This window comes from Clostridium grantii DSM 8605 (genome assembly GCF_900129965.1).
Lineage (GTDB): Bacteria > Bacillota > Clostridia > Clostridiales > Clostridiaceae > Clostridium_AF > Clostridium_AF grantii.
On the sequence record NZ_FQXM01000009.1, the window covers coordinates 1 to 57,671 of the forward strand.

General features: G+C 28.9%; 48 protein-coding genes, 2 pseudogenes and 3 other annotated features (1 of these 53 running past the window's edge). Of the genes and pseudogenes, 37 read left to right on the forward strand and 13 right to left on the reverse strand.

The window, feature by feature from the left end; translation table 11 throughout:
- Positions 1-511 precede the first annotated feature (511 nt).
- From BUB83_RS09260 to BUB83_RS09280, 5 genes and pseudogenes are all read left to right on the forward strand, one after another.
- On the forward strand, positions 512-2,017 hold the full coding sequence (locus BUB83_RS09260; protein WP_073338187.1) for a cobyric acid synthase: 1,506 nt from the start codon (positions 512-514) through the stop codon (positions 2,015-2,017).
- Between the two features lie 12 nt (positions 2,018-2,029).
- Positions 2,030-2,971 carry an adenosylcobinamide-phosphate synthase CbiB gene (gene cbiB, locus BUB83_RS09265; protein ID WP_073338188.1) on the forward strand — a complete coding sequence of 314 codons (942 nt, stop codon included), beginning with the start codon at positions 2,030-2,032 and terminating at the stop codon, positions 2,969-2,971.
- A 31-nt stretch (positions 2,972-3,002) separates the two neighbouring features.
- Positions 3,003-4,010: pseudogene (locus BUB83_RS09270) on the forward strand (pyridoxal phosphate-dependent aminotransferase); the annotation flags it as partial.
- A 22-nt stretch (positions 4,011-4,032) separates the two neighbouring features.
- Positions 4,033-4,128 (forward strand): annotated as a pseudogene (locus BUB83_RS09275) (cob(I)yrinic acid a,c-diamide adenosyltransferase); the annotation flags it as partial.
- 257 nt (positions 4,129-4,385) lie between these two features.
- Positions 4,386-5,153, forward strand: a complete 768-nt coding sequence (locus tag BUB83_RS09280; RefSeq protein ID WP_073338189.1) for a DUF2087 domain-containing protein — start codon at positions 4,386-4,388, stop codon at positions 5,151-5,153.
- 110 nt (positions 5,154-5,263) lie between these two features.
- Here the strand turns inward: BUB83_RS09280 and BUB83_RS09285 are convergent, their stop codons facing one another.
- Complete coding sequence (locus BUB83_RS09285) at positions 5,264-5,545, reverse strand: hypothetical protein (protein WP_073338190.1); 282 nt, start codon at positions 5,543-5,545, stop codon at positions 5,264-5,266.
- Between the two features lie 229 nt (positions 5,546-5,774).
- Between BUB83_RS09285 and BUB83_RS09290 the strand changes: the two genes are divergently transcribed.
- Complete coding sequence (locus tag BUB83_RS09290) at positions 5,775-6,200, forward strand: hypothetical protein (RefSeq protein WP_073338191.1); 426 nt, start codon at positions 5,775-5,777, stop codon at positions 6,198-6,200.
- Positions 6,201-6,321: 121 nt separating this feature from the next.
- Here BUB83_RS09290 and BUB83_RS09295 read toward each other — a convergent pair whose 3' ends face one another.
- A complete protein-coding gene (locus tag BUB83_RS09295; RefSeq protein ID WP_073338192.1) occupies positions 6,322-7,098 on the reverse strand; it encodes an HD domain-containing protein in 777 nt (258 codons plus the stop codon).
- 328 nt (positions 7,099-7,426) lie between these two features.
- On the opposite strand from BUB83_RS09295, the gene BUB83_RS09300 reads away from it, so the two are divergent.
- The 6 genes from BUB83_RS09300 to BUB83_RS09325 all read left to right on the forward strand — a co-directional run bounded on the left by BUB83_RS09300 (position 7,427) and on the right by BUB83_RS09325 (position 12,474).
- A complete protein-coding gene (locus BUB83_RS09300) occupies positions 7,427-8,440 on the forward strand; it encodes an alcohol dehydrogenase catalytic domain-containing protein (protein ID WP_073338193.1) in 1,014 nt (337 codons plus the stop codon).
- Between the two features lie 582 nt (positions 8,441-9,022).
- Positions 9,023-9,409, forward strand: coding sequence for a GntR family transcriptional regulator (locus BUB83_RS09305; RefSeq protein ID WP_073338194.1), 387 nt, complete (start codon positions 9,023-9,025; stop codon positions 9,407-9,409).
- A complete protein-coding gene (locus tag BUB83_RS09310; RefSeq protein WP_073338195.1) occupies positions 9,399-10,259 on the forward strand; it encodes an ABC transporter ATP-binding protein in 861 nt (286 codons plus the stop codon). The genes BUB83_RS09305 and BUB83_RS09310 overlap by 11 nt, the downstream gene beginning before the upstream one ends.
- Positions 10,249-10,935, forward strand: coding sequence for a hypothetical protein (locus tag BUB83_RS09315; protein ID WP_073338196.1), 687 nt, complete (start codon positions 10,249-10,251; stop codon positions 10,933-10,935). Before BUB83_RS09310 ends, BUB83_RS09315 begins: the two co-directional genes overlap by 11 nt.
- A gap of 5 nt (positions 10,936-10,940) precedes the next feature.
- On the forward strand, positions 10,941-11,687 hold the full coding sequence (locus BUB83_RS09320; RefSeq protein ID WP_207649333.1) for a hypothetical protein: 747 nt from the start codon (positions 10,941-10,943) through the stop codon (positions 11,685-11,687).
- A 22-nt stretch (positions 11,688-11,709) separates the two neighbouring features.
- Positions 11,710-12,474: a hypothetical protein gene (locus tag BUB83_RS09325; protein WP_143160511.1), complete on the forward strand. Its 765-nt coding sequence runs from the start codon at positions 11,710-11,712 to the stop codon at positions 12,472-12,474.
- A 186-nt stretch (positions 12,475-12,660) separates the two neighbouring features.
- On the opposite strand, the gene BUB83_RS09330 is transcribed toward BUB83_RS09325, so the two are convergent.
- Positions 12,661-13,254, reverse strand: coding sequence for a transposase (locus BUB83_RS09330; protein ID WP_073338199.1), 594 nt, complete (start codon positions 13,252-13,254; stop codon positions 12,661-12,663).
- 486 nt (positions 13,255-13,740) lie between these two features.
- Here BUB83_RS09330 and BUB83_RS09335 point away from each other — a divergent pair, with 486 nt between their 5' ends.
- Positions 13,741-14,076 carry a PadR family transcriptional regulator gene (locus BUB83_RS09335; RefSeq protein ID WP_242950659.1) on the forward strand — a complete coding sequence of 112 codons (336 nt, stop codon included), beginning with the start codon at positions 13,741-13,743 and terminating at the stop codon, positions 14,074-14,076.
- A 12-nt stretch (positions 14,077-14,088) separates the two neighbouring features.
- A complete protein-coding gene (locus BUB83_RS09340; RefSeq protein WP_073338200.1) occupies positions 14,089-15,120 on the forward strand; it encodes a DUF1048 domain-containing protein in 1,032 nt (343 codons plus the stop codon).
- Between the two features lie 118 nt (positions 15,121-15,238).
- Here the strand turns inward: BUB83_RS09340 and BUB83_RS22310 are convergent, their stop codons facing one another.
- The 3 genes from BUB83_RS22310 to BUB83_RS09355 form a co-directional block, all read right to left on the reverse strand.
- Positions 15,239-15,433 (reverse strand): hypothetical protein, encoded by a 195-nt coding sequence (locus BUB83_RS22310; RefSeq protein WP_073338201.1) that lies wholly within the window; start codon positions 15,431-15,433, stop codon positions 15,239-15,241.
- A 201-nt stretch (positions 15,434-15,634) separates the two neighbouring features.
- Positions 15,635-15,853 (reverse strand): hypothetical protein, encoded by a 219-nt coding sequence (locus BUB83_RS09350; protein WP_073338202.1) that lies wholly within the window; start codon positions 15,851-15,853, stop codon positions 15,635-15,637.
- A gap of 139 nt (positions 15,854-15,992) precedes the next feature.
- Complete coding sequence (locus BUB83_RS09355; RefSeq protein ID WP_073338203.1) at positions 15,993-16,244, reverse strand: hypothetical protein; 252 nt, start codon at positions 16,242-16,244, stop codon at positions 15,993-15,995.
- Positions 16,245-16,549: 305 nt separating this feature from the next.
- On the opposite strand from BUB83_RS09355, the gene lysA reads away from it, so the two are divergent.
- Positions 16,550-17,836, forward strand: coding sequence for a diaminopimelate decarboxylase (lysA, locus tag BUB83_RS09360; RefSeq protein WP_073338204.1), 1,287 nt, complete (start codon positions 16,550-16,552; stop codon positions 17,834-17,836).
- 113 nt (positions 17,837-17,949) lie between these two features.
- Positions 17,950-26,613, forward strand: coding sequence for a glycoside hydrolase family 94 protein (locus tag BUB83_RS09365; protein ID WP_073338205.1), 8,664 nt, complete (start codon positions 17,950-17,952; stop codon positions 26,611-26,613).
- A 37-nt stretch (positions 26,614-26,650) separates the two neighbouring features.
- Here BUB83_RS09365 and BUB83_RS09370 read toward each other — a convergent pair whose 3' ends face one another.
- Together BUB83_RS09370 and BUB83_RS09375 are read right to left on the reverse strand one after the other, a co-directional pair.
- Positions 26,651-26,866, reverse strand: coding sequence for a PH domain-containing protein (locus tag BUB83_RS09370; RefSeq protein WP_073338206.1), 216 nt, complete (start codon positions 26,864-26,866; stop codon positions 26,651-26,653).
- Positions 26,841-27,113 (reverse strand): hypothetical protein, encoded by a 273-nt coding sequence (locus BUB83_RS09375; protein WP_073338207.1) that lies wholly within the window; start codon positions 27,111-27,113, stop codon positions 26,841-26,843. Before BUB83_RS09375 ends, BUB83_RS09370 begins: the two co-directional genes overlap by 26 nt.
- A gap of 266 nt (positions 27,114-27,379) precedes the next feature.
- Between BUB83_RS09375 and BUB83_RS09380 the strand changes: the two genes are divergently transcribed.
- The 9 genes from BUB83_RS09380 to BUB83_RS09415 all read left to right on the forward strand — a co-directional run bounded on the left by BUB83_RS09380 (position 27,380) and on the right by BUB83_RS09415 (position 38,682).
- Positions 27,380-27,754, forward strand: a complete 375-nt coding sequence (locus tag BUB83_RS09380; protein WP_073338208.1) for a desulfoferrodoxin — start codon at positions 27,380-27,382, stop codon at positions 27,752-27,754.
- A gap of 446 nt (positions 27,755-28,200) precedes the next feature.
- Positions 28,201-28,415, forward strand: a binding site (T-box leader).
- Between the two features lie 123 nt (positions 28,416-28,538).
- Positions 28,539-29,549 carry a tryptophan--tRNA ligase gene (gene trpS, locus BUB83_RS09385; protein WP_073338209.1) on the forward strand — a complete coding sequence of 337 codons (1,011 nt, stop codon included), beginning with the start codon at positions 28,539-28,541 and terminating at the stop codon, positions 29,547-29,549.
- A 152-nt stretch (positions 29,550-29,701) separates the two neighbouring features.
- Entirely contained in the window at positions 29,702-31,681 is a 1,980-nt protein-coding gene (locus tag BUB83_RS09390; RefSeq protein ID WP_073338210.1) for a BglG family transcription antiterminator, read from the forward strand.
- 35 nt (positions 31,682-31,716) lie between these two features.
- Positions 31,717-32,178 carry a PTS sugar transporter subunit IIA gene (locus BUB83_RS09395; RefSeq protein ID WP_073338211.1) on the forward strand — a complete coding sequence of 154 codons (462 nt, stop codon included), beginning with the start codon at positions 31,717-31,719 and terminating at the stop codon, positions 32,176-32,178.
- Between the two features lie 3 nt (positions 32,179-32,181).
- Positions 32,182-32,490 carry a PTS fructose transporter subunit IIB gene (locus BUB83_RS21270; protein ID WP_084133490.1) on the forward strand — a complete coding sequence of 103 codons (309 nt, stop codon included), beginning with the start codon at positions 32,182-32,184 and terminating at the stop codon, positions 32,488-32,490.
- Between the two features lie 2 nt (positions 32,491-32,492).
- Positions 32,493-33,548 (forward strand): PTS fructose transporter subunit IIC, encoded by a 1,056-nt coding sequence (locus BUB83_RS09400; protein ID WP_084133491.1) that lies wholly within the window; start codon positions 32,493-32,495, stop codon positions 33,546-33,548.
- A 118-nt stretch (positions 33,549-33,666) separates the two neighbouring features.
- A complete protein-coding gene (gene mngB, locus BUB83_RS09405; RefSeq protein WP_073338212.1) occupies positions 33,667-36,288 on the forward strand; it encodes a mannosylglycerate hydrolase in 2,622 nt (873 codons plus the stop codon).
- A 163-nt stretch (positions 36,289-36,451) separates the two neighbouring features.
- Complete coding sequence (locus tag BUB83_RS09410) at positions 36,452-37,006, forward strand: ATP/GTP-binding protein (RefSeq protein ID WP_073338213.1); 555 nt, start codon at positions 36,452-36,454, stop codon at positions 37,004-37,006.
- A gap of 86 nt (positions 37,007-37,092) precedes the next feature.
- Positions 37,093-38,682, forward strand: coding sequence for a peptide chain release factor 3 (locus BUB83_RS09415; RefSeq protein WP_073338214.1), 1,590 nt, complete (start codon positions 37,093-37,095; stop codon positions 38,680-38,682).
- 113 nt (positions 38,683-38,795) lie between these two features.
- On the opposite strand, the gene BUB83_RS09420 is transcribed toward BUB83_RS09415, so the two are convergent.
- From BUB83_RS09420 to yidA, 3 genes are all read right to left on the reverse strand, one after another.
- Positions 38,796-40,010: an NAD(P)/FAD-dependent oxidoreductase gene (locus tag BUB83_RS09420; RefSeq protein ID WP_084133492.1), complete on the reverse strand. Its 1,215-nt coding sequence runs from the start codon at positions 40,008-40,010 to the stop codon at positions 38,796-38,798.
- 61 nt (positions 40,011-40,071) lie between these two features.
- Positions 40,072-40,227 (reverse strand): lmo0937 family membrane protein, encoded by a 156-nt coding sequence (locus tag BUB83_RS21575; protein ID WP_143160512.1) that lies wholly within the window; start codon positions 40,225-40,227, stop codon positions 40,072-40,074.
- A gap of 87 nt (positions 40,228-40,314) precedes the next feature.
- Positions 40,315-41,130, reverse strand: a complete 816-nt coding sequence (gene yidA / locus BUB83_RS09425; RefSeq protein ID WP_073338215.1) for a sugar-phosphatase — start codon at positions 41,128-41,130, stop codon at positions 40,315-40,317.
- Positions 41,131-41,794: 664 nt separating this feature from the next.
- Between yidA and BUB83_RS09430 the strand changes: the two genes are divergently transcribed.
- Entirely contained in the window at positions 41,795-42,349 is a 555-nt protein-coding gene (locus tag BUB83_RS09430; protein WP_073338216.1) for an ECF transporter S component, read from the forward strand.
- 79 nt (positions 42,350-42,428) lie between these two features.
- Here BUB83_RS09430 and BUB83_RS09435 read toward each other — a convergent pair whose 3' ends face one another.
- Positions 42,429-43,979, reverse strand: a complete 1,551-nt coding sequence (locus BUB83_RS09435) for a glucosaminidase domain-containing protein (RefSeq protein ID WP_073338217.1) — start codon at positions 43,977-43,979, stop codon at positions 42,429-42,431.
- A 300-nt stretch (positions 43,980-44,279) separates the two neighbouring features.
- Between BUB83_RS09435 and BUB83_RS09440 the strand changes: the two genes are divergently transcribed.
- The 5 genes from BUB83_RS09440 to BUB83_RS09460 all read left to right on the forward strand — a co-directional run bounded on the left by BUB83_RS09440 (position 44,280) and on the right by BUB83_RS09460 (position 49,292).
- Entirely contained in the window at positions 44,280-45,434 is a 1,155-nt protein-coding gene (locus tag BUB83_RS09440) for an AlbA family DNA-binding domain-containing protein (protein WP_073338218.1), read from the forward strand.
- Positions 45,435-45,578: 144 nt separating this feature from the next.
- Positions 45,579-45,989 (forward strand): P-loop NTPase family protein, encoded by a 411-nt coding sequence (locus BUB83_RS09445; RefSeq protein WP_073338219.1) that lies wholly within the window; start codon positions 45,579-45,581, stop codon positions 45,987-45,989.
- 138 nt (positions 45,990-46,127) lie between these two features.
- Positions 46,128-46,375, forward strand: a binding site (T-box leader).
- 85 nt (positions 46,376-46,460) lie between these two features.
- Positions 46,461-47,678, forward strand: a complete 1,218-nt coding sequence (gene tyrS, locus BUB83_RS09450; RefSeq protein WP_073338220.1) for a tyrosine--tRNA ligase — start codon at positions 46,461-46,463, stop codon at positions 47,676-47,678.
- 114 nt (positions 47,679-47,792) lie between these two features.
- Positions 47,793-48,473: a metallophosphoesterase gene (locus BUB83_RS09455; protein WP_073338221.1), complete on the forward strand. Its 681-nt coding sequence runs from the start codon at positions 47,793-47,795 to the stop codon at positions 48,471-48,473.
- 15 nt (positions 48,474-48,488) lie between these two features.
- Positions 48,489-49,292 (forward strand): GTP pyrophosphokinase, encoded by an 804-nt coding sequence (locus BUB83_RS09460; protein ID WP_073338222.1) that lies wholly within the window; start codon positions 48,489-48,491, stop codon positions 49,290-49,292.
- Positions 49,293-49,335: 43 nt separating this feature from the next.
- On the opposite strand, the gene leuS is transcribed toward BUB83_RS09460, so the two are convergent.
- Positions 49,336-51,786 carry a leucine--tRNA ligase gene (leuS, locus tag BUB83_RS09465; protein WP_073338223.1) on the reverse strand — a complete coding sequence of 817 codons (2,451 nt, stop codon included), beginning with the start codon at positions 51,784-51,786 and terminating at the stop codon, positions 49,336-49,338.
- 57 nt (positions 51,787-51,843) lie between these two features.
- Positions 51,844-52,027, reverse strand: a binding site (T-box leader).
- 217 nt (positions 52,028-52,244) lie between these two features.
- Here leuS and BUB83_RS09470 point away from each other — a divergent pair.
- The 6 genes from BUB83_RS09470 to BUB83_RS09495 all read left to right on the forward strand — a co-directional run.
- The gene (locus tag BUB83_RS09470; protein WP_073338224.1) at positions 52,245-52,796 is read left to right on the forward strand and encodes a manganese efflux pump MntP; all 552 of its coding nucleotides are present in this window, start codon (positions 52,245-52,247) and stop codon (positions 52,794-52,796) included.
- Positions 52,797-52,867: 71 nt separating this feature from the next.
- Positions 52,868-53,221, forward strand: coding sequence for a single-stranded DNA-binding protein (locus tag BUB83_RS09475; RefSeq protein ID WP_073338225.1), 354 nt, complete (start codon positions 52,868-52,870; stop codon positions 53,219-53,221).
- 98 nt (positions 53,222-53,319) lie between these two features.
- A complete protein-coding gene (locus BUB83_RS09480) occupies positions 53,320-53,742 on the forward strand; it encodes a DUF6762 family protein (RefSeq protein ID WP_073338226.1) in 423 nt (140 codons plus the stop codon).
- Between the two features lie 85 nt (positions 53,743-53,827).
- Positions 53,828-55,612 carry an oligoendopeptidase F gene (gene pepF, locus BUB83_RS09485; protein WP_073338227.1) on the forward strand — a complete coding sequence of 595 codons (1,785 nt, stop codon included), beginning with the start codon at positions 53,828-53,830 and terminating at the stop codon, positions 55,610-55,612.
- A 133-nt stretch (positions 55,613-55,745) separates the two neighbouring features.
- Positions 55,746-56,750 (forward strand): rhomboid family intramembrane serine protease, encoded by a 1,005-nt coding sequence (locus tag BUB83_RS09490; protein ID WP_073338228.1) that lies wholly within the window; start codon positions 55,746-55,748, stop codon positions 56,748-56,750.
- Positions 56,751-57,152: 402 nt separating this feature from the next.
- A protein-coding gene (locus tag BUB83_RS09495; RefSeq protein WP_073338229.1) for an ABC transporter permease crosses the window boundary here: on the forward strand, positions 57,153-57,671 show its 5' portion. It continues 444 nt past the right edge of the window; 519 of the gene's 963 nt are visible here — the first part of the coding sequence; it begins with the start codon at positions 57,153-57,155; its stop codon lies off the right edge, out of view.

The following is a 57,671-nucleotide window of genomic DNA, read 5'->3' on the forward strand; positions in this document are numbered from 1 at the left end:
CTTTGAAAAAAGAAACTGGGATTAGTCAGGTTTGAAAATTTTCCATAAGGGCATAGAGACCCGGTCGAGGAGCATATGCTGACATCCGCCTCTTGGATAGACTGAACGAAGGAATTTAGGACACAGATCCTGTGAGACATGGAAGGGTAAGTTACCAGAGTTATTGCGGACACCTATAGTAACCATATTTTAACAAAACGTGGATAGCTTTATTTAGGTGGTCAATATATGTCCATATATTTGAATTGCTTCAATGTATATCCAAGGAGTTCTTTTTAGTCATGATGATATTGTAAGAATGGGAGAGATATCAAGAGAAAATTAAAGTATAGAGAGGAAGGTAGATATCTAAGCCAGGAGACCTGCCAGGATTTTTTTAGGTAAATCTAGTGTTTATCTATAGAATGACTTTCGGAGGGAAGGTTGATTTTCTGATATTTTATAGAAATATTTCAGCGCACTCGGAAGAGTGTGCTTTTTGTGTTCAAATAAATTTTGGGAGGTAATTTTTATGGCAAAGATTATGATTCAAGGAACGGGATCTACTGTTGGCAAAAGTATATTAACAGCGGCACTTTGTAGAATTTTTAAGCAAGATGGATATTCAGTAGTTCCCTTTAAAGCACAAAATATGTCCTTAAACTCCTATATAACTTTAGATGGGAAAGAAATGGGTAGAGCACAAGTATTACAAGCGTATGCAGCAGGATTAGAACCAGAGGCATATATGAATCCTATATTATTAAAACCTACTGGTGATAAAAATAGTCAAGTTATTGTAAATGGTAAGGTGTACGGTAATTATACTGCTGTAGAATATCATGAACTTAAACCTGTTTTTAAAGATATGTTGAAAGAACAATTTGAAGAATTAGAGAATAAGTTTGATATTGTAGTCATTGAAGGAGCAGGAAGTCCAGCAGAAATAAATTTAAGAGAGAATGATATTGTTAATATGGGATTTGCAGAACTAGTAGATGCTCCAGTTTTATTAGCAGGAGATATTGATAAAGGAGGGGTTTTTGCATCCTTAGCAGGAACTATGATTCTTTTAAAGGAAAATGAAAGAAAAAGAGTTAAGGGAACTATTATTAATAAGTTTAGGGGAGATATTGAAATTCTAAAGCCGGGATTAGATATGATATATGATGTAATAAAGGTTCCGTGTGTGGGGGTTGTACCTTATTTTAATCTTCAATTAGAAGATGAGGATGGAGCTGTAACTTTTAATAAAGAAAAGAAAGCTCCTATAGATATAGCTGTTATAAAATTACCACATATTTCAAATTTTACAGATTTAGATTCTTTAGGAATTGAAGAAGATGTAAGCATAAGATATATTACAAGAGCTGAGGAATTTAAAAATCCAGATTTGCTAATTATCCCTGGAAGTAAAAATACCATTGAGGATTTATTAAGTATTAGAAATGAAGGTATTGAAGAAAAAATTATTAATTATTCAAAAGAAGGTAGGATTATAGGAATTTGCGGTGGATATCAAATGTTAGGTAATACTATTAAAGATCCATTACATACTGAAACTAAGTTAGATGAAATCCAAGGAATGAATTTATTAAATGTAGACACAATTATGCAAGCTGAAAAAGTTATGACCAGAACAAAAGCAGGGTTTTCATTGAATTTTAAAGAAATAATGAATATATCTGAAGAAGAAAAAAGTGTATATGGTTATGAAATTCACATGGGAGATACTTTTTATGGGGATAACACAAAATATTTATTAGATATTGTGGAAAAAAATTCGGAAGATTTTACTAGTAAAGATGGTGCCTTAAATGATAAAGGAAATATTATGGGGACATATTTACATGGTATTTTCGATAGTATTGATTTTAGAGAAACTATTTTAAATGAGATTAGAGTTGAAAAAGGCCTTCAGACTAAGAAATCTAAGACTTATGAAAGTTTAAGAGAAACAGAATTAGATAAATTAGCGGATTTAGTAAGAAAAAGCCTTGATATGAAGGAAATTTATAAAATAGTTTTTAATAGATGATAGGAGAATAATATGTTAGATTTAACAATTGCCGTTTTATTGGATTGGATAATAGGAGATCCACGTTGGTTTCCCCATCCCATAATATATATAGGAAAATTTATTGGGTATTTAGAAAAAATAGCTAGAAAAGAAGCAAAAAATAATGAAATATTAAGGATATTAGGATTATTAATAGTAGTAGTTGTTGCTGGAGCTAGTTTTTTTATACCTTATGCATTACTAAAAATAGCTAGTGTAAATAGTATAATACTGCACATAGTTAATATTATTATCTTATGGACAACTATCGCATCAAAAAGCTTACATACTGAGGCAGTGAAGGTGTACACTTCCTTAAAAAATAATGATTTAAAAGATGCTAGAGTTAAGTTGTCTTATATAGTGGGAAGAGATACAAAGGATTTAAGTGAAAATGAAGTTATAAGAGCAGATGTGGAAACAGTGGCTGAAAATACAGCAGATGGCGTAATAGCTCCTTTGTTTTATGCAGCTATAGGAGGAGCGCCTTTAGCTATGCTTTATAAGGCTATAAATACTATGGATTCTATGCTGGGTTATAAAAATGAGAAGTTCTTTTATATTGGATTTTTTCCTGCAAAAATAGATGATATATTTAATTTTATACCTGCAAGAATAACAGGCTTGTTAATAAGTTTTTCAGCACCTGTGGTAAAAGGGAATATCATAGAAAGTATAAAAATAATGATAAGAGATAGAAAAAATCATAAAAGTCCAAATTGTGCTTACCCAGAAGGAGCAGCAGCGGGGGCAATGAAAGTTCAACTTGGGGGAGTAAATACTTACTTTGGAGAAAAAGTTTATAAACCAACTATAGGTGACAATATAAAACCATTAAAAGCAGATAATATCTTTCAAACTATAAAGTTGATGTATTCTGCAGAGGTTTTATTTATGATAATAGTATTCATTGGCAACAGAATTTTGGCATAAAGGAAGAATAAATAAAAAGGTGGTAAAAGCTGTGCATGGTGGAGATATTTATACTGAAGGAATATTAAAGGGAAAAGCATTATTAGATTTTAGTTCAAACATAAATCCTTTGGGTGTTCCCGAAAGTTTTAGAGAAAATATTAATGAGGCTATTAACAATCTAGATAAATATCCTGATATTAAATATAGAAAAACTATTGAGTATTTGAAGGAGTATACAGGACAAAGCAATGCTTATTTTCTTCTTGGAAATGGAGCAGCAGAGCTATTAGATTTATCAATTTCTTTAACAAAGAAACTTTTATTAGTGGTTCCATCCTTTATTGAATATGAAGAAAGTGCAAAAAAATGGGGCTGTGAAATTGAGTATTCTTATTTATTACCAGACTTTACTATAGATTATAAAGATATAAAAAATAAATTAGGAAAATGTGATGGGCTTATTATTGCAAACCCTAATAATCCTAATGGGGCTTGCATTAATACAGAGGAATTTCTTGATATATTGGAGTTTGGGAAAAATAACAATAAAATAATAATAATAGACGAGGCTTTTATAGAGTTTTCAGGAATAAAAGAGTACTCTGTGGCAAAGTATATTAATGAATATCCATCTTTAATAATTATAAGAGCTTTGACAAAGTATTTTGCACTTCCTGGTATTAGATTTGGATATGCTTTTACTAGTAATAAATCAATTTATGAAAGAATAAAACAAATTCAACTTCCTTGGAATATAAATTGTTTTGCAGAAGTAGCGGTTAAACATGTATTATTTGATGAAGAGTATATAGAAAATTCTAATAAGTGGCTTAAAGAAGAAAAAAATTATATGATTAATGGATTGAAAGATTTAAGTGTTTTTAATAAGGTATACCCTACCAATGCAAATTATATTTTGTGTGAATTAAAAGAATTTAATTGTAATGAATTTTATGATTTATTATTTAAAGCAGGTATGTTATGTAGGAAATGCGATGATTACGTTGGGTTAAGTGATAAATTTATTAGACTTGCAATTAAGGATAGGACTTCTAATGAGGAACTTTTAAAGTGTCTTAGAAATGATAGAACGAGCAGATTTAGTAACAGAAATGAAAGAAATTAAACATTACTATAAAGCAGGAGTACAAGCGAGAGTTGGTATTGAAAAATAATAGGTATAGGGAGTAACTTTAGATAAAAATATATAAATAGAAAAGAATGCAGATGAAATTTATTTGCATTCTTTTTTTATAAAGATTAAAAATGCATCAAAGGGAGTAAAATTGTGAAAACAACATCCATAAACAAACTTATGAAAAATATGTTGACAAATATACAAACAAAAAGCTATTATGTTTATATAAAAACAAAATTCACAATGTAAATATAAAATCAAGTGAAGTTAAAATCATGCAAAGGGGAAATTAAAATGGAAAATATAGAGTTGTTTTGGAATTCTTCAATTGAAGATATGAAAAAAGGGTATATTTACAATGAAAAAAGTGAGGATTTTATTTGTCTTATTTGTGGGGAAAGTTTTAAAAAGGGATTAATTTATAAAGAAAAGGAATGTTTTTATGAAGCAGAAAAATTTACAAGAATGCATATTGAAAAAAAGCATGTTTCAGTGTTTCATTATCTAATTAATATGGATAAAAGATATACAGGGATATCAGAAATTCAAAAGGAAATATTATGTTTCTTAAAAGAAAATAAATCAGACAAAGAAATTGCTGAAGAAACAGGGGGAAGCCAATCTACTATAAGGAATCATAGATTTAAATTAAGGGAAAAAGAAAAGCAAGCTAAAACATATTTGGCTTTATTAGGTATAATTAATGAAGAAAAAATTGAAGATATAAAAATTAATAAGAAAGAACAACTTATCCCAATTCATATAGAAGCGGCTATGGTAGATGAAAGATATGCAATTACAGAAGAGGAAAAAGAAAAAGTGATTAAAACCTATTTTGATGAAGCAGGTGCATTAAAAGAAATACCATCTAAAGCTAAAAAGAAGATAGTTGTATTGCAGCATATAATGGAGAATTTTAAAAAAGATAAACAATACAAAGAAATTGAAGTAAATAGAATTCTTAAAAGAATAAATGAAGACCATGTGTCTTTGAGGCGTGCCCTTATTGAATATGGTTTTATGGATAGAAAAAGTGATTGTAGTTATTACTGGGTTAAGTAGGGGCAGGTTTCCATGCCTGCCCTCTTGTTTGTAAAGCAGCTAATTGTAAATAATTCAATAGTATAACAAATAAATTAATAATAGGTTTAATAATCTATGAAATTTGTATTTTATTTTACAGCCTTTAATTTAACAATATCCGACCAATTACTAGCAGTAATAAGCTCTACGTTACCCAAATCTTTTCTTATGGATTTAACGTCACCTTTGATTTCCGCAACTTCATGTTTTAAGTTCATTTGTTCAGCAGATATTACATCGGTTTTGTGCTCTAGGGCTCTAAGTAATTGAGTATGCTCATTTTGAGTTTCTTTTATTGAAGAAATATCAGATTTCATAGAGTCAACATCTGACTTAAGTGTTTTTAAAATATCTAAGATTTGTTTTTCCATTGTTTCACCACCTTAATATTTATTTTATTATAGCATATTTTAAGAATTAATAATATGTAAATTTTATACATATTATTGGTAATGCTAAAGTCTCACCATTTTAGACATAAATAATATATGTAAAAATATATTAATTATACAAAAGTGCGTTCGATAAAAAATAATTTTTAATGTAAAAACATTAATAAAAATAATGGGTTTTGGGCATAGTAATACATGGGTGATGCTTATGATTAAAAAAATATCAGTGGTAATAGTTTTACTTATCATGTTTCTACAACCAAAAGTTATTTCTGCTAAAGGATTTAAATATGTAGAGATTTTTGATCCAAAACAGGAAAAGGTAGTAAAGGTAGTTCAATTAAACTCTGAAATTAATGATATGGTTTCAAGTTGGGTAAAAAATGTTGATAGTTTGTATGGGATTGTAGATCCTATTACAGATGATGGATATGCCCTTAGAATACCTCTTGATCCACCTATTAATGTTGAGACTAAATGTTTGAAGGGACTTATAAATGAAGTATTTATACTAATACCTGAAAAACAACCTCCATTTTTTATGGTTTTTGAAAATGAGAGTAAGGTAAATTGTTTTTCATTTGATGGGAATATTGATGAATTATCAAAAGCTTTAGATTTTGAATTAAAATGATACTGCAAATAGATTATGTCTACTTGCAGTATTTTTTTATTCTATGGGAAAAAACTATTTTTACAAAATTTTAAGACATACTTTTGTATGCCTTGGAAAATAGATAAAGTAAGTGTAAAAATTAAAAATTTTCCATATAACTATACAGGGCTACTTTAACTTTAGTCATGTCTTCATTAGTAGGTAGTACTTTTAAGGTTTTATTTATAAAATCTCGATTTTTTATTAAGTCAATGCTTATCTTATAGTTTATATCAAAAATCCATGTTAGAGTTAATAGCCTCATATCATATCTTGTTCTAAGTAATTTTGAATTTGAATTTCTTGAGTTCAATATATCATCTATTATTATTGGAGAATAATGTTCAATATTTGGTAGATTGTGCTCGATAGCCGGATTTAAATCAAGATCAAGTTCTCCATAATAATCTGTTAAAACTTTGTATATATCGATTTTGTCAGCATCTCTTATTAATTTACAAAATAATATGTATTTACTTTCTTCATTAGAAGGAATCTTGAACATATTATGATATTGAACAGCTTTTAAAATTATTGTTTTCTCTTCCTTTGATAGCCTACTAAGAACTTCAGCAGATTCCAAAACTTTAATCCCAAGCTCTGCATGATTTTCAGATTGAGCGTCACTAAATGTTTTGTATTTTTCAAATTGATAAAATCTTCCAATATCATGAAAAATAGCTATAGTTTTTGCTAAAAGATCAGAATTTTCATCTAGTTGTAAATTTTTTGAGATAATAGATATGTTTTCTAACACTCTTAGAGTATGGTGTTTTTTTAACATTATATTTTTTTGAATAGTTTCATCATTTGAGCGAAATTTTTCTACATAACTTAGAAAAAAATCTTTAAAGTATAATAAATCTTCTTCTGTCACTTAAATCACCTCACAATTTCCAATTATACTATTAATTTGGGGAAATTTAAAGTGAAAACAAAACAAATTATTAACTTCTAATATTTAAATAATTGAATAATGTATTAGGTATGCAAAAACAAAATAATATTGAATACAAAAATAAAAAAAATTAAATAAAAAAATATTGATTTAATAAAAAAAATAGTATACAATGAATACATAAAGAACGATAAAATGAATGCATAAAAATCAAAGTAATACATGCGTAAAATAAAAATAAATGCATATATAAACCTTTTAATCCAAATAAAATATAAGAATGCGAAAGCATTAGGAGGAGTTAAAAATGAGAGTTGCAAAATTAACAAGTGCTAGAAAAATAGAGATGTTCGAAGAAGATATTCCAAAAATAAAAAATTCTGATGATGTATTAGTACAAGTAAAAGCAGTTGGAATATGCGGAACAGATTTACACATATTCCAAGGAGAAAGAGCAGATGTTCAATTGCCAAGAGTAATGGGACATGAATTATCAGGAATAGTTCAAGAAGTAGGAAGTAATGTAACAGGATTAAAAGTAGGAGACAGAGTTGCGTTGGATCCAGTTTTTGCTTGCAATGTATGCAATATTTGTGCTACAGGTCATGAAAATGTATGTGATAATGTTAAATGTTTTGGTGTTCAAATGGATGGAGGATTCCAAGATTATATAGTTGTTGGAGAAAAACACTTGTATGCCTTTGATCCTAGTATTACTTTTGAACAAGCTGCTTTAGCAGAGCCATTTTCAATAGCTGCTAATATACATTCTAGAACTATGACTACAGCAGAAGATAAAGTTGTTATCATGGGTAGCGGAACTATAGGTCTTGCACTTGTACAAGCTGCAAAAGGTATTGGTGCTAAGGTTTTAGTTTCTGATGTGGTTGATACAAAATTACAAAAAGCAAAAGATTGTGGTGCTGATGTAGTTGTAAATAGTAAAAATGAATCTTTAGCAGAAGCAGTACAAAAATTTTCACCGGGCGGAGCAAGTGTTATAATTGATGCTGTTGGAATAGCACCATTATTAGAACAATCAATTGAATTAGCAGCTCCAGTTGCTAGAGTTGCAGTTATAGGATTTGATGGAAAAGCTGCTCAAATTCCTCCTGTAAAAATTACAAAAAAAGAATTGACATTAGTAGGAGCAAGAATGAACTGTCATAAATTCCCAATGGTAATGGAATGGTTAAATGAAGGCAAAATAAATGCTGATTTAATGATCTCAAAACAGTATAGTGTTAATGATATCCAAAAAGCTTTTGAAGAAACGTTAGCTAATGGTGGAAATATAGTAAAAACTGTTATTACTTTTTAATTAAAAATTATAAATTATCTTTGATGATAAATAAGAAAGGTAGATAGATTTGTATATACAAGTCTATCTACTTTATTTTGATTTCAAGGGATTTTATTATAAGAGGAGACTTTTTAATTACTTTTATTTTATATCAAGTTACTGTTCTGACTACTTGATAATCCAAAGTAGCCAGAATATAATTAAATTATTACTATGAATTGTCAAATATGGCGGTGTTAATCATAGATGAAGCACAATTATTAAAAGACATATTATAAAAAGGTGAATTTTTAATGTATGAAGAATAATAAAAATATAAGTTCAATGTTTTCTATAGCTTTTACTTTGTTATTCACTATGTTTTTATTTTTAACTTACTTATTATTTTATAGTTTTGTAGAAAATAAATAACAGATATAAAGAACTATTTATTACATAAGGGCTTTTGCTTTGGTTATATTAGTGATGGGGTTGATTTATGTGATAAAAAAAATATTTTTATCAGTAAAAAGCATGGATAATTTTTGTAAAACTTACAAGGAAACTATTGACTATCTAGTGTGTCTATTATATAATCACAGTAGGCAAGGAGGAAAATATATGAATATTTTAATATCTACCCTTTCTCAAACACCTATTTATGAACAAATACAAAATCAAATAAAAGAAATGGTGCTTAGTGGGAAATTGAAAGAGCAAGAACAATTACCATCTATAAGACTTATGGCAAAGGATTTAAAGGTGGGGATTATAACTGTGAAGAGAGCCTATAAAGAACTAGAAAATGAAGGTATTATTGTTAATTTACAAGGTAGAGGATGCTTTGTAGCCAAGTTAGATAAAGATAAAATAAAAAACGTTCATCTTGAAATGTTAAAAGAAAGACTTATAGAAATAAAAGAATTTACTGATAAAACTGGCATAGAAGAGAAAGAACTATTACAAGTTTTAAAACAAATATATGGGGGGAACAATCATGGGGAATAAAGCATTAGAAATTACTAATTTAAGTGCAAAAGTAGGGAGTTTTTCTTTAAGGGATATTAATTTTTCAATAGAGAAAGGCACTATAATGGGGCTAATAGGGAAAAATGCAGCAGGTAAGACTACTTTAATAAAAACTATTTTCGATAGGATTGATAGAAAAAGCGGAGAAGTTCTTTTTGATGGAATACCATTGAGAGGTAATGAGAAAATAGTTAAATCAAAAATAGGAATTGTTTATGATAAATTGATGTATCCATTAAATGCAAAGCCAATCAAAATGAAAAGTATTATAGCACCTTTTTATGAAAATTACGATCATAAGAAATTTGATATACTTATGAGAAAATTTGATTTAGATCCATATAAGAAACTTTCTGCTTATTCAAAGGGAATGCAGATGAAGTTTAATATTGTAATGGCGGTATGTCATGATCCAGAGTTAATAATACTTGATGAGCCTACTGCAGGACTTGATCCTGTTGCAAGAGCTGATGTGATGGAACTTCTTTTAGAACTTATGCAAAAGGAAGAAAGAGCAGTGTTATTCTCTACTCATATAACAAGTGATTTAGAGAAAATTGGGGATTACATAACTTCTATTGATAATGGAAGAATAATTTTTTCGGAAGAAAAAGAAGAGTTGATAAGTAAATTTTCAGTTGTTAATGTTGATAAAGAAGCAATGACAAATGAGATTAAAGAAAAGATTTTAGGAGCAAAAGAAACTACTTTTGGGTATCAAGGCTTATGCCTTTCAGAACATAAATTAGAAAATATTTCAGGAATTAAAACTGCAAGACCTACTATAGAAGATATTATGATTTATAGGGGAGGAAGAGATGTTAAATAGGTTTTGGGATTTTCAAAAGTTATTAGTTAACTTAGCAGATTTTGATGGAGAACGAAAGAGTGGTCTTTTAAAATCATTTTTTACAGGTATGAGTGCATTTTTTTTATCAGCTATTTTAGGATATGGGCCTGTAACATTTCTACCATTAATGGTAGGTTTACTAATGATTAGACATATAGTACACGCAGAAAGCGAACTTTTAGATACGCTTCCTGTAGCAAAAATTTATACTATAGTAAATATGTATTTGTTTATGATTTTGGCTATATTATTTGGACATTTTATTTTTATGATTATATTTCCTATTTTAGATATTCCTAATTTAAAGGTAATTGTGTCTTTAATATATGGATGGAAAGTGGCGTTGCTATTATTTTTAACTTGTATAGTTATAATGAGTATTTTCATACCAATATTTTTTATTAAGAAAAAAATTATAAGATGGCCTCTTTGTTTTATATCTTATTTAGGGATTCTTATTTACTTGGTATCATATAAGCAAAGAACATTTCCAATTCTACTTGAAACAAGATATGGTTATATTGATTATATGAAAATACTTGTGGATATGAACAATTTAAATAATATTTTATTTTATTTGCTTGCTTTAGCTGTAATTGGGTTGCCAGTTTCTATTGGGATATCTTATAGATTGTATAGGGGGAAGCGGTGTTGATTTTAATGAGAAAAATTATTGCATATCAAAAACTAATGCTAAAGACGGCAAATATGAATAATGTTGAAGATTTAAATAATAAAAAGCTTACAATTCAATTAATCTTTGGGATTTTCATTTTGGTTTTTATGAATACTACTATATTTGGAAAAAATTTACCAACTTTACATACTTACTTTTTTATTGCTTTACCAGTAATGTGTTTGTGGCAAATTAATAGTATTTTTCACTATAAAGAAAGATTATTTGAGTTTGTTCCTGTTAGTAGAAAATTTACATTATTAAATACCTTTATATTTACACATGTCTTTGTGGTAATTACGTGTGTAGCAATAGCTTGTGTGTTGCTTGGCATGGGAGGGCTTATTACTTTACTTGTTTTTCTATTATTTTCTGATAATTTTGAAGAAGTTCCTATAGAAACTTTGACAAATATAGTAATAGATACAACTAAATCAAATATATTAATGCTAATGGTTATAATAATTATTTTGTTTGTTGGAACAGCAATTATATTTATTAAGAGAAAAAGATTGAGGAACATATGTTACTTAATTAGTGCAACTATAGGATATGGGCTTTTATACATATTAAAATTGAATTTACCTATATCACCTAATACAGGAGAAGTAGATTTTATGGAGAGTTTTTCAGTAATGGCAGAGGCTAATGCTATTCTTGCTTTGGTAGCTGGCGTAGGGGTAGTTTTATGTATTGGTTCTGTTCTATTTGGGAACAAGATGTATGAGTAATGAAAGGGATGAGGAGCTAATTATGATAAAAAAAATTTTTGAATATCAAAGATTATTATTAAATTCGTTATCAATGAATAGAGTTGAAAATTATAATCCATTTAAGTTCTTTGTGGGTACAGTTATATTCTTTATTATGATTTATATGAATATAATTATATTTGGAGGGAATGCTGAACCTACAATTAGCTTTCTGAAGCCTACATCACTATTTATTATTTTACCTGTAGTTAGTGTTTGGCAAATTAATATGATTTTTTATGATAAAGAAAGATTATTTGAACTCGCTCCTGTTAATAGAAAATTCACAGTGCTAAATGTTTTTTTATTTGCTAGTCTGTTAGTATTAACTATATACGTAATCTTTATTGCCTTTGGATATATAGTGATTGGAATTATTATTGGGATTGTTTATTTATTTTTTCCAGAGAATGTTGATTTTAATTTTGCAGAAGAAGTTATAGTTAATCAGGTAATAAATACAGTAAAAGCAGATATATTAATGTTTATTTTGTTATTGATAATCCTCTTTGTTGGAACAGCTATAGTTTTTATAAATGATAAAAAAATAAGGATGTTATCTTATTTATGTGGGTCAATAATTAGCTATGGATTTTTAGTAGTATTAAAATTTAAAATGCCAATATTATTAAATACGGGAAAGGTAGTGTTTATGGAGAGTTTTTCTATAATGCCACAGGCTAATATTATTCTTGTTATTAGTGCTATTATTGGGATTATATTGTGTGTATCTTCAGTTGTTTTTGCAAATAAAATGTACACATAAATCTGTAGGGGCAGGCTTCCACGCCTGCCCGATTGCATATTCCTAACTTATATATGCTCAGTATATAAATTCATAATATAGCAAGGTAATAAGTATGATTTCATAGAAAAATTTATAGGATAAGATGTGGAATCTTAGTAGGATAAGTAATGTAATACTGATACGGGGCGGCGTGGAAACCGCCCCCTACGGATCATCGATAAAATATTTGTCTTCTTGCCATTTTAACGGATTTGTTTCTATGTATTCATAAATTTCTTCATATTCCTGATCATTTCTAATAATATGTTCATAATAATTTCGTTGCCATAAAATTAAATCTTCTCTTTTATTAAAAGCATTATACATTCTATTTGTATAAGACTTTAATTGCCCAACAACCCTTTGTAGGGGCAGGTTTCCACGCCTGCCCGTTGCTGCATCAAGATTTCCATTATCCTTACAATATCTATCTAAATTACTACTCTCTTTCGATTCTATTTCTCCTAATATTACAATAAAATGAATATGATTTGGCATGATAACAAACTTATCAAACTTTACATTAATATAATTAGTATCAATATATTCTATAGTTTTTAAGATTTCTTTGCCTATTATAGTTAATTCTATTTTGGGCTCAGTATTAAAAGGGGTATGGGCGGCGTGGAAACCGCCCCCTACTATGCTGGATAATAAATGTTGCTTTTTATGTGTGCATATAGTTATAAAATAGTAACCTGCCTGCGAATAATCATAATGTTTTAATCTAATATTTTTTCTCTGTGGTAATGGATTCATAAAAATCACCTTCCTTAAATAATTCAAAAATACTAAGAGATAAATAATTATTCAGCGTCCGTAGGGGCAGGTTTCCACGCCTGCCCATTTGTGCATCAAAATTCACATGTATATCATGTTCTTTACTTTCAACCTGACATAGCCAAGAATATGGAGCACCATATACCAATATAATAGTTTAGTTAATATAATTTAATAGAAATAAAGTAATATGTTTGATTAATGTAATTTAGTATAAAACAAATGATGCAATAAAAGTGGTTGATGTAATTCAATAAAAATCAAATGCAGGGGCGGCGTGGAAACCGCCCCCTACGAATGTGATTAAATCAGATTATATTTTCTGAATTATAGACATTAAAAGAACATAATAAACAGAATGGTGTAAAATAATACTTATTATTCCAATTATTTATTTCTACTACTTGACAATCCAAAGTAGCAAGAATATAATTAAATTACTACTATGGATTGTCAAGTAGGGAGGTGTTAATCATAGAAGGCGCACAATTATTAAAAGGAATATTAGAAGGAAACGTGCTAAGTATCATTTCACGTGGAGAAACTTATGGATATGAAATACTACTTGTCTTAGAAAAATATGGATTCAATGATATTTATGAAGGAACACTGTATCCTATATTAACTAGGATGGAAAATAAGGGAATTGTAAGTTGTCGTAAAGCGAAATCACCATTAGGACCTAAACGAAAATACTACTCTATAACAAAACTTGGTGAGGAATATTATGAAGATTTTAAGAAGGCATTTAAAGAAATAACATCAAATACAAATGCCATACTTAATGCAGAAGAATTATAGGGGGTATGTACAATGGGGAATGATAAATTTAAGGTAGAAGAAGTGGAGAACTACAAAAAATACAAAGAGCAATTACAAAACGAGTATTTAGAAACCTTTGTAAAAATAGAACTATATATTAATGGGTCGACAAAACTTAATGAGAAAAGAAAGAATGATTGTTTTTTGCAAATTCTTGATACATTTTTATCAGCGCAGGAAGAAGCAAACTCCGTAAAGAGCATTACAGGAAGAGATTTAAGAAAGTATTGTGATAGCATGATATATGGAGAAGCTATTTATTTACATAAAGCAACTAAAATTTTTGATGCTTTTCTACAAGGCTTATATTGGGTTGTATTTTTTCACTTTTGGTTTCTTCTCTGGTATGCTATAAAATTAAAAGATAGTAGTATTATATTTCAACCAATGAATTTAGGTTTAGATGAAATATTTATAATCTTTTTCAATATTTATTTTATCCCTAAGATTCTTTTTATTGTAACTAAAAATTATTTCGAAGATCCAATTAAGTGTAAAAGAATAAAGAGGTATACAACTCTAGTTTTATGGATTTTATCAGGTGGTATTTATGCTTTTATAAAAGATGAATTCACCAAATATGGAATACTAGTCTCTTTTTCAAAACTTATATTAATTCTAGTATATTTATTGATAATAGGTATATCAGTATTAGCATTGAAAGATATATTTATGAATGAATCCAGAAGAGATGAACTGGAAAGTAAATATTTTTGGATATTAAAGAGAGATTATGAAAAACATAAAGTGAAATGTGGTAAGCATAATAAAGATTCTTTGGATTGGGATAAATTTTTGAAGAAAAAAGTTAAATATAATTATATATTTATAATATTATGGTTAATATATGGAATATTGTTTTTGGTATTTACAATTCTTATTTCGGTAGGAATGTTTGTTAAGGGAAATATTGATGTTGTAGGAATTCTTATGTTACTCTTTGTTATGTTTATAGTTTTGGTCATGATTTCTTGTGTAAAGGAAGGAATTAATAGGAACAAGCAATTAACTAAGATGTCTTAGGAAGAAATATTTTTACAATGGAATTTGGTTTGAATAAAGTTGATTATAAAATTAAAAGAGACAGCTTTTACCAAGCGTGCCTCTTTACGTACTTTATGATTAATATATTTAATATAAATTATTTAATGCTATATATCTCTTTTAGACTAAAAATAATAAATATAGTGGCTATAGCGAAACCAAATGAGCTAAGTAGAATTAGAATAGCTTTTAAATTATATAGCCAGTAAATAAAAAAACAAATACTTGTTAAAAACGTACAAACAGATTCAACTATTTTAATTGAAAACAAGAATTTTTTTTTGTTTTTCATTTTATGATCCTCCATAGACAAACCATACGTAAACTTAATTTATATACTAAAAACTAGACGTATCAACTAGTTTTATAAATCTCAACGCTTCTAGGCGTTTTGGCCACGTATAAATTTATAGTTGAAGTGGGTTGTCTCCAGTATAAAGAAATAGTTTAAGTGCTTGTTCAAAGTATATATTGGGAAAATAGATTAATTAATTTATTTAAGCACACCTAAAATGAGTACAACAAGTCCTAGAAAAGTAATGATGATTCTTTGAAAAATGATATAAGTATTCTTATTTAATTTAGCAAGATTATTAAATTTTTTATTCATGTCACCAAATAAGTGCATTTTTTCTTCAGGTAAGAAGATAGCTGAGATTATTAAAGCAAGTCCAAGTAGTATTGTTAATATTTTTACTAATATATCTAACAATTTTGCAACCCCCTAAAATAGTGAATTTATTTTTAATAGTTATATTCAGTTTTTTATTTATGATTTATAAAAAAAAACCTACACTTTGTAGGTCTTAATAAATAAAAATGAAATTTTGTATAGTAAAAAACTAATTATATTATAGCGTAGTGCTTACTATGTATGCGCCTAAAGCTATATTACCAATAGACAAAACTAAACCTATTATACTTAAAATAATTCCAGCTTTTGAGAATCCGCCTTTTTCAGACTTTGATTTTTTTACTGATACAATTATTCCGGCTATTGATACAGGAACACCTATTATTGGGATTAACCAAAATATGGCGCTTAAAATTCCTAAAACCAAAGGTGATTTTGAATTTTTTACTTGTACAACTGTTTCTTCCATAATATAAACCTCCTTACGTTTTCGACATAAAACTATAGAAATAAATCCAATAATGTAAAAAAATATATTACAGTAATAAGTATAATAATATCAAAATGGTAAGGGAATGTCAATATTGAGTATTTTTGTTTGAGATAGAAAACTCTACTGGTAGAATAAATACATAAAAATGAATAATTATAAATAAAAAACTACATTTTTTCTTAGCTTTATGATATTATATAGGGATACTATTGTGAAACTTAATTTTAGAATCAACAAATTTAGATAAAATGAATATCATATAGAAATAGGGGGCGCTATAAATGAAACTATTCGGAACATCAAAAGTGGTAGATAATAAATTGCAAATTGGAGGAATAGACTCCAGTGAATTAATCAATAAATTTGGTTCACCTTTATATGTAATGGATGAGGAACTAATAAGAGATAACTGCAGAAGATACATAAAAGCTTTTGCTAAAAATGGAAATAGAGTAGCTTATGCAGGAAAAGCTTTTATAAATTTATATATGTGTAAATTGATTAAAGAAGAGGGACTTTGTTTAGATGTGGTTTCAGGGGGAGAATTATTTACTGCTTATAAAAGTGGATTTCCTTTAGAAAATGTTTATTTACATGGGAATAATAAAACTCCAGAAGAAATAAGCATGGCGATAGAATTAGGTGTAGGTAGATTTGTTACAGATAATTTTTATGAAATTGAAAAAATAAATGAAATTGCTGAAGAATTAGGAAAAACTCAAAAAATTCTTTTAAGAGTTACCCCTGGTATTGAAGCTCATACACATGATTATATAAAAACAGGGCAAGTAGATTCTAAATTTGGGTTTACTTTACTAGAAGATGAAGTTTTCAGAGCTGTAGAAAAATGTAATCAACTTGATAATCTTGAACTAGTAGGATTCCATTGTCATATTGGTTCTCAAATTTTTGATATAGAACCTTTTGAAGATGAAGTTGAAATTATGATTAATCTAATGAAAGAAATTGAGAATAGATTTAATATAACCTTAAAAGAATTAGACCTAGGTGGTGGCTTTGGAATCTACTATACAGAAGAGGATGAGCCTAGAGAAGCAGAAGAATTTTGTGAGCGAATTCTTCAAAAAGCAGCTGAAGTTTGTGAAGATAGCAAATTTTCAATGCCTATACTTACTATTGAACCAGGGAGAAGTATAGTTGCAAATGCAGGTACAACACTATATACTGTAGGATCTATAAAAGAAGTTCCAGGCATTAGGAAATATGTTGGGGTAGATGGTGGAATGTCAGATAATATTAGAACAGCACTTTATCAAGCAAAATATGAATGTGCTGTGGCAAATAGAATGGAATCTGATAACAAAGAAAAAGTAACTATAGCTGGTAAATGTTGCGAATCAGGAGATATATTAATAACTGATGCTATAATACCACCAGTGAAAAGTGGAGATATCCTTGCTACTTTTACAACAGGAGCTTACGGATATTCCATGTCAAATAACTATAATAGAATTCCTAAACCAGCAGTAGTTATGGTAAAAGATAAAGAAGCAAAAATAATAGTAAAAAAAGAGAGTTTTGAAGACTTAATTAGAAATGATCTTTAGATTTAAAAAATCACACACCGATTTCGGTGTGTTTTTTTGTTTAATTCTATTTTTTTTGGGGAATAATATTTTAGGTAAACCATAGTTGAGTATTAATAAAGGAGTGACGTTGAATGTATTATTTACTTACAGCAATTTTTCTAGTATTGCTTGGGGGCATTACATATTTATATTATTCAAAAAAATCTATAAATGAGGAAAATATTTTAGAAGATATTCCTTCCATAGATGTAAGAAATGAAGATTTAGAAAGACATGCCTTGGAAATATCAAAAGATTACTCAGAAACTAAAATAACAAACTCAAGAAGAAAAATAATCAAAAGCCTTGATTTAAGCTATAAAAAGATTTTAGATGGATATGAATTTATTGATAGAGATGTAAGGAATAAAAAAGAAGTGGTATCTGCCGGAGAGTGGTTGTTAGATAATCTATATTTAATTGAGAAAGAATATAAACATATCAAACAAAGTATGCCAGAAAATTATTACAATAACTTGCCGGTTATTAGTAAAGGAGTAATGAAAGGCTATCCTAGGATTTATCACATTGCAGTTGAAATGGTGGCTCATACCGATGGCAAAATTGATGAAACATCAATTTTGAGATTTATAGAGGCTTACCAAAGTAATACTGTTCTCACTAGTGGAGAATTATGGGCTCTTCCAATAATGCTAAGAATTGCTTTGATTCAAAATATTAGCAAAATAACTGACAAAATCATTAAAGCCCAAAAGGAAAAAGCTAGAGCTGATGCGGTGGCAGATGAATTAATTAATTCTATAGAAACTGGAGATTTGAATGAAAAAATTAAAAATCTATCAGCAAAAGATATTCCTTTTTCTTCTCACTTTTGTGAACGATTATTAAAGGTTTTAAGAGATAATGGAGTAGATAATGTTGAAATTTATCAATGGATTGATGAGGAATTAGAGCTTAAAGAAACTAATTCTGAAAGAATGATTAACTTAGAACATCAAAAGCAAGCAAATTCACAATTATCTATGGGTAATTGCGTAGATTCAGTGCGACAGGTGGAAGGATTAAACTGGAGAGATGGATTTGAAGAAGTGAGCTATGTAGAAAAAATCTTAAGAAAAGATCCCTCAAATATTTATTCCAAGATGGATTTTGAATCAAGAGATTATTATAGACACAATGTAGAGAACTTAGCAAAAAAAATAAATAAACCTGAGTCCTTTGTAGCAAAAAAAGCTATTGATTGTGCAGAATCTTATGAAGGAGATGAGAATAATAATTACAAGAAACATGTAGGATATTATTTAGTTGATGAAGGTTTAGAAGAACTTAATTATAAAATAAAAAATAATTCTAAAAGTAAGAACAATAGTTTCTTTAGAAAAAACAAAAAAAATATGTATTTAGCCATAGTTATTTTAGGTACATTGATGGTAATGAGCTTTTTTCTTTATATTAGCTATATTAATGATACTAAAAGAGAGCTCTGGAGGTATGTTATTGCAGTTTTAGCTCTTTTAATACCCTGTAGTGAAATAGTTATTTCTATTTTGAATTGGAGTATTAATCATCTTATGGTACCTGATTTTATACCTAAATTGGAGTTGAAGGAGGGTATAGATGAAGAAAATAAAACTATTGTTGTGATACCAACTATTGTAAATACAGAAGAAAGAGTTGAAGAACTTATTTCTAATATGGAAGTATATTATTTGGCTAATTCTGAAAAAAATCTCTATTTTGCTTTGTTGGCAGATTTCAAAGATAGTGAAAATAAAGAGGAAAAAAGTGATAAACAATTAATAAAAACTGCTTTAGAGGCGGTTAAAAATTTGAATAAAAAATATGGTAGCTCTGATAAAGAAATATTTTATTTTTTAAGTAGATATAGAAAATATAATGATAATGAAAAAATATGGATGGGATGGGAAAGAAAAAGAGGAAAGCTTGAGGAATTTAATAAACTTATAAGAGGAGCTAAAGATACTAGTTATGATATTATAAGCGGAAATATCAATAGTCTAATAGGGTCAACTTATGTAATAACTTTAGACTCAGATACCCAACTACCAAGAGATACTGCTAAAAAATTAGTGGGTGCTATGAGCCATATTTTAAATGTACCTCATTTGGAAAATAAAAGAAAAAAAGTTATCCGTGGATATGGATTGATGCAGCCAAAAATAAGTATAAGTACTGTAAGTGCTAACAAAACTCTTTTTTCCAAAATATTTTCTGGGGAAACAGGAATTGATACTTATACTACTGCGGTTTCTGATGTGTATCAAGATGTATTTAAGGAAGGAATATTTACTGGAAAAGGTATTTATCATGTAGATACTTTTATTCATATGATGAGTGGAGAAATACCAGAAAATTCTATCTTGAGCCATGATTTATTAGAAGGAGCTTACGTAAGAGCCGCGCTTGTCACTGATTTAGAATTAGTTGATGGATACCCTTCTAATTACAATGGAAGTTCCAAAAGATTACATCGATGGGTTAGAGGAGATTGGCAACTAATTCCTTGGCTCTCAAACAAAGATTCAATAAATAGTGTATCTAAGTGGAAAATAATTGATAATTTAAGAAGGAGTTTAGTAGCGCCATCTATAATACTATTATTTGCACTTTCTTATCAAGTGTTGCCAGATGGTACTGATAAATGGATAGTAGCTGCCATTGTAGCTATTGTAATCCCTTTACTATTTGATGTTACAGAAGTTATTGTTTCCCCTATGAGAGGAATGAATTTATCAGGAAAATTGGATGGATGGAAAAGTGTAATTGAACAAATTTTCCTCATATTTTGCTTTATACCACATAAAGCATATTTAATGACGGATGCTATAGTCAGGACAATTTATAGATTAAGTATAAGCAAGAAACATATGTTAGAATGGCAAACAGCAGCTGATGCTGATAAAGAGGCTAAAGATGAAATTGGATATTACGTTAGAGAAATGTATTGGGCATCTATCATTGCTTTAGTTATTGGGGTGCTAGCTTTTGTACACTCTACAAGCAGTGGATTTTTAATGTTACCTTCTTGTATTATTTGGTTTTTTAGCCCTTATGTGGCTTATATTATAAGCAAAGATATTGAAAAAGCTCATTACAACATAAGTGATATAGAAAAAACATATATAAAAAAATTAGCAAGAGAAACATGGGCATATTTTGAGGATTTTCAAAATGATGAAAATAATTGGTTAGCCCCAGATAATTATCAAGTAGAACCCCATAATGGAGTAGCCCATAGAACGTCGCCCACAAATATGGCTATGGGTATTATTTCAAATATAGCAGCTTATGATTTGGGTTATATAGGAATAATGCAATGCGTTGATAGAATAGATAAAACAGTTGTGAATATGGAAACATTAAAAAGATATAAAGGACATTTTTATAACTGGTATGACACAAAAACAAAAGAGATATTAAGACCAGAATATATTTCCACAGTTGATAGTGGTAATTTAGTAGGATATTTATGGGTTACATCTACTTCATTGGAAGAATACCTTAATAAGCCTATCATAAATAATAATTTTGGGGAGGGTTTAAAGGTTGTTTTATCTTTAGCCAATAAAGAAATAGAAGAAAGATTAAATCAGAAAAATTATTATGGACAGATTTTACAAGAGATTGACAATATTGATGTGGATATTTTAAATTACAAAAGGATTTTATTAGATTTGTGGGATAAATGCATTAAAGTTTCTAAAAATAGTGTCGAACAATTGTACTGGAATGAAAAAGTAAAGGATACATTAAGCTTATTTTTAGTTGAAATGCAAAGAATTTTTCCTTGGGCAGATCTTTTAATAGAAAGAACTAATAAGTTAGAGGAAGTTTCTGAAAAATTGAAAGAAGTATTTTTAACAGTTAAGCTTGTGGATCTTTCAGCAGAACTAGATAGCATTATTAAAGATGTTAACAAAATAAGTTTTAAGGATAAAGATCAAAAATATTTATCTAAAGAATTACTTCAATTAATGAAAAATAGTAAAAATGAAATTAATAACTTTGTGCTTAATATTCAAAATGTGAAAAAAAGAATCAACAATATTGCTACGGCTACAGATTTTAAAGTTTTATATGATGAGAAAAGACAACTTTTCTCTATAGGATATGATGTAGAGAAGGATTCTATAGGCAGAAGTTATTATGACCTTTTGGCATCTGAGGCAAGGCAAGCAAGTTTTGTGGCTATAGCAAAAGGAGATGTGGATCAAAAACATTGGTTTAAACTAGGTCGTTCAATGGCTATTATGGGAAGAAGTAAAGGATTAGTATCCTGGAGTGGAACAATGTTTGAATATTTTATGCCTCTTCTTATAATGAAACCATATCCAAGAACACTATTGTATGAAACTTATAAATCAGTGTTGGAAGGACAAAAAAGGTATTGTAAAACAAGAAGAGTTCCATGGGGAATATCTGAATCAGCTTTTAGAAGTTTTGATGTAGGTCTTAATTATCAATATAAAGCTTTTGGAATTCCAGGTATAGGGTTGAAAAGAGGTTTGATGAATGAACTTGTAATTTCACCTTATTCAACTGTAATGGCATTGCAAATAGATAAAAAAGGGGCTTTAAACAATATACAAAAAATTATTGCAGAGGGTGGAGCAGGAAGATATGGATTATATGAAGCTATAGATTATACAAAAGATAGAATGCCAAAAGGAAAGAAAAAAGCTGTAGTAAAATGTTTTATGGTGCATCATCAAGGAATGAGTTTATTAGCTTTGGATAATACCATAAATAATAATATTCTACAAAACAGATTCCATTCTGTTCCTATGGTAAAAGCTACAGAATTATTATTACAAGAAAAAGTTCCAAAGAGAATAGTTTATGAAAGAGAACAAAAATTTGAAGTAAATGACTCTATTGCTGAAAAACAAAATGTAATTGTTAGAAGATATGAGGAAGCTGTATCAGATACACCTGAAACTCAATTATTATCTAATGGGTCCTATGCTTTAATGATTACTAATAGTGGTAGTGGATATAGCAAATTAAATGATATGACAGTTTATAGATGGCATGAAGATGTTACTTTGGATAATACAGGTATGTTTTTTTATGTTAAGGATGTAAGTAGTAGCGATTTTTATTCAGTAACCTATGAACCTTGTAAAATTATGGCGGATAAATACAATGTAGTTTTTTCACTAGATAAAGCAGAGTTTACAAGAGTGGATGGGGATGTTACAACAAAAACAGAAATTGCAGTTTCAAATGAAGATAATGCAGAGGTAAGAAAAATCTCTATAACAAATCATGGAAATAAGGATAAAATTATTGAGGTTACTAGTTATTGTGAAGTTACTTTAGCTCCTGCTAACTCTGATTTAGTTCACCCTGCTTTTAGTAACTTGTTTATTAGAACAGAATATAATAATGATCATAATTGTATTATTGCAAATAGAAGGCCTAGAGAAAATAAATCTAGAAAACCTTGGGTTATGCAAAATGTGGTTGTAGAAGGAAATTCTATTGGTCAGATTCAGTATGAAACTAGCAGAGCTAACTTTATAGGAAGAGGGGGGGATTTGAAAAATCCTTCCGCTATGGAAGGAGATACGCCACTAAGAAATACAGTAGGGGCTGTATTAGACCCTATAATTAGTATTAGAAAAAGAGTTAAAATTGCCCCAGGAGAATGTTGCAAAGTTTCATTTTCATTAGCTGTTGCAGAATCAAGAAAGGGAATTTTAGAACTCTCTAGAAAATATAAAGAACAAGCAAGTATAGATAGAGTGTTTGAATTAGCATGGACTCAAAGTCAGGTTGAGATGAGTTATTTAGGAATAAAATATCCTCAAGCAAATTTATATCAAAGTATGGCTTCCAAAATTCTATTTATAAATAAAGCTTTTCAAGATAAAAGTGATTTGATTAAAAATGTAAAAAGAAATCAACCTTCACTTTGGCAATATGGAATTTCGGGTGATGTTCCAATTGTTACTGTAATTGTAAATGAAGAAAAGGATAAAGATTTAGTTCGTCAAATGTTAAATGCACATGAATTTTGGAGTATAAAAGGGCTAAAAGTGGATTTAGTTTTACTTAACTTACAAAACGTGGCTTATTTCCAACCATTGCAAGATAGTTTAAGAGATTTAATATCTACAAGTCATGCAAGAGATAAAGTAAACAAATCAGGTGGAGTATTTTTAAAAAACAAATCATCCATGGACAATGAAGATGTAAACTTGATTTTAGCCATATCTAGATTAATTGTGGATGGACAAAATAGTTTTGCTTTATCAAAAACAAAAGAGTTAGAAGAAACCAATAAAGCAAAACTAGAAATAACAAAAGCAGTTTGTTATTCAGGAGAATTTAAATTCCCTACTAATAAATTGAAATTTTTCAATGAGTTTGGAGGGTTTGATTTAGAAAAAGATCAGTATGTTATTAAATTAAAAAATGATATTAATACACCAGCTCCTTGGATTAATGTTGTTGCAAACAAGGACTTTGGCTTCCATGTTTCAGAAAGTGGTAATTCCTATACTTGGTGTGGAAATAGCAGGGAAAATAAAATTACAGCTTGGTCTAATGACTGGATAAAGGATACACCAACAGAAGCCATGTTTATAAGAGATGAAGAAATGGGTGTTTATTGGAGTCTTTCACCTAAGCCAGTTCGGGATGAGAGAGAGTATATTATTGAGCATGGGTTTGGATATTCAAACTTTAAACATGAGGCATATGGAATAATAGGAGAAATGAAAATGTTTGTTCCTTTAAACCATAAACTTAAAATATGTTTGGTTAATCTAAAAAATAATACTTCTGAAAAACGTAAGCTTTCTTTAAGTTATTATGCTCACATTGTGTTAGGAGTAGTTCCACAGCACACATCAACTCATGTAGCAACTTATTTAAATAAAGATAAAAAATATATTTATGCCCAAAATCCATACAATACGAATTTCGGTAAAATATTATCCTATTTAAGTATTGTAGGAGGAGAAAATGAGAGTTTTACAGGAGACAGAACTGAATTTATTGGTAGAAATAAATCTATAGAAAATCCAGAATTTATGGAATATACAAATTTATCAGATAAGGTTGGCGGGGGGCTTGACCCTTGTGTAGCAGAAAATACAAAGTTTTCTTTGGAGGCTAATGAAGAAAAGAATATTTTAATCTTATTTGGTGCAGAAGAAAGTGTAGAGGATATAGAAAAAACTATAAATGAGTTCAGTAATTTAGATAGAGTTTATAAAGAAATTGATAATGTAAAGGAAAATTGGGATGAATTATTAAAAACTATTGAAGTTAAAACACCAGATGACACTATGGATATAATGCTAAATGGATGGTTCTTATACCAAACAATAGCTTGTAGATTATGGTCAAGAACAGCATTTTATCAATCAGGAGGAGCTTATGGATTTAGGGACCAACTTCAAGATGTAATGTCTTTAAGTTATATAAAACCAGAAGTTACTAGAAAACAGATAATCTACGCGGCAACAAGGCAATATACAGATGGAGATGTTCAACATTGGTGGCATCCAATTGTAGAAAGTGGTATTAGAACTAGATTCTCAGATGATTTGTTATGGCTACCATATGTAACTATTGATTATATAAATAATACTGGAGATTACTCTGTATTAGATGAAATAGCTGGATACATGGAGGATGAGCCGCTAAAAGAGGATGAAGATGAAAGATATACAATTTCAAAAGTTTCAGATCAAACAGGAACAGTGTATGAGCATTGTATTAAAGCTATCGAAAGAGCTTTGAAATTTGGGGAGCATAATATTCCTCTTATGGGTTGTGGAGATTGGAACGATGGTATGAATACAATTGGGAACAAAGGAAAAGGAGAAAGTGTGTGGGTAGGATGGTTCCTATATGATATTCTTAATGATTTCAAGAATATTTCTAAATTTAAAGAAGATGAATATAGAGCAGGAAGATATGAAGAAATGCAAGAGTTCATAAAAGAAAATTTAGAAAAATATGCTTGGGATGGTAGTTGGTATAGAAGAGCATACTTTGATGATGGAACTCCTTTAGGCTCTATAGAAAATGAAGAATGTCAAATTGACTCTTTATCACAATCTTGGTCGGTAATTTCAGGTGCTGCTCGCCAGGAAAGAGCAAAAGAAGCAATGCATGCTTTAGAAAAGTATTTAGTTAAGTATGATAAAGGAATGGTACTACTATTAACACCAGCTTTTGATAAAACAAAACTTGAACCAGGATATATAAAGGGATATGTACCAGGTGTTAGGGAAAATGGAGGCCAGTATACACATGCAGCTACTTGGGTAGTGCTTGCTTTGACTAAACTTGGGGATGGAGATAAAGCTTGCAAGATTTTTAATATGATAAATCCAATTAATCACACAAAATCTTATTATGAATGTGAAAGATATAAGGTTGAGCCTTATGTAATGGCTGCGGATGTATATGAAAGAGAACCTCATACAGGACGTGGAGGATGGACTTGGTATACTGGTGCTGCTGGCTGGATGTACCGTGTAGGCATTGATGGAATACTTGGCTTAAAACTAAAGGGAGATAAAGGATTTTCTTTAGAACCCGTAGTACCAAAAGAATGGAATGGATTCCAAATAAAATATAAACACAATAAAGCAACATATATTATTGATGCTAAGAAAGGAGAAAAAAGTAAAATCACAATGGATGGAAAGCTTATACAAGATTCTATAATACCTTATGTAGATAAAGGAGAACATCATATAGAAGTTATATATGAAACATCCAAAATTAGAAATGAAATGGTATGTCAATAAAAAAGGAGAAAGCGTAAGCTTTCCCTTTTTTTATCTATTAAAATAAATCTTCATCCATAAAATCTTCACCATCATAAGTATAATCAAATTCAGACGTAGCTATGTTATTAGTAACTATTGAATCAGTAATATTATCAGGAAGTAAGACATAGTCATTTTCAGAATAGGATTTTACTGCTTTAGGTTTTGATTCTAAATAACCTCTTTTATTAGGACCATAAACTTTTTCATTTGTTGGATTTTTTTTTGACATTTTCATTCTCCTTTTTTTGCTTATCATTGTGGAAACCTTCTAATTCTCCTATATCATCTCCACCATTATAAGTGTAATCAAATTCTACATTGGAGATATTGTTGCAAACAATAGGGTCAGTAACATTGTCAGGGAGTAAGGTGTAGTCATATTTAGAATGTGCTTTAATGATTTTAGGTTTTGCTTCTAAATATTCTCTTTCATTGGGTCCATAAGTTGTTCTACCTTTACTAACTTTTTTATCCATAGAAATTCTCCTTTAAATTTATTTGGCAAGCATGATAGTTTGTCTTAACAATAAATTAAACTATAAATTAGAACTTGCATTTTAACCATAAATATAGTATTCCAAATGTATGAAAAAAAATAACTTGTAAAAACTAAAAAAGTAAAAATTATTAAAGGATTTTGGTGGAAAATGTAGAATTCTTTATAATATGTCATTGATTATTAAATAATAAAAATTATTTAAAATTCTCATGCATACAATTAAATGAAAGGGTGGTAATTATAATGACTGAATTAAGACAAATTTATAAATGTGAGCTATGTGGTAATATTGTAGAAGTGGTACATAAAGCAGGAGGAACGTTGGTTTGTTGCGGTCAACCCATGAAATTAGTTGAGGAAAATAGTGTAGATGCAGCAGTTGAAAAACATGTTCCAGTAGTGGAAAAAATTGAAGGTGGAGTTTTTGTAAAAGTTGGAGAGGTAGAACATCCAATGATAGATACTCATTATATTGAATGGATAGAAGTTCATACTGAAAATAAAGTATATAGAAAATATTTAAATCCAGGAGAAAAACCAGAAGCAACTTTTAAATTGGATGAAGAAGTTGTTGCTATTAAAGAATATTGTAATTTGCATGGACTTTGGAAGAAATAAGAATTTATTTTTGTGAGATGAAAAGATTGAATGAAGAATAAAAGTAAAAAGCGAATAAACTATTTGTAGGGGCGGGTTTCCATGCCCGCCCGCTGTAATTTCCTAATTAAATTACAATTACAGAAAAATCATAATAAAAATATTATACTACTTTCTGTATTTTGTATTTTTTATCAATATTATATATGGAATTATTATATATATAATTTATAGGCATAGCGGGGCGGCGTGGAAACCGCCCCCTACGAGTTAGTTCATCTTTTTTCTCTATTACGAATAAAAAGTCTCCCTCTTGACAACGACCTTAATTAAATATAATATAATGATATCAGGAATATAGGTATCCTAGTTCAACTATTAATTTATACATGTCCAAAACTAGTTGAAGCGTCTAGCTTTTGGAACAAGTATAAATTAAGTTTCACATTGGGATCCATATAGAATATAAATAATCTGTGAAGAGAATAGTAAATTTAAAAACAACTTTTAGAGAGCTACAGTTGGTGGAATGTAGTAGTTATGTTTAAATTGAATGGGACTCTGAGATTTTTAGTTAAATAAACTAAAACGTTTATCCTCGTTAATGGATAGGGTGAATAACCTTCAATAAGGGAATTAAATTCTGAAATTAGGTGGCAACACGTTAAAAAACGTCCTATGTATATACTGTTGAGTATATGTATAGGACGTTTTTTATACTTTTTAGGGGTGCTCAATATTGAGCGCTTCTTGAAAATACTCAGTTAGTGAGAAAAATAAGTAAAATAAATAGGAGGTAATATATATGGAAAAAGAAAATGCAATACAAAAGAAAGTTATTTTTAGTGGAATTCAGCCTTCAGGTCAATTAACTATAGGAAATTATTTAGGAGCTTTGAAGAATTGGGTTAAACTTCAAGATGAATATGAGTGTTTTTATTGTATAGTTGATATGCATGCTATTACAGTGAAACAAGAGCCAAAAGAATTAAGACAAAGAACTTTAGAAGTTTTAGCAATTTATATAGCAGCGGGTATTGACCCAGAGAAAAACACTTTATTTATTCAATCACATGTTCCTCAACATGCAGAAGGGGCATGGTTATTAAATTGTAATACTTATATGGGTGAATTGAGCAGAATGACACAATTCAAGGATAAATCTCAAAGATATGGTCAAAATATTAATGTAGGATTATTTGATTATCCTGTTTTAATGGCATCAGATATTCTTATATATCAAGCGGATTTAGTGCCAGTGGGACATGATCAAAAACAACATTTAGAGCTTACAAGAGATATAGCTGAAAGATTTAATTCTGCCTATAGTCCAACATTTAAAGTACCTGATCCTTATATAGCTAAAGTTGGAGCTAAAATTATGGATTTACAAGAGCCTACAAAGAAAATGTCTAAATCATCAGATAATCCGAACTCTTATATTTTAATGATGGACCCACCAGAGGTGATAAGAAAGAAAATTTCTAGAGCTGTAACTGACAGTATAGGGGTTGTAAATTATACTGATGATCAACCAGGAATTAAAAACCTTATTGATATTTTGAGTACAATTAAAGGAACTACTTCAGAAGAAGTTGTAAAAACTTATGAGGGAATTGGCTATGCTCAATTTAAGAAAGATGTGGGAGAAGCTATTGTAGAAGAATTAGCACCGGTTCAAGATAAAGTTAAAGAATTGGTAGCTGATAAAAAATATTTAGAAAGTGTATATAAAGCTGGTGCGGAGAAAGCATCTTATATAGCAAATAAAACTGTGAGAAAAATGAAAAAGAAAATAGGTTTTATACAACAATAAAACTTTAGGCCTATACGGCCTAAAGTTTTTGTTTTACAATAAAAGCATTAATGTTGAGGAAGTTAACAAAAAGTTCACTATTAATAAGTGAAATAAAGTGAATTTACTTAAAACCACAATTGATTTAAAATAAAAACATAAGAGGTGAGGAAATGGAATTTACTTCTCGAGAAAAGAAAATTTTAAACACACTCTATTCAAAAAGTAGAAAAATAGTCATAGCTGATTTAGCAAATATTTGCGGAGTTACAACTAGAACAATTAAAAAAGATATTGAGTCAATAAATTACAAACTAGATGTAAACGATGCTAAAATAGCAACTAAGTCAGGAGTTGGGGTATGGTTAGAGATTTCAACTGATGATATGAAACAAAATTTTAAAAGGCACATTAGTGACAATAAAGAGTTTAAGAATCCCATATTACCAGATGAAAGATATGTTTGGATAATAAATAAGTTAGTGGAGACAAATGAATTGATTTCCTTTAGCGAAATGGCGGAAGAACTTTATGTAAGCAAAAGTACTATTGTAAATGATTTAATAAAGGTTGAAGAATTTTTAAATGAATTTAAGGCAACTTTGAGTAAACAAAAAAAGCATGGTACAAAAATCATAGCTGATGAAAAAACTTTAAGATTATTAAAAGCTAATATCTATAAAAAAATAATTGATAAACATCAAAGTGTTATAACAGAAGATTTAATAAATTTAATCAAGGGTGTAAATCTTGAGTTAATAAAAGACGTATTAGTTAAAAACGAAGAAGAAAACAATTTTATTTTATCAGACATATCCTTTAAAGGATTATTAATCCATATAGGTATTTCAATTAATAGAATAAAGCAAGATAAAAATGTAAGAATGGTTAAAGAAGATATAACGCTTTTAAAAAAGCAAAGTGAATGGAATATTGCGAAAAATATTGCCAAAGATTTATCAGAAGCATTCCAAGTTTCTATAGATGAATGTGAGATAGGATATATTACAATCCATTTGGCAGGAGCAAAAATTCAAAATGATATTTCTGATAACAGAATAAATGATTCTTATTTAAAAGATATTGATGAAGAATTATATTTCAATCTAAAACTTATTTTAGATAAAATATCATTAAAAACAGGTTTTGATTTTAGTAAAGATAGAACTTTGTTTGTAGCACTTTTTCTTCATATAAGGCCAGCAATTAATAGATTAAAAAACAATATAAGATTAGATAATCCTTATAAAGAGGAAATAAAAAAAGAGTATAGTATGGAATATGCTCTAGCAACATTTGCTTGTCAGGATATACAAGAAATATATGATATACAAGCAAATGATGATGAAATATGTTATATAGCAATGCATTTTGGAGCATCAATTGAAAGAAGCAAAGATCAAATTAAGACCAAAGCTATTTTGATTTGTGCTTCAGGACTTGGAACATCACAATTACTTTACACTAAAGTAAATAAAGAATTTCCAAGTATAGAGGTAGTAAAAGTTATGGGATATAATCAAGCACTGGGAAAGCTTAAAGATTTATCTTATGACATTATAATAAGCACTGTACCTTTTCAGTATGAAGGCAAAGAAGTTATTAATGTATCTCCTTTGCTAACAAGATCAGATTCAGAAAGAATAAGTAATGCCATTAATACTAAGCCAGTATATAAAAACAATTTTTTAAGTACTAGTAATGTTTTATTTTCATATTTGAATTTGAACTCAATTTTCTTAAAGATAAAAGAAAATTCAAGAGATGAAATCTTAAAAAGCATGTGCATGAAATTAAAAGAATTAGGTGCGGTAGAAGATGGGTATTATGAATCAGTTATGAAAAGAGAAGAATTTAAAAGTACAGCTATTGGTAATTTAGTAGCTATACCACATTCCTTTGATGGATATGTTAATAAGTCACAAATTTCTATAGCTACACTTAAAAACCCCATTTCTTGGGGAGAAGATAAGGTGCAAATGGTTTGTATGATTGCATTAAATGTAAAAGATAATAAAGATTTTTCAGAAATATTTGATAATCTTGAAAAGATTATTAGTAGAAAGGAAAATGTAAAATTATTATCAAAGCAAGAAGATAAGCTAGGATTTATAAATTTGTTAAATGAATTAATTGAGAAACAAGGGGAATAATAAAAAATAATAAAGTTAATTAAGTGGAGGGTATTATGGAAATTTCAAATTTAATAAATAAAAATTTAATCAATTTAGAAATGAATGTAGATTCAAGAGAAGAAGCAATAAAAGTTCTTGCAGAAATGATGTTTAATGATGGAAAGTTAAAATCTCAAGATGATTATATAGTGGATGTTTTAGAAAGAGAAAAAGAAGGAACAACAGGTTTCGGAATGGGATTTGCAATACCTCACGGAAAGTCTGATGCAGTAAAAGAAACATGTTTTGCAGCAGGAAGAAGTGCAAAAGGCATTGAATGGAATTCTTTAGATGGAGAACCAGTTAACTTTGTAATTCTTATAGCAGTACCTAAAGAAGAAGCAGGAACAACACATTTAAAAATATTATCTCAAATAGCTTCAAACTTAATGGAAGATGATTTCAGAGACAATCTTCTACAAGCTCAGCTTGAAGAAGAAGTAATAAATATTTTATCAAGAGAAATGGAGGAATAATTTATGTTTATTTTAGGAGTATGTTCATGTCCAGCAGGTATCGCACACACTTACATGGCAGCAAAAGCTTTAAAGAAAGCAGCAGAAAAATTAGGTTATGAAATCAAGGTTGAAACTCAAGGTGCAGCAGGTCCGGAAAATATTATTACAGCAGAAGATATTGAAAGAGCAGCAGGAGTAATCTTTGCAGCAGACGTAGCAGTTATCAACGAAGAAAGATTTGAAGAATTACCAATTTTAGAAGCATCTGTAACTGAAGCTATTAAAGATCCTAAAGGATTAATAGAAGAATTATTAGAAGGAGTGGAGTAAAAATGGCTAAAATCGAAAGAAAAGTTAAAAAAACTTCAGGTTTAGGTGAAGTAAAAAAAGCACTTATGTCAGGTATTTCTTATATTATACCGTTAGTTGTTGCTGGTGGTATGATTCTATCTCTTGCACTTGTATTTGGTCAAGAAGGAAGTATATTAGGTTATGCTAGAACAGATGGAACAATTGCTTTCAAAATGAGAATGTTTGGTGGATCTATTCTAGGATTAATGGTTCCTATGTTAGCAGCTTATATTGCCTTTGGTTTAGAAGGTAAAGTTGCTTTAGTTCCTGGTCTTGCAGGTGGACTTGCTGCTAACTCAATTGGTAGTGGATTCTTAGGTGGTATGGTTGCTGGTCTTATTGCAGGTTATATTGTAAGATACATTAAGAAAATTAAGGTTAATGAAAGTTTTGCAGGAACAATGAATATATTTATAATTCCTTTGTTTGCAAGTTTTATCATTGGAGTTTTAATGATTTTTATTATTGGAAGCCCAATAGCAGCATTAAATACTGGATTAGTAAATGGATTAAATTCAATTGGAGAATCAAATCCAATATTACTTGGATTAATTATAGGTGCAATGGCATGTTTTGATATGGGTGGTCCTTTAAATAAAGCAGCTTATGCTTTCTCATTAGCAGCTATTGAAGCAGGAAATGGTATTCCTTATGCAGCATTCTCAGCAGCAAAAAGTTTACCAGGAATAGCAATAACTATTTCAGTTTTATTATTCTCAAAGTATTACAATGAAGAAGAAAGAGAATCAGCTAAGAGTAGCTGGATCTTAGGACTTGCTGGTATAACTGAAGGAGCAATTCCTTTTGCAATAGCTGACCCATTAAGAGTAATCCCATCAATGATGTTTGGTGGAGCGGTAGCAGCAGCTATTTCTATCTCTGGTGCCTCAAGCTTACTTGCAGCAGGTGGTTCAATTTTAACTATTCCTGTTACAACAAACGCTGTTAACTGGGTAGTAGCATTAATTGCAGGAACTTTAGCAGCAGCAGCAATGTTAAGTATACTTAAAAAAATCAAATTTAGTAAAGAAGCATAATAATAATTAGTATTTAGTTACTTGATTAAAGTGAATTTCATAATAAGATTAAACTCCATTTTTAATATAAAGGTGGAGTTTGATTATTAATTAGATTATTTAAAAGAGAGGGAAAAAAATGAAAAAAGTTCATGTAGTGCCTCATATGCACTGGGATAGAGAGTGGTATTTTACAACAGAAGAATCTAGAATATTATTAGTAAACAATATGGAAGAAATTTTAGAAATGTTGGAGACTAACGAAAATTATCCTTATTTTGTGATGGATGGTCAAACAGCTATTATAGAGGATTACTTAGAAGTAAAACCAGAAAATAAAGAAAGATTAAGAAAACTAGTTCAAGCAGGAAAATTAATAATTGGACCTTGGTATACTCAAACTGATGAAATGATTGTAGCTGGAGAATCAATTGTTAGAAATCTTTTATACGGGATAAAAGATTGTGAGGAATTTGGAGACTACATGAAAATTGGATATCTTCCTGACTCTTTTGGTCAATCAGCGCAAATGCCACAAATTTTGAATGGTTTTGATATAAAACATTCAATGTTTTGGAGAGGAACTTCAGAGCGTCATGGTACAGATAAAACAGAATTTAATTGGGTTAGTGATGAGGGTTCAAAAGTATTAGTTCAATTGCTTCCTTTAGGATACGCTATAGGAAAATATCTTCCACAAGAAAAAAATGCTTTGAAAAAAAGAATGGATAAATATGTTCCAGTTTTAGATAAAGGAGCTACTACAGAACATCAATTACTTCCTAATGGTCATGATCAAATGCCTATACAAAAGGATATATTTGAGGTTATGGAAAAGTTAAAAGAAATTTATACAGATAGTGATTTCTTTTTAAGTAAATTTGAAAATGTTTTTGAAGAAATAGAAAAAAATAAAGAGTTAGATACACTTCAAGGGGAATTCTTAGATGGTAAATACATGAGAGTTCACAGAAGTATTTATTCTACAAGAATGGATATAAAGACTGCCAATGCAAGAATAGAAAATAAAATAACTAATATATTAGAACCATTAGCTACTATTGCTTACAGTTTAGGCTTTGATTATCATCATGGTTTAATAGAAAAAATATGGAAAGAAATAATGAAAAACCATGCTCATGACAGTATAGGTTCTTGTTGTTCAGATAAAGTCCATAAAGAAATTATGGGAAGATTCTTTTTAGCAGAAGATAAAACAGATAGATTAATAGATTTTTATATGAGAAAAATTGCAGATGCAGTATCATGTGAAGTAGCGTTAGATAAATTAGTAGCTTATAATTTACTTCCATACAATAGAGAGCAAATAATCCAAGCGGAAATAATTACAAAAATGAAGGGCTTTAAATTAATAGATGAAAATAATAATGAAGTTAAATTTGAAGTTGTAAAAACAGAAGTTGTTGATGCTGGTTTAATAGATAGACAAATCGTTCATTACGGAGATTACGATCCGTTTGTAAAATACACTGTAGAATTCAAAGACAATATGCCAGCAGTTGGATATAAAACATATTTAATAGTTGAAAACAAAGACAGTGAATTAAAAGTTGTTGAAATGAATAATATTAATCAAATCGAAACAGAATTTTATATCATAAATGTAAATGAAAATGGAACTATTAAAGTGCAAGATAAAAAGCTTGGAAAAACTTTTGAGAATGTTCTTTTAATTGAAGATGGAGCAGATGATGGGGATGAATATGATTTCTCGCCTTTATTAGATGATTATATTGTTACAAATGAAAATGTAAAAGCAGATGTAACCATGACTCAAAATGAATTCTTCGGTAATATTGATATAAATTATTCTTTGAACATACCTAAAGATATAGAAAGCCGTAAGAAAAAAATCTGTGATTCAGTAATGAATGTAAAGATAAGTTTAAGAATTCCTATGAATAAAGCTTCAATGGAAGTGAATTTTAATATCAACAATCAATCAGGAGATCATAGAGTAAGAGCATATGTTCCAACTGCAATAAAATCAGGGTTCTCTGTTTCAGATAATCAATTTGGAAGTATAGAAAGACCAGTTATAGATGCAGCCATGGAAGTTTGGGAAAAAGAAAGATGGAATGAAAGACCAGATTCAATTTACCCAATGATGAGCTTTGTAGGATTGTCAGATGAAGAACATGGTGTTGCGGTATTAACTAATAGTACTAGAGAATTTGAAATAGTAGGAAATGATTTTGATACTATAGCAATAACATTATTCAGAACAATAGGTTTCCTTGGAAGAGAAGAAATGCTTCGTAGACCAGGAAGACCTTCTGGAATAAAGCTTCCAACACCGGATTCACAAATGATAGGAAATGTAGAAATAAACTTTGCTATAGCAACTCATGAAAAATCTACATTAAAAGCTAATGTGGCAAGAATAGCAAAAGAATATTTAACTCCAGTGGTAACATATAATAAGATGCCATATAACGCTATGAAGTTAAACCCAGCAGCATTTAATACACCATATGAGTATAGTTTATTCACTCAAAATGATGAAGAAACTGTGTTAAGTGTACTTAAAAAAAGCGAAAAAGATAGCGGGATAATAGTAAGATATTACAATGCTACAGAAGATGAAAAATTAGCTGAATTTAGTTTCAATAAAAAAGTTAACAAAATTTCTGAAACTAATTTAAATGAAAAAATAGTTGAAGAATTAGTTATTGATGATTCACAAATAGAAATTAAAATCAAGAAAAATCAAGTTAAAACTATATTAGTTCAATTATAAAAAATATCAAAAATTTTATAGTAAAAGGGGATTTTCTACGGGAAATCCTTTTTTATTTTTTATGTAAGGCTAAACTTGAAGCAATCCTTGTAATAGTTGTTTCATCTTGTTATAATAGAAATGTTTGATAAAAGTAAGTGCAAATAGATTTAGGGGGATAATTATGCCTGTTAACATAGCTATACTTGGTGGACCACGTTGTGGTAAAACCACATTAATGCAGCAATTATATGTAGAATTAAAAATTAGAGGATTAGATGTAGGTGCAGCAGCTGAATATTCAACAGATTATTTAAGGGACAAGGGAATGATAGAAACCATATCAGAGCAATATGGTATATACCTAGGTCAAGCGCTTAGAGAAAACCAGTTACAAGGCTTTGATTATGCAATAACTGATTATGCCACATTTATTCCATATGTGTACGGTAGATTTATGCTTGGTAGTAAGAAAAGAACTTTAAAAGAAATAGAAATTCTTAAAGATTTATATTATTTAGCTTTAAAAGATATTCCAAAGTATCAGCACATATTCTTTGTACCAAGAGAATTTGGATATGTGAAAGATGGTGTAAGATGGCAAGATGAAGAAGTTGCCAAGTCTATTGATGAGGCGATACTGAGCTTTTTAAATGCGGAGAACATATCTTTTACAGTTATTGAAGGAGATACAAAAGAAAGAAGTAATAAAATCTTAGATATAATTGGTATAAGTTAGATTAATACATGGATAAATGTTTAATAATATAGAGAAGAGAATTTTTTATTAGGAATTAAAAAAATAAGTAAAAAAGGAGATAAAAAGTGGCTGAATTTATAAATGAAATTTCCAAAAGAAGAACTTTTGCGATAATATCGCATCCAGACGCAGGAAAAACCACATTAACTGAAAAGTTATTATTATACGGAGGCGCTATTAGAGAAGCGGGTTCGGTAAAAGCTAGAAGAGCATCAAAACATGCAGTTTCTGACTGGATGGAAATTGAAAAGCAAAGAGGTATTTCTGTAACTTCTTCAGTTCTTCAATTTAATTATGGAGGACATTGTATTAACATACTAGACACTCCAGGTCACCAAGATTTTAGTGAAGATACATACAGAACTTTAATGGCAGCAGATAGTGCTGTAATGGTTATTGACGGAGCAAAAGGGGTAGAGGACCAAACTAGAAAATTATTTCATGTTTGTAGTTTAAGAGATATTCCTATATTCACTTTTATAAATAAAATGGATAGAGAAACAAGGGATGCTTTTGAATTATTAGGTGATATTGAAGAAGAATTAGGAATAAAATCATACCCAATGAATTGGCCTATCGGTTGTGGTCAACATTTTAAAGGTGTTTATGATAGAATAAAAAATTCAATTATACTTTTTAATGGTGGAAACCACGGTAAAAGTGAAGTTAAAGTTATTGAAGGTGGTTTAGAGGATGAAAGCATAAGAAACTTGATTGGCTCGGACCTTCATGACCAACTTTTAATGGAGATAGAACTATTAAATGAAGCAGGAGAAGAATTTGACCTAGATAAAGTAAGATTAGGAGAATTAACACCTGTATTCTTTGGTAGTGCACTTACTAACTTTGGAGTAGAACCATTCTTAAGAGAATTCTTAGAGCTTACACCACCGCCTCTTTCTAGAAAATCTGATAGTGGAGAGATTGGTGCTTTTGATGAAGGATTTTCAGCCTTCATATTCAAGATACAAGCTAATATGAATAAAGCTCATAGAGATAGAATTGCTTTTATGAGAATATGTTCTGGTAAATTTGAAAAAGGAATGGAAGTTTACCATGTACAGCAAGGTAAAAAAATAAAGTTAACACAACCACAACAATTTATGGCTCAAGACAGAGAAATAGTTGATGAAGCTTATGCAGGAGATATTTTGGGTGTATTTGATCCAGGTATATTTAGTATAGGAGATACATTATGTCAAAGCGATAATAAATTTAAATTTGAAGGAATCCCTACCTTTGCTCCAGAACATTTTGCTAGAGTAAGAACTGTGGATACAATGAAAAGAAAACAATTCATGAAAGGTATTACTCAAATAGCACAAGAAGGAGCTATTCAAGTATTTAAGCAAATAAATATTGGAATAGAAGAAATTATAGTTGGAGTTGTTGGTGTTCTTCAATTTGAAGTTCTTGAGTATAGATTAAATCATGAATATAATGTTGATATAAAAATGGAAAGATTAGCATTTAAAAATATCAGATGGATTGAGAGTTCTAAAACGAAAGCTGAGGACATTAGTGTTACTTCAGATACTAAAATTGTTAAAGATTCTAAGGAAAGAGACTTATTACTATTCTCCAATGATTGGGGAATAAGTTGGGCCCTTCAACATAATGAAGGCTTAGTTTTATCTTCTATTGCTAATAATTAAAATAATGAAATATTAAAAAGATGTTATGAATTCACTTTGAATTCATACCGAAAATGGAGGGCGCTCAAAATTGTGCACCCTCCATTTTTGGCTTAAATACTGACAAATCAGATTTAAAAAGAAAAAATATTTGCATCAGGATTGTTATCATATAAGATTAAATCTTTAATTATTTCTGCACCTATGACACTATAGGTAGTTCCATTACCACCAAAACCCATATTAACGTAAGTATTTGGTAACTTAGGATGTTTTCCAATAAAGCCTAACCCAGTTTTAGTTTCTGCAAATACTCCTGACCAAGCGTAGTCAATATAAGTAGAAGGTAAATGGGGAAACATTTCTTTTAACTTTTTCAATAAAGCATCAGATTTAGAAGTCAATAAAGGATCATTTGGGGATGATATTGTATAAGGTTCATCTAACCCCCCTATAAGAATTCTATTATCGGAGGTAGTTCTTAAATAACTATAGGGTCTATTACTTTCCCAAATTATACACGTATCTTTCCAACCTTTAAAGGAATCTAGCTTATTAGTTGCAATAGAATAAGTAGTATTTAAGTGTACTCTGTCATTTAAATTTAAAAAATCTATTGAGGAGTATCCACTAGCAATAACTAATTTTCGGCAATTTATGCTATAACCTAATCCAGTATTTACTTTGATACTATTATTATAATAATCAAAGGATACGGCAGTAGTATTTTCATATACTCTACCAGTATTTTTTAAAGAACTTTTTAATAAAGCATGAGAAAATTGCAAGGGATCAATTTCACCACAATTATGTGAAATGATACCGCAAGAAGCAGAAAATGAAAACATATTTTCAATTTCCTGTTTTTCTAAAAAATTCACATCGAAACCGTATTTTTTTCTGCAAAGAAATTCTTTTTTCATATTTTTAATATCTTTTGTAGAAGAGCATAAATATAAGCTATCTTTTCTTTCAAAATCACAGCGTTGATTAATATTTAAAACTATATTTTCAATATTGTCTATAGATTTTTGACAGAGTTTAAAAGCTCTAACGGCTTTCTTTTCACCAATTAAATGTATAAGTTTGTTTAAATCAGTGTCAATTTCATATTGCAAAAGACAAGTGCTTGCAGAGGTGCTTCCAGTTCCTATCTGATTTTTTTCAATTAAAACAGTATCTATATTAAACTGCGTAAGATAGTAAGAAGTTAAGCAACCTGTTATTCCTCCGCCTACAACAACTACTTCACAATTGATATTTTCATTAAGAGAAGGATATCTTTTGAAGTTTTTATTATTATTGTTCCAAAATGTTTTTCCTTTAGTTAAAATTAAATCTGCTTGCATAAATATGTTCACCCTTCCCTTAAAAATTAGAGAAACTCATGAAAAAAATTTCATGAGCATGTCACATTGATTTTCTATTACCGAATAAAGCGTCTATAATAAATACTACAGCAGCAACAATTAGTAGAATATTGATAAGGCCGCCACCTATTCTAAATATAAGCCCTAATAACCAAAACAAAACAACAAATCCACCAATCCATCTTAAAATGGTCACTATACTCACCTCCATTTAATTTCTTATATTAGTATTAGCAAAATACAGGAAAATATTATAGAAATAAAAAAAAGCCTTAATAAGGCTTTAAGCAGTTTTCTTTTTCAAAATAAATTTATTAACTACGTGAGCTACTCCATCTTCTGCATTAGATTTCGTAATATAATTTGCTATTGCTTTTAATTCATCAAAAGCATTATCCATAGCCACGCCAAGGCCAGCATATTCAACCATATGAACATCATTTCCAGCATCACCAACACAAATAACTTCTTCTTGGTTAATTTCAAATCTTTCAGCTATGGCTTTTACACCAGCACCTTTATTTGCCATAGGGTGAAGAAATTCTAAGAAATAAGGAGCACTTCTTACAACTGTATATTTATCATAAACAGTTGATGGAAGATTATTAATAACCTGGTCTAAAATGCTAGGATCATCCACAAACATAAATTTAATTACTTCAGTATCACTAGGAAGATTTGATAAATCCATAATATGTGTTGGAATTTTGTTTATAGTAGATTCGATTTCTGTATATTTGTTGTTAACAGTTGTAATTACTGAATCAGTAGTGTTAGCATGTCTATTAACATTCAATTTTAAACTTAAGTCATATAAATATTTAACATCATCATCATTTAATATATTCTTACTAATTATTTCACCAGTATTATTGTTTTGAACTAAGGCTCCATTAAAGGATACAGAATAATTTTCAGTAGTAACAAGATCTAGTTCTTTTAAATAATTTTCAATTCCAACTAAAGGTCTTCCAGTAGCCAAAACAACTTTAACGCCTTGTTCTTTTGCTTCTTTTAAAGATTTATGATTTTCCACAGAAATCTGCTTGTCCTCATTTAGTAATGTACCATCCATATCTAGAGCTATTAATTTATACATTTAATCACCAACCTATTTTTTTTGTATACTTATTTTTTGATGCGCAATAGAGAAAAAAGATGAACTAACTCGTAGGGGGCGGTTTCCACGCCGCCCCGCTATGCCTATAAATTACATATATAATAATTGCATATATATAATAATTACATATATAATATTGATAAAAAATACAAAATACAGAAAGTAGTATAATATTTTCATTACGATTTTACTGTAATTGTAATTTTATTGGGAAACAGCGGGCGGGCATGGAAACCCGCCCCTACAAATAGTTATTTCGCCTTCTAACTCAAAAGCGTATCATTAATTATTAAACACTAATTTACATCTTAATATTAATTTACATTAATGTAAGAACTATTTCAATAACACTATTTAACAGTAATCGTATACTTGGAAAATGTTTTTTATAATGTTTGATAAACAACGTAATATATAGGGATACAATTGTGAAACTTAATTTAGATTTCTTTTAAAAACTAGACGTATCAACTAGTTTTCAAAATCTCCGATTTTTGGGAGTTTTGGACTTGAATAGATTTATAGTTGAAGTGGTTTGTCTATATAAGTGATTTTATATTAAAAATAGTAAAATTGTATGGATACATTTGACTTAATGAACTTTATTAATATAATTATATATAAGAATAAGGAGGGGATTTTCGTGGAAAGAAAAATTAATAAATCAGCAGGGGTGAATATAAGGAGTATAACTTATGTAGGTATGATGACAGCTATTACTTTTGTAGTAGCTTATGCAATACATTTTAACACTTTTATTGGGGTAGTACATTTAGGGGATAGTATGGTATTGCTTGGAGCTATATTACTAGGGAAGAAAAAAGGAGCAGTATCAGCAGCAATAGGGATGACCTTATTTGATTTATTACTTGGGTATAACATGTGGGCTCCATTTACTTTTGTTATAAAAGGTTGTATGGCATATATTGCAGCATCAATTGCTTTTAGAAAAGATTATAATGGAGAAAATATTATTAATAATATTTTTGCTTTTGTATTTGCTGCTTTATTTATGATATTTGGATATTTTTTAACAGGTGGCATAATTGCAAAACTAACAATGGAAGCACCAACATTATTTGCGGCTTTAGTATTATCGTCAAAAGATATAGTGGGAAATATAGGACAAGGTACAGCAGCAATAATTATTGCACTACCATTAAGTAAAATATTAAAAAATAAGATAAAACAGGGATAATAAATTCCTGGTTTTATCTTTTATAAGGCTGACTTTAAAAATAGAATCATTAAGTTATATATACTTTTGTGTAATATTGCTATTTATAAACTGGAATTTGAAAAACTGGGTTACCACTATCTATTTTATCAAATAATGTTTTTATATTTGTTATTTGTTTATAAGCCCAAGCTATATCAGTAGAATATTGAGGATAAGCCCAATCATTTTCTGTAAACCATCTTATTTTATATAAGGTATTTCGATTATATAATGTATTATTTATATATGAACTTCCAATATAGTATGCACCTCCAGATAAAGCTTCTTCAATAGAAAACCAACCTTTTTTATAAGCATACTCTGAACCGTATTTTATAGCATCAGTATTTTTGGCATTAACACCAAACAGATTGTAAACTATTTTGGGCTGGACAGCTTGTCCATCTACTTCGCTAACTAAAACTCCATTTGATAGTGAAGAAGTTCCGTTGCTTGTTTCAAGTAAAGAATGAGATACTAAATAAATAGGGTTTATATTATTTTTTTTACCAGCATTAATAAATTCTTCACCGATACCTTCTAATATACCTTTACCTAAAAGAACTTTGTTTAAATCTTCGGGTAAAACACCTTCCATGTAATGCAAATCTAAAAACATATATTTCCCATAATCATCTAAAAAATTATAGGGATTCATATAGTAAGAAATAATATGAGACGTTACTGGAACCCATAATGAAGAAGCTTCATCATGATTAGGTGCACCTTTTGTATATTGAATATTAACAGCTTCAGATAAAGTCTTATTTGAATTCACATAAGTGTATGTTTCATTTATTGATGAATTTTCCATGGCGTTTTTTTCTAAAACTCTAACATAATCAGTATAAAAATTATCATAGTCAGTATATATACTTGAATGGATTCCTTGTACATTTGCTTTTTTCACGTAAACTAATATTCTATATTTCCCAGCAATAAGGTTTTTTGTAGAGGAAAATGTATAAGGAGTTGTCCCTTGCACGGGAGCGGTAAATCCATTTGTTAATTCTGTATAGTTAACATTTCCATATTTATAAGTAGAATCAAAAAAACCATTTGGATAAGCATATAGAAAGATTCTATACTGCACAAACGAGTCAGTATTTGAGGTTAATTCCATACGAAGAGAGTCATTTTTTACTAAAGGTTGTTCTAAAATTTTTAAATCTTTTACTTGAGGCAACTCTGAAAAAGAGGAAGTGTCTTCATACTTGTTAATTGTAGTAAATTGCATTGTTGCAGAGTTACTTAAAGCTTCTCCAGTAGCTGATTTTAAATTTTCATTGATGGTTATGTAATAATTCTGATTTGGAATAAATCCATCTATAGGAGGATCTATAATTAAAGATTTTTTATCTTCACCAAGAGTAACTGTTGTATTTATAATAGTTCCCTTGGAGTCTTTTATTAGTACTGAATTTGATGAAATAGAAGTTGAATCAATTTCATTATTTAATTTTACAGTCCAAGATTTTAATGTTGAAATTGATGTTTGGGATTGAAAAGTAGTGATTTCGCTTGCGAACCCTACAGTGAAAAATAATACGGGCATTAATAATATTGTTAAAATCAATGATGTTCTGAAATAAATTAAAATTTTATTCATTAAAAAGCTCCTTATATTATTATTTAGTAGTTCTAAGATTTAAAATTTTTTTATAAATCTTCTTTAATAACCAATTATTTGATTAATTGTAAACATAATAAATAAAGTATATCAACAAAGCACATTGTTTTCAAGAATTTATTTTATATTTTACTTAAAAAAGTAATAATTAATTAGGTATAAATTTAAAAAATCATTTTTCTTTACAATAAAAACTTTTTCTTTTAAAATTATTAAATAAGGATTTTTTAGCAAAAAACTGTAAGTATAAGCATATACATTAAAAGGGTGGTGAATGAAGTGGATGTGAAAAAACTAAAAAAATTATTAAAGAACGATGAAAGCATAAAACAGGATTACAAACTAAAATTAGATTTCACCACTGAGAGCGGAAAAAAAGAGTTTGCAAAAGATGTAAGTGCCCTTGCTAATTCAAGAGGGGGAAGAGGATACCTTATTATAGGAATAGAAGATAAAACAAGAAAAATAGTTGGTATAAATCAGGATGAAATAAAAGAAGAACAAATCCAACAAGTTATCGCTACAAGGATAGAGCCACCAGTGCCAATTAGTTACGACATAATTGAAATTGAAGGTAAAGATGTGGGAGTGGTTACTATTTACCAAAGCGAACAAAAACCTTACCAGTTTAAAGAGAATGGAGCATTTTATATTAGAAGAGGATCTACTACGGATACTATGAGAAAAGAAGAAATAATTTCATCACTTCAGGATAATTTGAGTTTAGATACAGAGCTTTGTCCAATAATTAAAAGTAATATAGATTTTATAAATATGGAATTAGTTAAGAAATATTTTACATTGCATAATATTGAGATTAATGATAATAATAAAGAAATATTAATGAGTTCGACTGGTATTATTACAAGAGAAAGTGAAGATAAAGAATATAAATGCACGTTGGGAGGGCTATTAGTATTTTCATGTATAAATTATCTTCAATTGCCACATAATATAGTTAGGATTGTTAATAAAATTAATTCAAAATATGAGGAAGTAACTACAATTAGTGGTGACTTATTAAGTATTATGGATCAATGTGAAGAAAAATTAAATGCTATGTTACCACAAAATTATCCTATAGATGCAGTTTTTGAAGGAGTGAAAAATGCAGTAATTTATAGAGATTACACTTTATATAATAAGGAAATTGAAGTTATTTTGGATTATAAGAATATATCTGTTATGAGTCCAGGAATTTTATTAAAGAATTCCAAAGGAGCTTTTATCAATACTCATAATTATATAAAAAGAAATATGTGGATATATGAAAAGATGATTACTTTAGATACAAAAGATAGATTTTACAAGTCAGGTAGAGGTTTTACTAGAATGAAAAAAGCTTTTAAAGATTATGGAAAAGTAAAGTTTTTAAATGATACTACTCAAAATACTTTTAAGGTTATTTATCCAAGCATAAATAATTTTAAGTAGCGTAACGAAAAATGGTATATTGGGTAACATTATGAAATTACAATAAATACTTGTAATCGTTTATTGAAAAAAAATTCAGACTATTATATAATTAAAATATGATAGCAGAAAATAAAGCCAAAAAAATCTGAAGGGGTGTTTAAAATGATAAATGTATTTTATGGCCAAAAAGGTGCAGGCAAAAGTAAGTCGCTATTGAATCTAGCTAACCAAAGAATTGATGAAGCTAAAGGTAATGTTGTTTATATCGATGATGATAAAAGACCTATGTTGGAGTTAAATAGAAAAATTAGATTTATTGCTACAGATGATTTTGAGTTAAAAGATTATAAGAATTTTTACGGATTTTTGTGCGGTATTCTTTCAGAAGACTATGACATAGAAGCTATGTTCATAGATGGCTTATTCAACATTGTTGAAGGAGAAGAGAAAGATGCAGCGCTTTTGTTTTATAATATGGAAAAACTAGTTCAAAAGTATAAATTGGATTTTTATATAAATATGAATTTGAATAGTCTTGAATTACCAGAATATTTAAAGAAGTATGTGGCGTAAAATAGGGTTAGTTTTTTATTAATAAAAAATAAAATAGATTGACAAATGCTATATGAATATATATTATATAAAATAAGGCTTTGTATTATTTATGCAGAGATTAAAAAGTATTATATTTAAAAAATCTTAAAATATAGCTGAAAAGCTGTGATGGAAACAAGTACTTTTATGAATTATTAAGAGAGTCGACGGTTGCTGTGAGTCGATTATGAAATAAAAGGAAATACATTCTTGAGCTTTATTCTGAAACTTCCTAGTGAAATGAATTGATTTCATTAACTATAGAATTAGTAGGTTGTTACGTGATTCTGCGTTAAAGAACTGAGTGGATATATTTGATAGAATATATCAATTTGGGTGGTACCACGAATATTTTCGTCCCTTAGTTTTAAGGGGCGTTTTTTTTATTGGGAATTTTTTCTCAAGGGTGTATAAAAAATAATTAATCATATAAAAATTGGAGGTATAACAATGAACGTATTCGATACACTAACTGAAAGAGGTTACATCAAACAAACTACACATGAAGAGGAAATAAAAGAGTTACTTGAAAAGGAAAAAGTGACTTTTTATATAGGCTTTGATCCAACAGCTGATAGTTTACATGTGGGACATTTTATTGCTATTATGTTTATGTCTCATATGCAAAAAGCTGGACATAGACCTATTGCTTTAGTTGGTGGTGGAACTGTAATGGTTGGTGATCCATCAGGTAAAACAGACATGAGAAAAATGATGACTAAAGAAGAAATAGATAGTAATGTGAATAAAATTAAAGGCCAATTATCTAGATTCATAGATTTTTCGGATGATAAAGCTATTTTAGATAATAATGCAAATTGGTTATTAGGTTTAAATTATGTGGATTTTTTAAGAGATGTAGGAGTACATTTTTCTGTAAATAGAATGCTTTCAGCAGAGTGTTTTAAGCAAAGATTAGAAAAAGGATTATCTTTTCTAGAATTTAACTACATGTTAATGCAAGGGTATGATTTCTTGGTTTTAAATCAAAAATATAATTGTACAATGCAGCTTGGTGGAGATGACCAATGGTCAAATATGATAGCAGGCATGGAACTTATTAGAAGAAAAGAAAGAAAACCAGCTTTTGCTATGACTTGTACATTGCTGACAAATAGTGAAGGCAAGAAAATGGGTAAAACTGAAAAAGGAGCTTTGTGGCTAGATCCAGAAAAAACTTCACCTTATGATTTTTACCAATACTGGAGAAATATTGCTGATGCGGATGTGGAAAAATGTTTATCACTTTTAACTTTTCTTCCAATGGATGAAGTTAGAAGGTTATCTTCATTAGAAGGTGCAGAAATAAACCAAGCAAAAAAAGTTTTGGCTTATGAGGTAACAACGCTTGTTCATGGAGAAGAAAAAGCAAAAGAAGCGGAAGGGGCAACAGAAGCATTATTTGGAGCGGGAAAAAATTTGGATAATGTTCCTACTGTGGAAATTGAAAAAGAAAATTTAGGAGACACATTAATAAATGTACTAACTGCAGCGAAAATATTTCCATCTAAAAAAGAATGTAGAAGACTTATAGAACAAGGTGGACTTAAACTTAACGATGAAAAAATTGTAGATGTGGAATTCCTTTTAACAGAAGAAAACTTTAAAGATGGCATTGCTATGATTCAAAAAGGAAAGAAAAAACATTTTAAAATTGTAGTGAAATAGTAAAAAGTATAGTATAATGATGTAAGGATATGGGTTTTAGATAAGTGCGTCTATATTGCACATATTTAGAACCCGATTTTATATAATTTTTAAAGTAAAAGAAGGGGGGATATTATGGCACTTTTTGCCATATCTGATCTTCATTTAGCTTTAACATCCGACAAACCTATGGATATTTTTGGAGCACAATGGGAAAACCACCCTAATAAAATAATGGAAAATTGGTTGAAAAAAGTTAAAGATGAAGATACAATTTTAATTGCTGGAGATATTTCTTGGTCCATGAATATCCAAGAAGGAATGGAAGATTTAGAATGGATTCATAAACTGCCAGGTAGGAAAATAATTTGCAAGGGGAACCATGATTATTGGTGGAGTAGTATATCTAAATTAAATAAATTATATGATGATATGAGGTTTGTACAAAATAATTACTATGCATATGAAGAATATGCTATTTGTGGTTCTAGAGGATGGTCATTATTTTCAAGTCAATCAGAACATGATAAGAAAATAATAAGTAGAGAAAAAATAAGATTAAAATTATCATTAGACGCAGCGGTAAAGGATGGATTTGAAAAAATTATTGTTATGATGCATTATCCTCCAGTTAATGAGAATTTTCAAGAGTCTATTTTTACGGAGGTATTTAATAATTACCCAGTAGAAAAAGTTATTTATGGACATTTACATGGAAAATCTTTATCAAATATTTTCGAAGGAGTTCATAATGGTGTGGAATATATAATGACATCATGTGATTACATAGATTTTGATCCCTTAAAGATTCTTTAATAAAAGGAGAAAAAAATGCAAACTAGAGAATGGAAAAGGATATTAATACCTTATCAACAAGCAGTAGAGGAATTAAAAGTAAAGTTTAAAAGTATTAGAAGAGAATATAGAAAAAGAAATGATATTTCTCCTATCGAATTTGTAACAGGAAGAGTGAAAGAAATATCTAGCATATTGGAAAAAGCTAAAAAATTTGATATACCTTTAAATAGAATTGAATACGAACTTGAAGATATAGCTGGAATAAGAATAATGTGTCAATTTGTTAATGATATATATAAAGTTGTAGAAATCATAAGAAATAGAAAAGACATGCAGATAATGTATGAAAAAGACTATATTTTTAATGTCAAAGAAAGCGGATATAGAAGTTATCATATGATTATAAAGTATCCAGTTTATACTGCTTTTGGGGAACAATATATTTTAGCTGAACTTCAGATTAGAACATTAGCTATGAATTTTTGGGCAACTATTGAGCACTCATTAAATTATAAATATAAACAGGGAATTCCAGTGGAAATCCAAAGTAGACTTAAAGCTGCTGCAGACGCTGCTTTTACACTAGATCAACTAGTGCTAGACATAAAAGATGAAATAATGGATGCACAAAAATTATTTGAAGTTAAGTCTAGTTTAGTAACAGATATAACTAATCATATTTTGACACTTATATCTTTAGGAAGAATGAAAGAAGCTACAGGATTTCAATCTGATTTAGAGGCTATAATAAGTGATGGAGATATATTAGAATTAGCAACTTTAAAAGAAAAAATAGAGAATGCAGTAGTACTTTATAGAGGAAAAGCATTTAATTGATGTGTAAAAAAAAAGAGATGATATCATCTCTTTTTTTATGAAACTATTTTGCAACTATATTTACAAGTCTACCTTTTATAATAATAACTTTTTTAACATCCATTCCTTCAAGTGACTCTTTTATTTTTGTATTGTTTAATGCTTCAACTTTTATCTCATCTTCAGTAAGAGTTGCAGGAATTTCTATACGCTCTTTTATCTTTCCGTTTATTTGAATAGCTATTTCTATTTCTTCTTTTATTAATGCTTTTTCATCAACTTCAGGCCAATTACTATTGAAAACAGAGAAATCTCCTTCTAATAGTTCCCATTGTTCTTCTCCAAAATGAGGAGCAAAAGGAGCAATTATCATTATAAAATCTTTTAATGTTTCTTTTAAGAAAGAAGTATTTTTGTTTTCAACGGCTGAATATTTAACTAAAGCATTTACAAATTCCATAATTCTAGCTATAGCTGTGTTGAATTGGAATTTATCAGTATCAATAGTAATATTTTTAATAGCATAGTGTCTAGCATAATTTAATTCTTTTTCTTCTTTTTCCATCGTAGTTTTTGTGTTTTGATCATTAGATAATTCATCTCTTAAAGTTTCAATGGTTCTTTCAATTCTTTCAACAAATTTATGCATAGATTTGATACCATCATCACTCCAAGCACCACCCTCAACATAAGAAAAACCAAACATCAAATACATTCTGAATACGTCAGCACCGAAGTCTATGATGTAATCATCAGGAGAAATTGTATTTCCTTTAGATTTACTCATCTTTTGACCATCTGGTCCTAAAATTAAACCTTGATGAGTCAAAGATTTAAAAGGTTCATCGAAATCTAAATAACCTAAATCTCTAAGAGCTTTAGTGATAAATCTAGCATAAAGTAAGTGCATACATGCATGCTCAGGGCCACCAACATATTTATCTACTGGGAGCATTTTGTTAACCTTGTCTTTGTCAAATATAATTTCAGAATTATTATTATCTACATATCTCATTTGATACCAAGAGGAACATACAAATGTATCTAATGTATCTGCTTCTCTTTTTGCCGGTCCGCCACAGGTCGGGCATGTAGTATTAATAAATTCATCACATTTAGCAAGAGGAGATTTTCCATCAGGAGCAAAAGCAACATCATAGGGAAGTTTTACAGGTAATTGTTCATCTGGAACAACTACAGTGCCACATTTATCACAATGAATTATTGGAATAGGAGCACCCCAGTATCTTTGACGAGATACAAGCCAATCACGTAGTCTGTAATTTATTTTCCATCTTCCAAGATTATTTTCACTTAATTTATTAACAATAGCTTCTTTAGCTGCTGCAGTTGTTAAATTATCAAATTCACCACTATTTACAAGAATTCCATGTTCAGTGAAAGGAAGAGCGTCATCTACATTTTCTTTTCCTTTGATAACTCTATCTATTGGAAGTTTAAATTTTGTAGCAAATTCAAAATCACGGTCATCATGAGCTGGTACTGCCATAACACAACCAGTACCATAAGTTGCAAGTACATAGTCAGCTACCCATATAGGGACTTTTTTGCCGTTTATAGGATTGATAGCATATGAACCTGTAAATACACCAGTTTTTTCTCTTGATATGGATTGTCTTTCTATATCTGTTTGTTTAGCAGCTTCTATTCTATAGTTTTCTACTGCAGCTTTAAATTCAGGAAGAGTAACATCTTGAACCATTGGGCTTTCTGGTGCTAGAACCACATAAGTAACACCATTTAAAGTATCAACTCTTGTTGTGAATACATCAAAAGTCAAATCACTATTATCTATTTTAAAGGTAGCTTCTGCTCCTTTAGATTTTCCAATCCAGTGTTTTTGCATTGCTTTTGTTTTTTCAGGCCAATCTAATTTATCTAAATCTTGTAATAGTTCTTCAGCATAATCAGTGATTTTCAAAAACCATTGAGTAAGATCTTTTTTTGTTACCTCAGTATCACATCTTTCACATAAACCTTCTTTAACTTGCTCATTAGCAAGAACAGTATTACAACTAGGACACCAGTTAACAGGTGCTTTTTTTCTATAAGCAAGGTTATTTTTGTACAATAAAGCAAATATCCATTGAGTCCATTTATAATAATCAGGCCTACAAGTAACTACTTCATGGTCCCAATTAAACATAGCGCCCATAGCTTTTAATTGAGTTTCCATATTTTCGATATTTTGTTCAGTAGAATCTTTAGGATGAACTCCTGTTTTTATTGCATAGTTTTCAGCGGGAAGACCAAAGGCATCAAAACCCATAGGTTGAAAAACATTGTAACCCTGCATTTTTTTAAATCTTGCCCAGGAATCAGTTGGTCCATAATTAAACCAGTGACCAGCATGAAGTTTTGCCCCAGAAGGATATGAAAACATTTCTAAAGTATATAATTTTTCACCAGGTGCATTCTCATCAAATTTATGAAAACCAGTTGATTCCCATTTTTCTTGCCATTTCTTATCTACGTTTGTTCCGTATTTTGCCATGGTATTATTCCTCCTAAATTAAATTTTATCTCAAAAAATAAAAAAGCTTATCCTAAAACAAGAGACGAAAAAAATTCCGCGGTACCACTCTCGTTAGACATAAGCCTCACTTTTTCATTTTAACGGATTTTAACCGACTCAGCTCCAGAACAAGTTCACATTTTTCAGTACTGTCTTACACCAACCGACAGCTCTCTTAAATAAATGAAAAAATGCTAATACTCTCCTTCACAGCCTATATAATATCTCTTTTTCACATAATTATAAGTTATCATGCAATTACTGTCAAGAAAATATTGCTTATTAAAAAAATAATAAAATAGCAAAATTATTCTAATTATAAAAATCATATAAAAAATCATGAAATTAAAATATATAATAATACTTTTAGGTGATTTCTGATATAATGTATATAATATGGTTGTTTATTATTATGACAAGAAAAGGTGGTGCAAAAGGTGAGTATTTATTCGTTATTTATTATAGCATTGGCTTTATCATTAGATGCTTTCGGAGTTATGCTATGTATTGGATTAAACAGAAGTTTACCATTAAAAAATAAATTTGTATTTATAAGTTCGTTTGGATTTTTCCAATTTTTGTTTTCTTACATAGGGGCATATGCAGGTTCTTTTTTTAATGAGTATGTAGTATCTGTTCCAACAATCGTAGGAGGCATAATCATAGCAATAGTAGGAATACTTATGATAAAGGAAGGACTAGAACATGATGAATGTAAGGTGTTTAATGATTCTAAAATGTATTACATTCTTGGTATTTCAGTGAGCATCGATGCAGCGGTTATTGGATTTACAATTTTAAACAATATAACTGTTCACTCATATATTTTATTAGAAACTATATTTATAGGAATTATTACATTAATAATGTGTACTTTTGCATTATTGTTATCTAAATATTTGAGAACTATAGATTTGATTGCTAAATATGCTGATTACTTAGGTGGGGTAATTTTAATTTTATTTGGACTAAAAATGATATTTTTTTAAAATAGATGTTTAAAACTTTTTCAGTTGGCAATAATTCAAATAAAATACTTTGTTTTGGAGGTCAATTGAATATGAATAAAATATTATTAGTTGGAACAATTATGACGGAATTAGAATTAAAAGAAGTTGGAGAGGATAAAATACCTTTAGTTAATTTTACGCTTGAAGTTAATAATGGTTTCAATAGTATTACAAAAGAAAGAATAGTTGATTTTTTATCTGTTTCAGCTTGGAATAAAAATGCAGAAAATTTATTTAGATATTCTGGTAAGGGGCATTTGGTAAGTATAATAGGAAGCTTGAAAAGTAGGAGTTATAAAAATGCAGAAGGGCAAACAAGGTATATCCCTGAAGTGAGGGCGGAAAGAATTCAGTTCTTGGATTATAAGAAAAGTGAAAATACATCTTTAAATCAAATAATATAGGAAAAGATGCGTTTAAAACGCATCTTTTTAACTTGAAAAAACATTGTGTTTAAGGTACTCTTAAAATATATATAATAATTTACTTCAGGAGGTTTATTATGGAATTTTCTTCAATAGTTTTGATGGAAGTTGATAGTGAAAATAAATTTGTAAAAGAATTAGGAAGTTATAGAATTGAAGATGGTGGGGAGTTAATAAGAAAGCTTTTTTATAAAGAAGATAAAGTTTTCATTCAATATTATCCAGGAAGAGATGTAGAAGATTGGGAATATTCAGCATTGTTTGATTTTTTTGATTTAGATATATTTGAAGAAAAAGGATATATTATAGAAGAAAAGGATGATGAATATAATCCTATTTGGGTAGTGAGTATAAAATATTTAGAAGATAGAACAAAATTATCAGAAAAATTATCAGAAGTAAGTATTTTATTTAAAAAACAAATAGAATTAGCTTTTGAAGAGTCAAATGAAAATAAGGAAGAATATTTAGAGGAAAATGGAGTAGAAATAGAAGAATAGAATTAATAAATCAAAAACAAAATTTGCTTAAAAAGTATGGTTTTAATTATGAAAACTTAAGTTAGAAAAGGAGTGATAGAATAAGTTGGAAATTAAAAAAAGAGAAGATATTAATGCTAAAGATAAATGGAAGATTGAGAAAATATATAAGGATTTAGAAGAATGGGAAAAAGATTTTGATTTACTGAAAAAAATGGCTAATGAAATCCCTTCTTTTATGGAAAAATTATCAGAGGGTGATAAGTTACTTGAATATTTAAAATTAGATGAAAAAATATCCAGATTAGCTGAAAATCTTTTGGTTTATGCTTTTTTAAAATCAGATGAAGATACTGCTAATACAACTTATCAAAGTTACAAGAATAAAATTCAAACTTATTTAGCAGAGCTTATGGCCAAGGGAGCTTTCTTTATTCCAGAAATTCTTTCTATAGATGAAGAAAAGTTGAATAGTGAAATAGAAAAAAACCAGGGGTTACAATTATATAAATTTATGTTTGAGGAAATTTTAAAAAGAAAGCCTCATACATTAAGCTCTGAAATGGAAGAACTTTTGGCGTCTGTATCAGATTGCTTATCTGCACCATCAAATATTTATAATATGTTTTCAAATGCAGATTTAAAACTTCCTAAAATAAAAAATGAGGAAAAAGAAGAAGTAGAGCTTACAGAAGGGAATTACTCTATCTACATAAAATCTAAAGATAGGGAAGTTAGGGAGAATGCTTATAAAGCTCTTTTTGGTGCATATAATGTTTTCAGGAATACAATGGCCACAACACTTACTTCATCCATAAAGAATTTCTCTTTTAATGCAAAAACAAGAAAATATGAAAATTCTATGGAGGCTTCTTTGAAGCCTAATAATATTCCAATACAAGTGTATGAAAACGCTATAGAAACTATTAATAACAATTTAGATAGCCTTCATAGGTATGTAAGAATAAAGAAAAAACTTTTAAAATTAGATACTATGCATATGTATGACTTATATGTTCCCTTAATTGATTTGCCTAAAGATCATATTGAATTTGATGATGCAGTAAAGTTGGTATCAGATGCTTTGGCTCCATTGGGTGAAAATTACCTTCAGGAATTTAATAAAGGGGTACAAAATGGATGGATAGATAAGTATGAAAATAAGAATAAAAGAAGCGGGGCTTATTCTTGGGGTTCATATGATACAATGCCTTATGTTTTATTGAATTACAATTATACATTAAATGATGTATCTACCTTTGCTCATGAAATGGGTCATTCAATGCATTCCTATTATTCAAGAAAAAATCAGCCCTATGTTTATGCTAACTACACTTTATTTTGTGCAGAAGTGGCTTCTACAGTTAATGAATGTTTATTAATAAATTATTTGATTAATAAAGAAAAAGATAAGAATAAAAAATTGTTCTTGGTAAATCAACAACTTGAACAGATTAGAACCACTGTTTTTAGACAAATCATGTTTGCAGAGTTTGAAAAAATAACTCATGAAAAAATAGATGAAGGGATGCCTTTAACGGCGGATGATTTATGTGCCATTTATAGAAAGCTGAACATTAAATATTTTGGTGAAGATATGATAATGGATGAGGAAATAGATATAGAATGGGCTAGAATACCTCATTTTTATAGAGATTTTTATGTTTACCAATATGCTACTGGATACTCTGCAGCTAATGCTTTTGTTAATAAAATCAATGTATGCGAAGAAAAAGCTTTAGAAAAATATTTAAGCTTTCTGAAAAGTGGAGGGTCGGATTATCCAATTAATCTACTACAAAAAGCAGGAGTAGATATGACTTCTCCAAAACCAATAGAAGATACTATAAAAAGATTTAATGAGTTATTAGATATACTTGAAGAGTATTAATTATAGTATAGTGATACCATTGTGAAACTTATATATAGCCACTATTTGGTAAAAAAGATACTGTATAATAACAGTATCTTTTAGGTACAAGTGGTTAATAATATAAAATTTGGAAATTAATAATGGAGGAAAAATGGATAATTTTGAAATAATGAAACATTTAATCAAAATATTATCTGAAAACTATAATTATAAGGTAGAAAAATTTTTATCAAAAGATGGAGAAGAACATTTTTGGGGAATTTCTAGGCAAGAGGGTTATAATAGAGTTGCTATGGTATTTCTGGCACAGCAGAATTTCTCTAGAATAGATAAGGAAACTTATATTTATAGAAACTATTGGGAATACAATAGTTTGGAATTTATAAAAATCATAATTTCAGATGATAGCATTTGGATGGACAAGGGTTTTACAGATGAATTAAATGAAAAAGTTATTGTAATTAGTGGAAGAAATGAAAGAGTGCTATTTTTTACTTATGGAGAAGAATCTTTAGCTCTTCAAATAAATGAGATTCTTCAGAAAAAGAAAAAATATAAAAGAAAGAATACAGTGGTTTTTGATTCATCAGCAAAAGCTACATATATTTTAATGTCTTTAAATATATTGATGTTTATAATAACAGCTTTTATGTCTAAGAATTTTATAAACAGTGATACAGATGTTTTAATTAAATTAGGAGCTAAAGTAAACTCACTTATAAGTAGTGGTGAATATTATAGATTAATAACTGCGGCTTTTTTACACGGTGGCTTTATACATTTAGCGGTTAATATGTATGCGCTAAATGCGTTAGGACCTTTAGTTGAAAAAGTATATGGAAGAACAAAATTTTTAATAATCTATTTTGTAGCGGCAATTATGTCATCATATTTTAGTTTTTTGTTTTCTAGTAGTGTGTCTATAGGAGCCTCAGGAGCAATTTTTGGACTTTTAGGTGCGACTTTAGCCTTTGCTTATAAAATGAGAAGCAAAATTGGAACGAGAATGGTATCTAATGTATTTTCAGTGATTGTTTTAAATGTAATTATAGGAGTTACTTTACCTAACATTGATAATTTTGGACACCTGGGTGGACTAGTTGGGGGAATGCTTATTTCTCTTGCACTAGGATTTAAAACAATAAACAATAAGTAATTATAAAAGTACGACTTTGAAAAAGTCGTACTTTTAATTTTGAATTATTAATTTAGTATATAAATATTCAAAATTAATATAAAAAAACCTTTACAACAATTCAAATAGTAGTTATACTATAAATATAGTACGAATATGAGTATTGAATTCGCATATGCGTAAAAGCAAGAAAGTTATTTTTTTACAACAATAAAAGAATTCTATTCGTATATAAGAATAACATGAAAAGAAAGGAGAAATATATTTAAAAAAATAATAAAATTTAAAAAAAATAAGCATATGGAACACATTAAGGAGCAATAATAAATTTGTGTTGGTATATTTAGAATAGTCAGTAAACAAGTATGAAATAGTTATAAAATGTGTAGCAATTATTCACTGAATGGAGGGTATGATTTTTTTATGAAAAAAGATAAACAAAAACAAAAAACAAAACTTGGATTTAAAGATGCTATAAGCGCATTAAAAGCAGATTGGCAAATTTATGTTCTACTACTGCCACTTGTAATTTGGTTTTTATTGTTTATGTACAAACCAATGTATGGATTAATTATCTCTTTTAAAGACTATAGTTTATTTAAGGGTATTGAGGCTAGCCCATGGGTAGGATTAGATAACTTTAAGGAATTATTATTTGGTGCAGGATCCACTTATTTCTGGAGAGCTTTTAAAAATACATTTTTAATTAGTTTCTATGGATTAATTTTTGGTTTTCCAGCTCCTATAATTTTAGCATTAATGTTTAATGAAGTTAAAGATGGTATTTATAGAAGAGGAATTCAAACACTCCTTTATTTACCACATTTTATTTCAGAGGTAATAATTGCAGGTATTGTTATTGCATTCTTACAACCACAAACTGGAATAATAAATATTCTTTTGGTAAAAGTAGGTATTTTAGAGCAAGGTATTTATTTCTTG

Excerpts from the sequence above, each read along its gene's own strand:
- lysA (WP_073338204.1), top strand. The coding sequence starts at position 16,550 with ATGAAACTATTCGGAACATCAAAAGTGGTAGATAATAAATTGCAAATT.
- BUB83_RS09355 (WP_073338203.1), bottom strand. The coding sequence starts at position 16,244 with ATGGAAGAAACAGTTGTACAAGTAAAAAATTCAAAATCACCTTTGGTT.
- BUB83_RS09320 (WP_207649333.1), top strand. The coding sequence starts at position 10,941 with ATGAGAAAAATTATTGCATATCAAAAACTAATGCTAAAGACGGCAAAT.
- tyrS (WP_073338220.1), top strand. The coding sequence starts at position 46,461 with ATGAACGTATTCGATACACTAACTGAAAGAGGTTACATCAAACAAACT.
- BUB83_RS09330 (WP_073338199.1), bottom strand. The coding sequence starts at position 13,254 with ATGAATCCATTACCACAGAGAAAAAATATTAGATTAAAACATTATGAT.
- BUB83_RS09490 (WP_073338228.1), top strand. The coding sequence starts at position 55,746 with ATGGATAATTTTGAAATAATGAAACATTTAATCAAAATATTATCTGAA.
- leuS (WP_073338223.1), bottom strand. The coding sequence starts at position 51,786 with ATGGCAAAATACGGAACAAACGTAGATAAGAAATGGCAAGAAAAATGG.
- BUB83_RS09460 (WP_073338222.1), top strand. The coding sequence starts at position 48,489 with ATGCAAACTAGAGAATGGAAAAGGATATTAATACCTTATCAACAAGCA.
- BUB83_RS09445 (WP_073338219.1), top strand. The coding sequence starts at position 45,579 with ATGATAAATGTATTTTATGGCCAAAAAGGTGCAGGCAAAAGTAAGTCG.
- BUB83_RS21270 (WP_084133490.1), top strand. The coding sequence starts at position 32,182 with ATGTTTATTTTAGGAGTATGTTCATGTCCAGCAGGTATCGCACACACT.
- BUB83_RS09365 (WP_073338205.1), top strand. The coding sequence starts at position 17,950 with ATGTATTATTTACTTACAGCAATTTTTCTAGTATTGCTTGGGGGCATT.
- BUB83_RS22310 (WP_073338201.1), bottom strand. The coding sequence starts at position 15,433 with ATGAAAAACAAAAAAAAATTCTTGTTTTCAATTAAAATAGTTGAATCT.
- BUB83_RS09315 (WP_073338196.1), top strand. The coding sequence starts at position 10,249 with ATGTTAAATAGGTTTTGGGATTTTCAAAAGTTATTAGTTAACTTAGCA.
- BUB83_RS09455 (WP_073338221.1), top strand. The coding sequence starts at position 47,793 with ATGGCACTTTTTGCCATATCTGATCTTCATTTAGCTTTAACATCCGAC.
- BUB83_RS09380 (WP_073338208.1), top strand. The coding sequence starts at position 27,380 with ATGACTGAATTAAGACAAATTTATAAATGTGAGCTATGTGGTAATATT.
- BUB83_RS09290 (WP_073338191.1), top strand. The coding sequence starts at position 5,775 with ATGATTAAAAAAATATCAGTGGTAATAGTTTTACTTATCATGTTTCTA.
- BUB83_RS09285 (WP_073338190.1), bottom strand. The coding sequence starts at position 5,545 with ATGGAAAAACAAATCTTAGATATTTTAAAAACACTTAAGTCAGATGTT.
- BUB83_RS09310 (WP_073338195.1), top strand. The coding sequence starts at position 9,399 with ATGGGGAATAAAGCATTAGAAATTACTAATTTAAGTGCAAAAGTAGGG.
- BUB83_RS09480 (WP_073338226.1), top strand. The coding sequence starts at position 53,320 with ATGGAATTTTCTTCAATAGTTTTGATGGAAGTTGATAGTGAAAATAAA.
- BUB83_RS09340 (WP_073338200.1), top strand. The coding sequence starts at position 14,089 with ATGGGGAATGATAAATTTAAGGTAGAAGAAGTGGAGAACTACAAAAAA.
- BUB83_RS09300 (WP_073338193.1), top strand. The coding sequence starts at position 7,427 with ATGAGAGTTGCAAAATTAACAAGTGCTAGAAAAATAGAGATGTTCGAA.
- BUB83_RS09390 (WP_073338210.1), top strand. The coding sequence starts at position 29,702 with ATGGAATTTACTTCTCGAGAAAAGAAAATTTTAAACACACTCTATTCA.
- BUB83_RS09370 (WP_073338206.1), bottom strand. The coding sequence starts at position 26,866 with ATGTCAAAAAAAAATCCAACAAATGAAAAAGTTTATGGTCCTAATAAA.
- cbiB (WP_073338188.1), top strand. The coding sequence starts at position 2,030 with ATGTTAGATTTAACAATTGCCGTTTTATTGGATTGGATAATAGGAGAT.
- BUB83_RS09260 (WP_073338187.1), top strand. The coding sequence starts at position 512 with ATGGCAAAGATTATGATTCAAGGAACGGGATCTACTGTTGGCAAAAGT.
- BUB83_RS09475 (WP_073338225.1), top strand. The coding sequence starts at position 52,868 with ATGAATAAAATATTATTAGTTGGAACAATTATGACGGAATTAGAATTA.
- BUB83_RS09435 (WP_073338217.1), bottom strand. The coding sequence starts at position 43,979 with ATGAATAAAATTTTAATTTATTTCAGAACATCATTGATTTTAACAATA.
- BUB83_RS09305 (WP_073338194.1), top strand. The coding sequence starts at position 9,023 with ATGAATATTTTAATATCTACCCTTTCTCAAACACCTATTTATGAACAA.
- BUB83_RS09325 (WP_143160511.1), top strand. The coding sequence starts at position 11,710 with ATGATAAAAAAAATTTTTGAATATCAAAGATTATTATTAAATTCGTTA.
- BUB83_RS09420 (WP_084133492.1), bottom strand. The coding sequence starts at position 40,010 with ATGCAAGCAGATTTAATTTTAACTAAAGGAAAAACATTTTGGAACAAT.
- yidA (WP_073338215.1), bottom strand. The coding sequence starts at position 41,130 with ATGTATAAATTAATAGCTCTAGATATGGATGGTACATTACTAAATGAG.
- trpS (WP_073338209.1), top strand. The coding sequence starts at position 28,539 with ATGGAAAAAGAAAATGCAATACAAAAGAAAGTTATTTTTAGTGGAATT.
- mngB (WP_073338212.1), top strand. The coding sequence starts at position 33,667 with ATGAAAAAAGTTCATGTAGTGCCTCATATGCACTGGGATAGAGAGTGG.
- BUB83_RS09410 (WP_073338213.1), top strand. The coding sequence starts at position 36,452 with ATGCCTGTTAACATAGCTATACTTGGTGGACCACGTTGTGGTAAAACC.
- BUB83_RS09395 (WP_073338211.1), top strand. The coding sequence starts at position 31,717 with ATGGAAATTTCAAATTTAATAAATAAAAATTTAATCAATTTAGAAATG.
- BUB83_RS09400 (WP_084133491.1), top strand. The coding sequence starts at position 32,493 with ATGGCTAAAATCGAAAGAAAAGTTAAAAAAACTTCAGGTTTAGGTGAA.
- BUB83_RS09375 (WP_073338207.1), bottom strand. The coding sequence starts at position 27,113 with ATGGATAAAAAAGTTAGTAAAGGTAGAACAACTTATGGACCCAATGAA.
- BUB83_RS09280 (WP_073338189.1), top strand. The coding sequence starts at position 4,386 with ATGGAAAATATAGAGTTGTTTTGGAATTCTTCAATTGAAGATATGAAA.